This is a genomic window from Rossellomorea sp. NS-SX7 (assembly GCF_052828565.1).
The window spans coordinates 3511207-3568877 of sequence record NZ_CM128249.1; the positions used below are offsets into that span (position 1 = coordinate 3511207).

The window sequence follows — 57671 nt, forward strand, 5'->3', positions numbered from 1 at the left end:
GTCGCTTCCTTTGGGTCCCGCTCATATCGCTGGAAGAATTCCGAATTGATGACGGATGGCCTCGCGATGAAGCAATCCATCACCTCTGCAGAGAAGATTTCCTTTTTATCGAACAGGTCTTCAACGATGCCTTCTTCCACTGCATATTCCGTCAGTGCTTCGAGCAAGTCCGGAATGTCAAAGTCTTCAGGAGCCGGTACGTGCTCCTGCTGATAGTCTTCCAGATTCAAACGTGCCAACACACGGTTGCGTGCATACACTTCATCTTCTGCCGTGATCAATCCAGCTTCCAGCGCTTTTACGATCAATGCGTCAACCTGTTGGAAAATGGTCATCTCCATCACTCTCCCTTTCCGTCTCTGTAGCCGTACGGATGATTCTCGTGCCAATTCCACGCATCCCCGATGATTCTCACGATCGACGTTCTTGAAGGGTTCCAGCCAAGTACGTCCTTGGCCTTTTCAGAAGAGGCAATCAGCTTGCTTGGATCCCCGGCTCTCCGCTCCCCGACCTTGGCCGGAATCGGATGCCCCGTAACGCTGCGTGCGGCATCGATCATTTCTTTTACAGAAAAGCCCTGGCTGCTGCCGAGGTTGAAGATATTGCTCTCTCCTGTTCTCTTCAAATAATCAAGCGCGAGCAAGTGAGCTTCGATCAGGTCATCGACATGGATGTAATCACGGATGCATGTGCCATCAGGCGTATCGTAGTCTTCGCCGAAGATCGTGATGTGCTCACGCTGCTCGAGGGCAACCTGGAGGATGATCGGGATCAGGTGGGTTTCGGGATCATGGTCCTCACCGATCTCGCCGCTCGTTCTCGCACCTGCCACGTTGAAGTAGCGGAGCGAAACGAATTTGATCCCGTACGCCTCGTCGCACCATCTCATCATCTTTTCCATCGCAAGCTTCGTCTCACCGTAAGCGTTGGTCGGATTCGTCACCATGTCCTCCGTGATGGGCACCTGCTCGGGTTCCCCGTATGTGGCTGCCGTGGATGAGAAAACGATGTGCTTCACGCCGAATTCCTTCATCACCTCAAGCGTCACCTGAGTGCCGTAGACGTTGTTATCAAAGTATTTCAGCGGATTTTCCATCGATTCGCCTACGAGTGAATTGGCTGCAAAATGGATGACGCCGTCGATGCTTTCTTTTTCAAAAACAGAGCGGAGGAATTCCTTATCGCGGATGTCGCCTTTATAGAAGACCGCATCCTTATGGATGGACCCTTCATGCCCTGTCTGCAAATTGTCCACTACAATCGTACGGTATCCCTTTTCGACCAGCTGATAGACTGCATGGGAACCGACATATCCTGCACCGCCAAGTACTAAAACGTTCATACGATCACCTCTTTGTCTAATTCTTTCGCACCGTCACCGATGTCTGCTGTATAAAACGTCGCTTCATAACCGATTTCTTCCTTATATTGTTTTCCCACTTCCGCAATGAAGCGGTCCACATCTTCATTTTCCACAATCGCAATCGCACAGCCTCCGAAGCCAGCGCCCGTCATCCTCGCTCCGACGACACCCGGCTGGTTCCACGCTGCTTCCACCAGTGCATCAAGCTCTTTTCCCGTCACCTCGTAATCATCCCTGAGTGACGTATGGGAATCATTCATCAGCTTCCCAAATTCACTGAGCTGTCCGTTCTTCAAGCAGGTCAACGCCTTCAATGTGCGCCGGTTTTCGTATACGGCGTGCTTGGCGCGTTTCTGTTCGGTTTCAGTGGCGATCACCTGTTTATGCTGTTCGAATTCTTCCTCTGTCAGATCACCGAGAGAGCTGATATCAACGACTGTCTGAAGACGTTTGAGTGCCGATTCACATTCGCTTCTCCGCTCATTGTATTTCGAACCCGCCAGTTCACGGCGTTTATTCGTATTCATGATGATGATCTTGTGATGTTCGAGATCAAGGGGAGCATATTGATAGTGAAGAGTATGGGTATCAAGCAGGATGCCTGCTCCCTTTTTCCCCATCCCGATGGCGAACTGATCCATGATTCCGCTGTTGACGCCGATATAATCGTTCTCAACTTTCTTACCGGTCTCCACCAGCTCCAGGCGGTCCGTATCCAGATTGAATAACCCTTCGAGGAGCACCCCGGTCACAAGCTCGATGGAAGCCGATGACGACAATCCGGCCCCGTTCGGGATATTCCCGAAGTAAAGGACGTCCATGCCCCGGTCGATCCTGTGCCCCGCTTCTTGCAGGAAACGAATCATCCCTTTCGGATAGTTTGCCCAATCATGGCTTTTATCATAGTCAAGGCCGTCGATGTCAAACTCGATGATTCCCTTCTCTTCAAAGTTAAGGGAATACATCCTGACGAGGCGGTCCTCCCTTTTCCGTGCAAAGGCATAGGTACCGAACGTGATCGCACTCGGGAAAACGTGACCTCCGTTATAATCCGTGTGTTCCCCGATCAAGTTGATGCGGCCGGGTGCAAAAAAAGCCCTGCTCGCTGCGCCTCCGAATATCTGCTGAAAACTCTCAGAAAGCCTCTGAAAATCCATTGTGATTCCTCCTATAAAAACAAATCTGTCAATCTATCATTCGTTCATCCTGCGGTCGTTCCGTTTCATCAGAAACCGCTTCCAATTTCATGTTAATCCATGTGCCTCAGAACGTCAATAAACTTTTAGTAAAAGTTTTACTAAGTTTTAAAAAGAACAGCCAGGCTATGCTACCTGACTGTTCGATTGTCATCGTTTTATGCGCCGATCCCGACCGGAGAGAAGATCATATAGATGATGATCATCGCAATGGTCACTGCAATCCCAATCGGGTACACAAGTTTCCATGGCTTCATATCGACTTTATGTGATTCTTCAAGTACATAATCGGTATCCCTTGGCTTGAGCTTCCCGATGATCAGCATCAATCCTGAACATAGAACGAACAGAATCCCCAGGATATGAAGGAAGTGCAGGCCAGTATCCCAGAACAGCTGCGTCACTGCGTAAATCGAGATGAACACAAACAGGGAAACCTTGGCCGCAATCGCCGGCACCCGCTTCGTCAGATAACCGATGATGATGATTGTAAAAATAGGAACATTATAGAAACCGTTTACAATCTGAAGGTACTGGAAGAACCCTTGAGGCGCCTTTTCAATCAGCGGTGCCAATACCATCGCAAATACTGCGAGCAGCGTCCCGAAATACTTCCCAGTTTTGACAAGCTGCTTATCAGATGCCCCCGGTTTCATATAAGGCTTGTAAATATTCAAGATAAATAGAGTCACAGATGAGTTCAATGCCGAGTTGAACGAAGACAGGATCGCCCCGAACAATACAGCCGCAAAGAATCCGACAAGCGGAGTCGGCAGGATCTCATTCACAAGTCTCGGATACGCATCCGTCGGCTCAAGATTTTCACCGAACATATTGAACGCGATGATCCCAGGCAAAATCAAGAAGAACGGGCCAAGCAGCTTGAACCCAGCCGCAATCAATACCCCTTTCTGTCCTTCCTTCAGGTTCTTGGCGGCAATCGCACGCTGCATGATATGCTGTGCCGTACCCCAATAAAACAGGTTCACCAGGAGCATCCCCGTGAACATCGTACTGAACGGCACCGGATCCTCCGGTTTACCGATCGCATTCAGCTTCTCAGGCGTGTTCTCCATGATGATGTCAACACCGCTGAACAACGAACCGTTACCAAGAACGAATAATCCAATGACAGGTATCATCAATCCACCGATTAAAAGTCCGATTCCATTGATGGTATCGGATACAGCAACCGCTTTCAATCCACCGAAAATGGCATACAGGGAACCGATGACCCCGATTGTCCAAACCGTGATCCAAAGTGCTGTCGTCCGGTCCACCCCAAGCATTTCAGGAACATTGAAAATCCCGCTAAGCGCCACCGCACCTGAATAAAGGATCGGCGGAAGCAAATTGAATACATAACCAAACAAGAAAAGAATCGTGACGATCTGCTTCGTACCAAAATCAAAGCGCTCTTCCAGAAAGTCCGGAATCGTCGTGATGCCGCCTTTTAAATAACGCGGCAACAAGTAAAAGGCCACAATGACGAGCGCAATCGCAGAGCCGACTTCCCAGCCCATCACCGACATATTATCGGAATAACCTTGGGCGTTCAGCCCGATCAGCTGCTCCGTCGATAAATTCGTGAGCATCAGCGAGCCCCCGATGACCCAGCCGGTCAAGCTGCGCCCCGCAAGGAAATAACCATCTTTCGTATTCAAATCCTCGTCCCTCGTCTTCCAATAGGAAATGAAGGCTACGAGCAACGTAAATAACAAGAAGGATACAACTGTAAAGATCATGATGAAACTCCTCTCTCTCCTATACTGCTTTAGTCCATTTTCATAGTATTTCACTTAATGTCTTTATCAAACTTTAAAGCTAGTATAAATGAAAGCGCTCTTACAGTAAACATTTTAGTAAAAATTTTTTGATGTTTTTACTGGTTGTTTTTAGTAAAAGGGAAGAGGGAGCCGGCTGGCTCCCTCTTCTTTATGGGTTATTACGTTTTGATGACAGGCGTTTTATAGAGTGAAAACTTCTCCAGTTTAGTATTTTTTCTACTCTGTTCGCGTTCTTTACCACAAATCATAATGCAACCTTCCATCTTCCATCCAAAGCTTGGAACCTCCTTCTTTAATGTCTCCCTCACCTGTTACAACAGGTTCACCTGTAGCAATAACCTTTTCTACAAGTGCAGCAGCACCTTCTCTGGAAGTACCCCCCGTATAATACACATACAAATCTATGAACAATTCTTTGTACTCTACACTCGTTGAAAATCCATAGTTCAATCCGGCAAGAGCCTTCCTATTCTTATCAAAAATAACAGATACGTCAGAGCTTGGAACGTAATAGTATCTTCCTCCATACCTTCTGGCAATTTCATCAATATTATCATAACGCTCACCATAAGGATTGCGGCTAAAGATCGTTTCAAAGCCGCTTGAGGATGTCACGGTAAACGTCATTGGGAAGATTTCATCAGTTTCTCCAGCCTTTTTGTCCTCGGCTTTTTTCTTTTCTTCTGCAAGACGTTTTTCCTCAGCACGTTTCTTTTCTTCTTGTGCTAGTTTATTTGTTTCATATACATTTGAAGCCTTTTCGATCTCATTTATAAGCTGCGTGTTCGTATTGCTGTAAGGTAATTGTGCAATTTCCTCTGAAAGCTGTGAAACCATCTGTTCAAATTCACCCTGGGGGAGTGACAACTCTTCTGCAATTGACTTGAGTTCCGCGATTTTATTTGAAACATCTTGATAGGTAGAAACCTGCTCTTCTAAACGAGTGATCTGCGGCTTATATCTGTTTTGAAAAAACTCCCGGATGGTGGGATTTTCGATTTTGGCAGTCAGCTTTGTAAAATCAGCAAGCTCTTCCTTTATTGAAGTCAGCAGTTTTGATGAACCCGGATCGAGCGGATCATCCTTCACTTTTTCACCAGCATCATGAATCCTGCTTTGCAGCTGATTAGCTTTTGGAACGATACTGTTGTATTCTTCAATTCCTTTCATTTTAGGAATTAATTCTTGTTCGACGTTTTCTTTATTTGATCCGTTCAAGTTTGAGAGTTGTTTCTCAGCATCATTCAATGATAATTGGGCCGACGCTACCGCCTTTTCATCCATAAGTGTCAGCAGCCCGTTTTCCTTTGCGTCCTTCATTTGGATTTCCATCGATTCATATAAGGAAGATAAGCTTCCCTGAGCCGAAACAAATACTTTTTCGGCTTTTCCCTTCTCTACTTGAGAAAGAACGTACATCGTCAGGAAAGAAAAAAGCACTAATCCGACGAGTCCCAAAGCCATACCAACGATTTTGCCTTTATTGAACATCCATTTCCCCCACTTTTTTCGTTTTGTATATTAGACGAATCCCGGCAAGCTTTTATTTCATTTTCTAAAAAATAATTTCCATTTTTTACTCATTAACTAAAAATTTTCAGAAAATCTTTAAAATTGAGGATTTAAAATATTTAGCAACCTTGACAATCCCTACTAATACACTATAATTAAATTCATTAAATTCCGATTAGATTAATATGAATTAAGAGAAAAGGTGATTAATTGTTCATTCAAATCGAACATCTTAACAAACAATATAATGATAAAACCGGGGCTCCGGTCGATGTGTTGAAAGACATCAACCTTGAAATCGACAAGGGAGAATTCGTATCAATCCTTGGCCCGTCAGGCTGCGGGAAGTCTACCCTGCTCTCGATTGTGGCCGGGCTGACGAAGGCAACGAGCGGTGATATCACGGTCGGTGGAAATCCGATCAAAAAGCCCGGAAAGGACCGAGGCATGGTGTTTCAGCAGGCTGCCCTCTTTCCATGGCTGAACGTGCGCGACAATGTCACCTTCCCGTTGAAAAAGGAACTGTCCAAGGCCGAAGCGAGGCAGCAAGCTGCAAAGTACCTACATATGGTCCAGCTTGGAGATTATCAGGATCATTATCCTCATGAACTTTCAGGCGGAATGCAGCAGCGGGTTGCCATCGCGCGTGCACTTGCGATGGATCCGGAGGTCCTTCTGATGGATGAACCATTCGGAGCACTCGATGAACAGACCCGTTCCCGCCTGCACGGCCAGCTCGAAACGATCTGGATGGAAACGAAAAAGACCGTCCTCTTCGTCACCCACAGCATCTCGGAATCCATTAAACTATCAGACCGGATCATCGTGATGGGCACGCGCCCAGGGACGATCCTCGCTGACATCAAAGTGGATATCCCGCGTCCACGGGAAGCTCATAAGGAAGAAATGGTAGGAATCGAGGAGCATATCATGAGCTACCTGAAGAAGGAAATCGACAAAGTCATAAGTGAGGAATTGGCCTATGAACACAGCTCTTAAACGAATCATCTTCTTTGCACTCATCATCGCTTTCTGGGAAGGGGGTTCCCGCTTCGGACTATGGACAGAGGTTGTGCTCCCTTCACCTACATCCGTTTTCGACGCTCTATTGACCGGTATCAAAGATCAAACACTCATCATCGACCTGATCGCAAGCTTCAAGCGGCTGCTAATCGGACTCGGCATCGCATTACTGATCGGAACGAGCATCGGCGTACTTTTGGCAAAATCAAAAACAGCTGACGACACGCTTGGATCGGTCCTACTGGCCCTGCAAAGCGTACCAAGCATCGTGTGGTTGCCGCTCGCAATCATGTGGTTCGGGTTAAATGAAAAATCCGTTATCTTCGTTGTCATCCTTGGCGGAACTTTCGTCATGGCATTGAACATCCGAATGGGAATCAAAAATGTATCCCCGCTGTTTATAAAAGCAGCACAAACAATGGGGTCGAGAGGATTGGATCTGTTTATCAGGGTCATCTTCCCTGCATCCATTCCTTACGTTGTGACAGGCGCACGCCTTGCATGGGCATTCGCTTGGAGAGCATTGATGGCAGGTGAATTGTTGAGCACCGGACCTGGACTTGGCTATACGTTACGCTACGCATCTGATTTTGGTGACATGAGTTTAGTCATCGCGGTGATGATCATCATCGGTGTCGTCGGTGCAATAGTGGATCAGCTGATCTTCCAGCGTGTTGAGAAGTCAGTTATTAAGCGTTGGGGGTTGGAGTCATAGTGCGTGATTGAGTTTTTGAAAAAAAATCCGGATTTTTGAAAAATTTTCATATGTTTTTGAAAAAATAATAAGATTTTTGAAAATAAATCATGCATTTTTGAAAGAATAATTCTTTTTAAGCAAAACGACACCACCTTCAGTAAAAAAATACCCATAAAAAAACATTAGGAGGCCACAAAATGAAAAAAACCTTTCTTTTCACAGCGATTTTCTTCCTCATCGCCGGAATTTTAGCCGGTTGCGGAACATCAGACAAAACGTCCGGATCCTCTTCGGACAAAGAAAAGATCGTTATCGGGTACTTCCCGAACATCAACCACGTCCCGGCGATGGTGGCAAAAGAAAAAGGCTACTATGAAGAACAGCTTGGTGACGGCACAAAGATCGAATACAAAACATTCCCGGACGGTTCATCTTTCATGACCGCCCTTAAGACAGGAGAAATCCACGCCGGCCTTGTCGGACCGGGACCTGCCATGAACAACTACATGACAGGTGCGGATGTGAGAATCATCGCAGGTGGTTCAACCGGCGGTACGGTCGTACTCGCCAGTGAACAAAGCGGCGTGAAATCAGTCAAAGATTTTGCCGGCAAGTCATTCATCACACCTGCTGTCGGCTGTACGCATGACGTCCAAGTTGAAACATTCCTGCAGGAACATGGTATCGAATCTTCTCGTATCGGCGGAACGATGAAGCACGTGACAGGAAACCCAGCTCAATATGCGGCGATGCTGAAATCAGGTAAAGTGGATATCGCAGTCGCTCCTGAGCCTTGGGCAGCAGTCATCCAGCAGGAAACTGGCGCGAAAGTCATCATCGACCATGACGAAATCGCATTTGGCGAAACACTTCCGGCATCCGTCCTAGTCGCATCTGGAACATCAGTAAAAGAAAATCCAGAACGTATCCAAAGTATCGTCGATGCCCACAAACAGGCAACGGAATTTATTGCTGAATACCCGGAAGAAGCAAAAGAAATCACGATCAAAGACATTAAAGAAGTAACAAAACAAGAACTGAGCAAAGAAGTCGTCGACCAGGCATGGGAACGAATTGGATTCACCTACAAAGTGGACTCGGACGCCGTGCAAGCATTCGCAGACTCATCTTACGAACTTAAATTCCTGAAAGAAAAACCGGAATTCACAGACCTGATTGACAAACAATTCATCGACTAATCCGAAGGCCCGTCCCTCGCTGCTTTAACGTGGTGAAGGGGCGGACTTTTCTTGTAAAGAGGGGGAGATTAAGATAAAGAGATTTTGGTTTGTTGTGGTGGCTGGAATGTTGGCGGCTGTGCTTGCTGGATGCGGGAAGGAAAATGTGGAGGAATCGTTTCCGATGAGTGTTGAGGTTGAGGAGCTTGAAGCCGTAGATCAAGATGGTGATAAGGTACGGTTATCAGAGCTTAACGAGGACAAAATCGTCATCGCTGATTTCATCTTCACCAATTGCGAGACGGTCTGTCTTCCGATGACGGCGAATATGGCAGAGCTTCAGGAAAAGATCAAAGAAGCCGGACTTCAAGACTCCGTACATCTCGTTTCGATCTCGATCGATCCGGAAGAAGACACTCCCGAGACATTGACCGAGTACAGTAAAAGGCACAACGCCGATTATAGCAACTGGTCCTTCCTCACCGGCTATTCGCGTGAAGAAATCGAATCCTTTGCAAATGTCTCCTTTAAAACGCCAGCAGCTAAAGTCGAAGGCTCCAACCAGTTTGTTCATGCGACTTCATTTTTCCTCGTAGGTGAATCGGGCACACTCCTTAACAAGTATGAAGGGGTATCAGATCCGCCTTATGAAGAAATCATCAAGGACATCCAAAAGTTGAACTAACAAAAAAAGCTTGATTCCCACCCACGAAACGAAAGGGACGGAAACCAAGCTTTTTTATTTATTCTGAAGCCACTCAAAGAAACCAGATTCAGTCAACACTTGGTCTGCCTTGTTCCCTCCTCGTTGAAATGAAACCTCAAGGCCTTCCTGCTTCAATACACAAACCAAATCAACCAGCCCCCTAACACCAAGTTGGTTGATGGTGTCCAACTGACTGATATCGAATACTATGGTTTCATATCTTTTAAAATGATATCTATATTCAAGTAAAAACTCATCTAATTTTTCAATATTGGAGGAACCAAGATACCCGGATAGAGCAACCTGCATCGCTCCAGAATAAGAAGAAACACCTATATTCAAACGTTTTGTATAAAGACGAGTATGTCCCATATTAATGAGAAGATCTTTCCCGGAAGACGGATGATAAAAGAAACACATTTCCTGTTTGACTGAAAGATTCATAGGAAGCACCTCAATCTTTTAGAATAATAATCAATTTTATAGTATTTTTTACCCACTCCACCACCCCTTCAAACCTCAAATTCAGGATTTTATCCCTAAAACCTGACAATTTTTTAGATTAGGGTCCATTATTAAACACTTAACTCATAACGACAATAGCAAAGGACGATTGTATATACTCATGTTCCGGTGATGTCTTGTGTAGAAAGAAACAAAGTTTACGAAAAAAGGTGACTAAAAAAAGGAATCCTCTCAAAGAATCCCTCAATACTTTCTCACAGTCCGTTTTATTTTTTTGTACCATAATGGTACTCAAAGTTATCTTTAAAGTCCTCCCAATAAATCGAAGCCTGTTCTTTCACTGGCTGTTCTCCTGAACAGTTTTTATTAAAATCTTCTTCATCTTCTCCCTTGATAAACAACAGACCAGAAATTCTTTGATGACCAGATACTTCAAGCTTACCTGCGACACATACCTTTGATTGTTCACTTACCGTTAAGTGCTTTCCTACCTTAAGGTCTCCTCCGACATAAATAGACGATGTCCCTTCTATATCCAAATGTCCTTTAAAGTCAGCCGATCCACCTACTTCCAGGGTAAGATTCTTAACATTGTTCATATTCTTTCCCATGGTGAATCGACCATCCACATGAACGTCGGAATCCTCGAGATTATTACCATTCCCCGAAAGCGTTAAGTCACTTAAAGCATAGATGACATCTTTCTGTATTTTTTTATTATTGCCCGAATATGTTTTAGAAATCGTTACTAACACTTCTTTACAACTATTGTCCAAGCTATCGGGATTTTTACACCTGTCTTCCACCACAGGCTGTGAGATCTTTTTTAAAAAATCACCACCTGAAGGGTCACTTTCTGTCCCTTCTGCCTTGATTTGAAGGGGAATGATCGTTTCGGCAAATAACATAAAGTCTTTCTCTGCGCCGTCCTGCCCTTTTATTCCCCTACTGGAAAAGCTGATCACGATTTCGGGGTATGCCGAATTCAAAATAACCGGCTCTATCTCGAAAGATGCAGCCGTATCAACTGCAACTCTCTCTTCTTTCAAAAAATCAGGCAGTTTATCAATCATCATATTAAATATATCTTGTTCAGTGTAATCTTTGCTTTCATCTTTCTCGATTTCATCCAATACCCATTCCCTGCTTTTTTCGAGGGCGTGTTTGATGGATGTTTTATAATAAGGGATTCCCATTTCAGCCAATGCTACTGCCTGATAATTCTTTTCAACCTTGCTATTCTGCTTAGCGCTGTTATAGGATGCACCCAGCAAACTTAACGCTATGACCATGAATACGACGAGGATCAATAGCGACAAAACTAGAGCGTAGCCTTTTTCTTCTTTAATTTTCATTGTTTTGACTGCCTTTCAATTTATATAAAGTCGTTGTCAAATTGAATGTATTTTCAGAGTGTTCTTTGTCGTGGATGGTAAGCTCTAGATCGCGGGAACTGGAATGATCGATATCTTTCGTAGTGCCCTTAAGGCATAGGTCAGGATGAGAATATGTTTTAAATGGCTGCGGGGAGCTGTCTGATTCATAAATTTCTATTTCACAGCCCGTGTTCACTATTTTATATGTAGAATGGGACTGATGGATTCTGGTCAATTCCATTGAAATGAGATTCGCTTCTTGCTGCATGGACGTTTGTGATACGGCTTTTTTTGAATAGTTCAATCCCTGAAAGAGCACATTCCATAGCACCAAACCAATCACTGAAAGGATCGCTAAACTCGCAAGGACTTCTATTAATGTGAGGCCATTCTGATTTTTCATCACTCAATCGCCCCCTCAGCATTCACGTAGCCATATGTTTCCGTTATCTCCTTACCATTTTTAGATAGATTGATGATTACTTGGCGGGGTCTATCTTCTTGCTGATCAATTGGAAGTTTAACCTTTACGTCAAACCCCTCCGCTGTCTTTTTGAAAAAGTAATATACAGCATCTTCAGGGTTATAACTTTCATAACCATACGGAACATCTGCAACAAGAGGATCCTCTAAAAAAACGGCGATTTCATCGTTTTCATCAATCGTCCACTCGGCAAGTATTTTCTTTGCTACATTGATCCCCTTCGTTTTGTCGTCATTCTGTTGATTCATCATCCCCACCTGCGGAAAGAAAGAGAGGATGGATACGACAATGATGGATAAAATGGATGTCGCCGCCAGAATTTCGACTAACGTTAATCCTTTTTCATTTTCTAACATTGGAATTCCCCTTATAGGATAATCATCCTGTATTCTTACAATCTATTATAGCACTTAGGAACCGATAATTTCCTTTATTTAACGCGACTCTTTTTGGTACGGTCAGCTGAAATATCTTGTTTTATACCATAATTCATTGATTGTAATATTACGTTAAAATCTCTCCCTAAAGAAATATCCTTCAACCTTCTCTGATAAAATATAAATATCGTTTACTATTGTTGTATTTGACAGCAGGAATTGTTTTTCATTGGAAGAAGCACAGGAAGCGATGATTGATTATTATTCCATTGGGAGACCCGCTATTGTAAACTCTTCTTCCACAATTTAAAGATACGAAAAAAGGTGAATAAAAAAGGTATGAACAATAAATTGTTCATACCCTATTATTTAGTATACAGATGGAACTGTTGTTAAAGGAAGTTGAATGGTAAATGCAGTCTTTTCAGCGCTCGATTGACACGTAATTTTCCCATCATGTTTCTCTATCAGCTTTTTGCAGATGAACAATCCGATCCCTGTCCCAAGCTCTTTTGTTGTATAGAAAGGTTCAAAAATGGCATTGATCGTTTCTTCGTGAATTTCGGGACCATTGTTGCAAATATTGATGGTTATTTCATCATTGATGATGGAGGAAGTAATCCAAATTCTGCGTTCTCCTTCCGTCTGTTGAAGCGCATCGATGGAATTCATGACCAGGTTCAAGAGAACTTGTCTCAGCTCATCCTGATTTCCAGTGATTTTGAATTTCTCATCTATATTCACTTCTGTGGTCACTTCTCCCGCGAGAAGACTTGGATACAGGAATTCAATCAGCTCAGCAAACAGTTTTGATAAGACTACTTCTTCCCGTTTGCTCTCAATGATTTCCTTTCTAGACACATGAAGAAATTGAGAAATCCGGTAATTCAACTGATCCAGCTCATGCTGCATGATATCAAGATATGGAAGATTCGGATGATCATGCTGGAGTAATTTTGTAAAACCGATAATAGAGGTTAATGGATTTCTGAACTCATGTACAAAACTTGAGCTCATTTGCCCCAGTATCGTCAGCCTCTCTTTATGGGTCTGATCGATATAAAGCTCCTTCTCCTGCAGCTGTTTGTCCCGGATATCCGTGTAATGTTTTACAGCAAGATAAGAGAAGCGGTCAAATAACGAATTAATTTCATCAAGATACCGTTGGAGAGCATCCCATTCAATTCCGGAACGGCTTACCCATTTGATGATTTCACTTTTCCCGACATTTACGTTGTAAACAAATTCGCTGATATTCACATTGGCCTTCACCCGTTCGTGAGCAGTCTTAAACGCAAGTGCCTGGATTTCCTCTTCTGTCAAAGGGTGTTTAATGGCACGCTTCACCAAGTGAAACATCCTGAGTCCATTCTGCAGGACCTCTTCCTTATATAAATCATCCTCAGAAATGACAATTTTCGCTCTCCAATTATGTAAAAACTCAGCTGAATGTTCATCTAAAAAAGCTATGAGTCTATCAGAAGTACTAGTCATTTACCGGCAATCCCTTCGTTCCCTTATTTTCAACATTCTGTCTTTACTACTATCATAACAGAAATACACTTCCCCTGAATCATTTTCTAAAAATTGCATGCCGATTCCCACACTCTACTAAAGCACCGGGGCGGCCCAAGGCTAAAGGCCGTCCCTCACTCTACTAAAGTACTACGGGACTGACGCCCCCAAGGTTCGTCTGGGTTCGACAAATAGTAGGGCCTTCGTTTTATTTCGGTTATCGAAGTTTATCGAACGATGATTTTTGTTATCCTAAATTCCCCATCAATCCCGCCTGTGCCAGTCTATTATCTCTAGTCATTTCAGTAGTATAAATTCCTTCCATATGTTCATGTATTCTACTAGATTGCTCTATATACTTAATATCAAATGGCAAAAGGAGGAAATATATTGAAGAAAAGACTAATTACACCAATCGTACTATCTACCGCTCTGATCGCGGCGACTCTGCCTCAAGGACAGGCACTGGCTGTCCAGCCTCAGGATCTGACCGCAGCCCAAACAAAATCTATCAAGCAGTGGAATGAAAAAGCCAATGTCCCTCTATTCGTAAAAGAAAAGCATGCCGTGAAACGCCTTGCTGCCACCCCCAATGATGCACTCAATTATCTTCAAGAGAAAAAATCCACTCTCAACATGAAAAACCCGAAAGCAAATTTAAAAGTGAAAAAAGTGGAGAAAGATGATCTCGGCATGACCCATGTCCGTTTTAACCAAACCAACAACGGCATCTTGGTGGAAGGGTCTGAAATCATCGTTCACTATAATAAAAACAATGAAATAACCTCAGTGAATGGGTCGTACCACCAGGCAGCTGAGGAAACGGACATCAACCTGTCACCCCAGTTATCAAGCAGTAATGCTGTCGAGAAAGCCAAGTCAGCTGTCAAAGCACCTGAGAAGTTAACCTATGCTCCGACCTCGGAACTCGTCATCTATCCTTTCGAGGGGAAAAATCACCTCACTTATAAAGTGAACGTCAATTTCCTTGGAGAAGCACCCGGCAACTGGTTTGTTTTCATAGACGCGAAAACAGGTGAAGTAGTCGACCAGTACAACGCCATCATGCACGCAGAAGATATTAAAACGCAGACTGGATCCGGTATTGGTGTTCTGGGAGAGCACCGACTGCTGCATATCTCTCAAACAAAAGAGCCGAACGAAGGCACGATGTTCCAGATGGCTGACTACAGTCATGAAGGGCTGGAGGGCATCTTGACATACGATTATTCTAATAACCGCTTAGAAATATTCAAGGACAAGGATGCTGCCTTCCATTCTGACTTTGACAGGCCGGCGGTTGACGCTCACTATAATTCCGAAAAGGTTTATGAATATTATCTAAACGAGCACGGACGAAACTCCCTCGATGACGAAGGCATGCCGATTCAGTCGGTCGTTCATTACGGGAACAATTATAATAACGCATTCTGGAACGGCACGTATATGGTCTATGGAGACGGAGACGGTGAATTCATGATCCCCCTTTCAGCCGGGCTTGATGTTGCCGCCCATGAAATGGCCCATGGAGTGACGTCAAACTCTGCCAACCTCCTTTATCGCTTCCAGTCCGGGGCATTGAACGAGGCCTTCTCTGATATATTCGGCGCACTGATCGATGATGAAAACTGGGAACTTGGTGAGGACATCATGGCCCCTGCTGCAAAGGAAAGCGGACGTGAATCCCTCAGAAGCCTAAGCGATCCAAGCAAATACCCTGTAAAGGCGGATTACGTACCTTACGGAAATGGAGACGGGATGTACCCTTCCCATATGGACGAGTTTTACGATCTGCCCGGCAACCTGGATAACGGCGGCGTTCATATCAACTCCTCCATTATCAACCATGCCGCTTACTTGACTGCTCAGGAGATCGGTCGGGAGAAGCTGGGTAAAATCTATTACCGCGCGCTGACAACTTATCTAACCAGCCTGTCCGATTTCAGCGATGCGCGCCAGGCGATTATTCAATCTGCTGAGGATCTATACGGCGCAGGCAGTGAGGAAGCTGCAGCAGCTGCCGGCGGGTTTGATTCTGTCGGAATTACCGAATAACTTATGCGATAAGCATGGAGGGTCTCCCTTCATGCTTATTTTTTTGACCATAAAAAAGAAGCCTTATCTAGAAGCCTTCTTCTCACAATCTATTACATTTGGAAGGGAGGCTGATCTCCCGGCTCCAAAGGAAGCATACTTGAGTAAACAGATGGAGCCTCCATAGATTCTTCCAGGTTACCGGCGGCAGGGGGCTGATCCAAACCTGATGCAAAATAAGTCAATGTCGCAGATGCCCTTTCCAGCTGTGTTTGAAGGACCTTTACAGAACAAGAGACCTCCAGCAAAGAACCGTTCTTAAAGTTGACGTATGTTTTTCCATTAATGAGGGAGAATTTCTCGATGTGGTAACAAAAAAGCCAGGTGCATTCATAATGTTGAGGAGACATAGTGGGAAAAGCAAGGATGTATGGATCTTCACTGATAATAACGGGCGTTTTCCTGAAATATGGAAGAACATGTTTCACTGCTTTTACCCTACCATCATAAGAAGCTCCATTTCTCATGCACACATCGTCCAGAAGATCCATGACTGGCCTTTTACTGAAGATATGGTTTCCCGACTGATTCAGTATGACGGATTGATACCTTTCATGATAAGCCGGATAAATGGCCATCGTATCCATTGTAATTGGGTTTTCTCTTTCTCTCACTCACTACACCATCCTTTAAATGTAAGTAGAAACTTATTTTTCAGAAATTTCTTCAAAATAAGTGACTTTATACCTATTATACCTCAAAAGGATATTATTTCCAGTTATTTCTACATATTTTTACATTTTTCAGTAATTTTATCGTGATTCAATCCAAACGATTGGTTTCCAGTGGCAAATCGTTGGTTTCCTTCATTTAAAAATGCTGAATCTCCAATAATACAGACAATTCTCCGTTTTGTTGAATCCTGCCCTTCACTGTAAGGTAAAGCTACCCGGGAATAACCGAAAGGCGCGCCATTCAGAAGGACAACGGACATGGAGTCTTTCCATGATATTCAACAACAATTTGAACCGATGATCCACAAGATCATTCACTCCATTCACATTTTCAAGGATCAAGAAGAATTCTATCAAACAGGGCTGATTGCGCTTTGGGAAGCAGCACAGAAATTCAATCCTGAAAAAGGGGCATTTGCCGCATTTGCATACTCTTACATCAAAGGGAGGATACTGACGGAATTAAGTCAGAAAACAAAGCTTCTTGACCAGCAGACCTATCCAAAAGAAGAATTCTGGGAACTGGTGGAGGATGAATGGTCAGAGACTCCACTTTCGCGGGAGATCCTGCAAGTATATTGTGAAGGGCTGACAGACGGACAGATTATATGGGTCATGTATACGTTCATCGATATGTTGACGGTAAAGGAAATAGCGGAAAAGGAAAAGGTATCGATCAGTGCTGTGAAGAAGTGGAGGCACGGTGCCAAGGAACGGATAAAAGAAGAATATGTAAAAAAAAACAAAATAAAAAAACCATAAAGGTTTGCTGGTAGAGATGCTATAAAAAAGAAAAGACTCGGCAGCTGGCTGGCATTGTCATGAAAACAGAAGCCCCTATAGCTTTGCGTCACCATCTTTCAATGGCTTTGCCCTTTTCACATCTATTCAAGATGAATTCTTATCCGAAGATCCGTTTACGGTGAGACTGTAGAATCTTTATGTATATTCGATTCTCCTCACACCTGAAGAACTTAATCCCAAATAGCTTCAAAGGAGTCCATATTTCTTTCATATAATAAACCGGCATTCCTCAACCCCCTTTTTAAATACATTTAATCCCTTTTCTTGTACTATTATACATTAAAAAAGTCTGAATTATCTATACAATTAGGTAAATATTAATAGACAAAAAGAGACAGATTGGGACATGGGTGGGACAAGGGAACAGGTTAATTGTCCCGTTTTCTTTCTGTAAAACATGGCAAAAAAACTCCTTACCGCGTCAGTAAGGAGTCTAATTTATTAATATATCGAGTTATCTATAGATTAATACTTTACCGACTGTTCCATCAGCACTTTCACCTGTTACACGGAATTTTAGACCGTAGTTTGGAACATTGCGGCCAGCATGCACTTGGCCGGAGTTGCTGTAGTCGGCGCTGTCGTCGAATAATGGATTGCGTTTTGTGAAGTTGTCTTTCATGGTGAATAATCCTGGATAATTAAGGAACATTTTTTCTGATTTATTTAGGCTGAATGCTGCATCGTGGATTTGATAGCGAGTAGAACCTACAGTACCGTCACTCCAGCTTAGAGCATGTTGATCTGCATCGACTACACCTAAGAAACCATCCCCAGGGTGAATCCCTGTCCAGTTATTGTCGTAACTTTCATCCACGTACCATACCAGTAGCCCAGGATCGAAACTCATTAGGCTATCGCCGCGTCTAATATGTTTTAAACCTTCGTCGACACCGTTGTGAGATCTCCATTCTAATAAGTAATAATGATCAGAGTAAAATTTACCTTGATCCTTCTTAAATCCATCTAAAGTAAAGGCGGATTCACCTTCTGCATCATCTGAAATGATTGCATACCCATCCACTTTTACGGAAATATCATCTACATAAAAGCCAAGTTGGGCTAAATATGGATCTGTCCAATAGTTTAATTCCAATTCAACTTGTTGCCCTGCATAATCAGATAAATCAAATGTAGCATCTACCCAACCTTCAGAAGTTCCTGTTATTCCGTGACCTGGATTTTGCTCGTTTGGATCTTCTGACGTTGTTATATCACCTTCTATTGACTCACCATTCACTTTTACAGATGCATAATCCCAATCCGTTTCAATATCATACCATGCTTTAAACGTTAAAGTAGCGTTTGTTGCATTTGTTAAATCTAAAGAGGTAGTCATTGAGTTATCTAATTCATTACCACTTCCACTGAAGTATTCATTTGAACCACTAGTAGGCTCATTTACAATATTTTCTTTAGCCGGGAGATTCACACGGACAGCATCATTATTCGTCCCTTTAGTGACAGCTTCATCAAGAAGTACTTCAGTTCCGTTAGCAGTCACATCTTCAACGTCTATTGTAGTACCGCTTAGCCAATTTCCTCCATGAATTGCTTGTAGCATTTCTTTAGCATAAGCACTCATTCCAGGAGGTTCTGTACCAGGGATATCACCTGCCCAGCTACCGCTTGACATAAGGGACCAATACGAAACAGCCTCACCAGCTCCAGTATATTGTGTATCATACTCATCAGGCAGACCTAAATCATGACCATACTCATGAGAAAATACCCCGGCAGCCCCATCTTCTGGTTCAATTGTGTAATCCCAAGCAGCTAAAGTACCACCCCATCTATCGCTATCAGATGTGCCACCCGGTACTGCTACAGGACCTGTACTAAGTTTTGAACGATGTGACCAAATCGCATCTCCGCCAAGGGAGCCACCACCAGCCTCTTCACCTACACCGGCATGGATGACCATCAAATGATCGATGATACCATCTGGCTCGTCATAAACTCCGTCTCCGTCATAATCGTCACGATCCCAGGCATCGTACTCAGATAGATCTACATTCGGGTCTTGAGCTGCTTGTTTCAATGCTTCAAAAACCAGGAAACGTGGTTTTGCATCGTTGCCATCCGGAGCAGGGAAATTTCCTCCATAATAAGCTGCAGGATGTTCTGCAGTATACCAGCCTGCGACTGTTCCTTCTACAGTATAGCTCCCACCAGACTGTTCCTCATAGTACTGTCTCATAGACACAAACGTTTCCCCATTCGGACCCTTATAACCATCTTCACCAAAGATCATATCGTTAAAATGATCATTGGTATAATCTTCATACCAGAAATCTGTTTCTTCTTTTGTTATAGAGCTCTTTTCATAATCAGGAAAATCGATAGCAAGGACAAGAACCTTATCAGTGCGAATTTCTCCATCATATCCTTCTTTCTGAACACCATCTACTTTATTCTTTTTAGCTTGCCCCAGTTTGTTGCCTTTACCATTTGTAAGACTGCTGTTTTTCTCATTCTTTCCATCTTTCATTTTGCCATTGTCTAAAGTAGGAAGATTATCTTTCGTTTCACCTGCATTTTCAGCTTTTGCCTTCAGATATTTCGTTAATACCTTCTCCGCTTCGGCAGGACTTGCACCTTCGGCAATCTTCCCTTCCTTCTTCAACATCTCAATCAATCTCTCATCATTCGCAATACCAAGATCAATAGTAGACCCCTGATAAGCATGACTCACATGCTTATTTGTTACTTCATTAAGTATATTCTTTACATCAACCGTCTGCGCAGTTGACATAGCTGGACCCACTGCAAATGTACTAAGACCCAGCAGTGTAGCTAGTGCTGCAGATGCAGCTTTTCTTTTCTTCCTCAAACTAATTCCCCCTAAAAAAATTAGAACATAGACATAAGTTCCTATATTCTGAATTCTTTTTAGAGAACAACTATTCCTTCTGTCCGTTGGTATTGTAATGCAAATGTAATATTTTAGAATTAAAGGCATCTTAAGGATTTTTTATTACACAAGAAAAGGATACCCCTTCAACAAGTATCCTTTTCAACCAAATTTATTTGTATCTATAATCATAAACTGTTAAAGCGTTAATACGCAAAAATATCGTATACAACCAGTATAAAGCAGCATAAACAACCACCCCTGCCAAATCATATCCGACATCTAATAAACAACCTGTCCTGTAAAAAAATATCTGAGCTATTTCTGTAAATAATGCATATGAAGCAGAAATAAGTATGGTCATCCCCATTCGGTTTACTACCATGAATACAATCGCTGCCAGTAAACAAAATGCGATTGAATGTCCTGTCTTCTGAAAAATGTATTGGGGGCTTGAAAATGGATATGAGGCAACGTCAAAAAAAGCGGAATAATCAGGTTCCATATTCCATCTGAACGTAGGAATTCCCTCATTGTATAACCTAGTCAGGTTTTCTGTACAAGTCATAATAAAAATAAGAGTGAAGTAGCAGATGAATACCATTACACGCAAGTAAATCACTTCCTTGTCACCATCATTGCCATGACAAGGCTCTCCCATACAGCGAGACACCGGGACAGGTTCATTACCTATACTCCAGAAAAATGAACCTGTTCCTGCTCCCCTTTCTAATCTTTTATATCTCTTACAAAATAATCGGCGAGGTATTTAGCCCACACTTCATTTCCTTTCTTATTTGGAAGGTTTTCGGTTGTCAGATAATCTTTCATTTCCTTTTTACCGGAATCCGGCCATGCCTGCCAATGATCTAAATAGATGTATTTATTTTCTTTTGCATAGTCCTCTAACTCCTTCTCATCTTGAAGGTAATAATGAGCCCCATAAATGGGGTTAGACGGCTGCAAGATGATTGTCATATCTGGGCTTTCCTTTTTAAAGTCCTTGAGAAGCACTGAAAGATTCTTTAAGCGATCCGTCATTCCAAGTTCACCATTGTCATAAAGTAAAAAGGGTTCAAGCAGCAATATATCCGGTTTCTGTTCCGTTAGCTTTTTATGAATATCCTCTTCCAATACTTTATCGGATGTCTTGTTAGCAATTTCTTTGATTGTGACGTTTAATAGAGAATCACCATATACCTCCACCAGCTTCTCTTCCAATAATTCAGGCCATGCATCCTTTTGTTCAGAAGTAGAAGATGAACCAATAATCATTAAATGAAGTTGTTGATCTTGATTGATTTTTTCTCTAAACTTTTGCTGAAGCTCCGGCGGCAAATAATTCATTCGATCGAGTTTCAACATTCTTTCTTTTTTTGCTTCTTCCTCTTTATCAGTTGAATCAGCTTTCACTACCTGTTTGGGCATGTCCACATGAATCGTATCTGCCTGAACAGCACTGATTTTCTGCTCCCAATGCAGCTTTCCGCCCGCCAAAGCAGAAACTGTTATGATAAATAGAAAGACTATCATAAAATTTTTCATCCACATCCCCCATTGCATATAATCTATGAGATTAATGATATAGAAGATAGATTACAGAATTTGTATATCCATGTAGACTGCCGTTCTAAAAGTTCCGACAAAAAACATGGTGCATTGCCGCATATTAAAAGGATACAAAACTAGGGGAAGTCTAATCGTCATAAAGGTCGGAACCAGTGGGATGAGGAACTTTTCAAACAAAAAATACAGCTATAAAAGCTACATGTGTTTTTTGTCATGATATTTAGGTATTTCACAATATTTATCCGATTGAGGAGAATCCTTTGGCTGCACCAACACATAGTTAAAAATGAAAGGACAAACATATACCTTACTCTCTTAAAATTGCGTATAATAGAACCCTCCATATCATCAATTTTAATCCAACTAAAAATTCGGGACAGGGGGACAGGTCCGCTGTCCCCCTCTTAGTCTTGAGGATTTTCAGGACATGGTACCTGTCCCTCTGTCCCTTCCAGGTAGTAGTCCCTCAACATAATAAAATCCTCTATCTGTTGTTCTTTAGTCCGCTTTCTTCTATTCATTACAACCGTGCTTGTGTGGTAAAGTGGAAAGACTTTGTAACTATTCCATTCTTGAGGTTGTGCGACATGCTCCTTTAACACAATGGAATGCTTTTTAATCGTATTCAAAGCTTTCAATGCATTACTTCCCATCGTGACTATCACTTTTGGCTGTACCAACTCTATTTGTTCCATAAGAAAATGACTGCAGTTGGTGATTTCCTTGGCGGAAGGAACCCTCACTTTCTCATATTTATCAGTAGGGCAGCAGAGAACAGCATGTGTAAGGTACACTTCATCTCTCGTTAATCCAATATGACCAAGCAACTCTTCAAAATTCTTTCCCGATGAGTCACCTGACATCGGGATACGCGATAATTCAGCACCGTTAGGACCCGGCGCTTCAGTAATAAACATGAGATCTGACTGAATATTTCCGTTGAACTTACTAATGACAGCTTTCTTCTCTTTCATTCTTGGACAAACCGAGCAAGAAACCGCTCTATTCATTAAATCTTCGAATATGATGTCAGGTTTCCGTTCATCTTGTTGATAAGACCCATAAATTGAAATTGAAAAGACGCCTTTTTTCATATGAAATAGGGCCTCTATGTGCTTATGGTTCGGTTCAGCAGGATAAGAATTCTCTTTTAATGTGATGATACCCCCAGAAGAAGAAATGTTAATTTCCATTTCTTCACCGTCTGCCAGATTGATAGAAAAATTACGATCATGTGCGTAATTAGTGATCTGGATACTCAAGTCGGGTCCCACCAGCATCATTACATCCTTTAGATTACCATGTTCTTTCGTCTCTATAGTTATACGTGAAGGCTTGAATTTTCTGCATATCCTAAGAAATTGATCCATTTTTCTACTCATCTTTCAACTTCCTATTCTAAAAACTTTTTAAAGTAGATTTTACCATATAAAAGAAATTCGTTTACATAATAAAGCAATACAGTGTATAGTCTAATATTCCCATTTAATGAAAAAAGCCCATCAAATGATGGGCCAAAAATGATAGTTTACTTAAAAAAGGTCTATTATAACGTAATATATAACTCTGTTCATACTTCTCAACGAACGGGGCACATTCACTTCCCCAACCGAATGCGCAATCCGGAACAAGTGGACAGGGTCACTATCCCAAATCAAATAACGGATAGCTTTTAAACTTGATAAACATTTGTTCAACTCCCTTGATCCACCTATGGGGGGGCTTTGATCAAACGTTTGTTTAAATCGGGAGAAGGGAATGTGCAGCTAATTCATTGTCCCAAGGTATCTTATTATGAAGATGCACCCGTATAAAATGATTAGTCAATAATGATTCATATCCCCATAAATATAGGTACCCCCTGCGTTAACACAGGAAGTACCTAAGTCATCCTACTTTTTATATGATTGAGGTGGGACACGGGACCTGTCCCCTAGTCCCGTTTGCCTTTTGCCTTGCCTTTTTGGTCCACTTTTATTACTACTGTTGTCAGAGGATCAATCGTTAAGGTATCTTTCTTCAACTTGAATCCTGATCTCTCTTCGACAGGTTTTACTCCCGCTTCGTCGCTGTCCACTACTACTTTTGCACCTCTGAAGTCATAGTCGCTGACGGACAGCGTACGTTTCTGGTTGTCTGCGTTGACGAATACATAGTAAGTACCTGTATCATCGGTGGACACGTTTTTGTACGCAAGCATCAAATCTGTGTCCTTGATTTCAGGAATATCAAGCATAGTCACGTTTTGATCGACCAGCTCTTTCTCTCCCAACCGGAACGCATTGGTTGATTTCCTTAACTTAATCAAGCCTTCTGTATACTCTCTTGTCGTTGAGTTAACCGCAAATTCTTTAGCGTTCGTCGCTTTTTCCCAATCAAATTTATTGATGGCATCCGAAGAATCATAGGAGTCATGGATGAAATATCCGAATGGATTGCCGCCCTCATCCTTCAACTCATGATATTTCTGTTCAGGCACTCCTTCGCCCAGCCACTGCTTCGTGCGGCCGTATTCCTGGCCGGCGTGGATGAATGCCGTTCCCTGTGACGTTAAAATCATCGAGTTACCCAGTCGGATACGTTTATGAATCTCAAGGTTATTCTCTGGAATACCAGGATCTTTCTTGATCGATTGAGCAATGACATCATATAACGGCAGGTTGTCATGAGCTGCGATGTATTGAACCATATCGCCCGGATCATCATCTGCCGTGTTGCCCGGCTGGCCTTTGATATTGTTGAAAATCGTGTTGATATCGCGCGCGCCTCCGGTGATGAAGCGAGGCTCGCCTTCTGATCCGAATCCGGATTTCAACTCATTTCGGATTTCATCAGAGAATACACCGACATTATCGGTTTTATCCATCCAATCCTGATCGGCCCCCATCCCTTTCAGTTCAGGGTCTGCAAGGTGACCGGCAAAAGTTCTCCAGCCTTCCCCGATGAATAGAGCATCAGGATTGACGGAAGCTGCCGCGTCATAAGCGTTCTGCACGGCTGGGTACGTCGCGTCACCCATCATGTCGAAGCGCATACCGTCTATCTTGTATTCTTCGAACCAGTATTTCACTGAATCCACCATCAGCTTTTCAGCCATCTTGTGGTTTGTCGCCAGGTTGTTACCGAAACCTCCGAGGAAGTTTCCTTTATCATCTTGGAACGCATAGTAATTCGGAACAATGTCGTTCAGAGTGCTTGTTTGTGCCATATGCGTGTAAACGACATCCAGCACTACGCCCATTCCGGCATCGTGAATAGCATCAATTAACTGTTTAAGTTCTTTTACACGAAGTTCAGGGTTGGTCGCATCTTCCGAATACGCACCGTCTGGTGAAAAATAACTGTGTGGGTCATAACCCCAGTTATATTCGTTCCCTCCAGCTGAATAGTCAAGCTCTCTCTCACCCATATTGGTTTCATCACCATAGTACCAGGCCATGACCGGCAGCAGTTGTACATGTGTAACACCAAGGGATTTGATGTAATCCAGCTTATCGATGAAAGCTTTATAAGAGCCCCATCTTGCATCCAGGTCGCCTTCAATCGAAGGATCGGATGTAAAGTCGCGGACGTGAACTTCATAAATCACCGCGTCTTCACGTTTCTCATAGCCGTCAATGTCTGCATGGCTGAAGCCTTTTGGATTGGTGCCGCTCAGATCAACGATGGCGGCTTTTCCGACAGTATCCCCGTCAGGACCTGCTTCACCTTCTGTGTTCACAGTGAAGGCTGCCATTGATTTTGCGTAAGGATCCAGCACCTTTTTCGTGACTCCGTCATTTGTTACTTCGTATTGATAGTAGTATCCTTTGAGGTCTTTGACTCCCAAGTCGCTTGCCTTGATATCGTCTGACCAGACGCCTTTTTCGCCTTTCGTCAGGTCGACGCTGCCAACTTTGGTTGCGGCATCATTTTTATCATAAAAATTAGCGACTACCTTGCTTGCTTTCGGTGCCCATAATTTTAAGGTTGCATTTCCTTCTTTGTAAGTTGCTCCAAGGTCATCCCCGTCGTATCCATACATGTCATCAAGCATCCGCCAGCCTGTTGATGCTGAAACGGTTCTGCTTGCATAAGTGATGGATAAAGGAAGCTTGTCGAGGCTGAAGGCCGCTTTTACTTCCACGGTTGTATCACCAGTGATTTCAACGTTTTCTACAGCAACGTCTGCACCCTCGCTGTCTTTTATCGCCAATCCTTCTGTCAGCACTTCAGGTGTCAATCCTTCTGTCATGGTAAAACCAAGGCGAATCGTGTCTTCCGAGAATACTTCGGCTGAGGTGATGCCGGATGCCACTTCCCATTGAGGGGAAACATAGACCGTATCGTCGCCTTGCTTAACCCAAAGACGGTTGTACTTGTCCAGCAGGCTGAAAGTCTTGTTCCCGCCATCTTTCCCTGCGTCGCCTTTTGTTTCGTCAAGCATGATGAAGCCGATTTCTTTGGCGTTTTCTTTCAACGGAATGTCGACATACGCCCCATATTGGTCCGTGCCGGTGATGTCAGCCGCTCCTGTCGGCCATCCATCAGAAGGAGAAGCAACATCTCCCCAGTTCCACACACCGAAGTGTTCGTAGTTTGCATCATCACGCACATAATGGATACGCACGGTATTTTCAGGCAAGTCAACAGGTTCATACGTTGAAACCTTGTCTGAACCCTGCTCGATCCAGATTTCGTTGGCTTCCGGCAAATTAATGGTAAACCCTTTGTCCCCGCCGTCTTTTTCACCATTGGTCCGGTTGACCACAAGGAAACCTATGTTCTTCGCACCTTCCGCGAGAGGTACATCAATGTACGCTCCATAACTGTCTGTTTTCTCAAATGGAGTCGCTCCAACTGGCCAATTTGCGGAAGGCGATTTTACATCATTCCACAGCCACGCACCATAGTTTTCATAGTTTCCATCGTCACGTTTATAGTGAATGCGGACATTGTTCTCCGGCACCAGTTCACCGCTATCACCGGAACCTGCTGAAGCACCTGTTATTGTGCCTCCTTCAATTGTCAACAAGACCGTACCGCCTTCTTTTATTGAAGGAATCCGTATAGCGACTTCTTCAGATCCTGAAGCAGTATATTCTTTACCGGAGTAGTGGTCTGTGATGACTGCACCAGGAGAGTCAACAGAAACCGTGATCTCTTTAGCTTTTTCACCAACATTCAAGCCGACAAATGCAGATTCTCCTTCATACGTGCGTGAGAACATCAAGAACTTGTCGCTGTTCGTCCCGCCTACAACACTTCTATCACCTTTAGCAAAAACCTTCGCATGGTCTCCTCTAAAGTTCAGGATCTTTTTGTAGTGTTCCAGAATATCGTTATTCTCTAACTGGTCCCATGCGAAATCATATCGGTTGTCATACTGTGGATAGTTATTCGCTCCGCTTTGACCAAGCTCTTCCCCGTAATAAATGACCGGCTGTCCTTTAGCAGTCGCTTGAAGCGAAGCAGCCACTTTCAGCTTCCCTTCATCGCCGCCCAGCGTATGCAGGAACCCGTCTTCATCATGGCTCCCAAGGAATTGGCCAAGTGTTGCCGTATTATCAATCTTTTCGTTTCGTGCAGTCAGTTTGTCATTCGCCGCTTTCAAGCTTCCGTTAACAAATTCATGAGCAATCCCCTTGAATCCAAAGTCCAGCAGCGAATCCATCATACCTGATTCGAGGTAGCCATAATCAATATCAGCACTTGCTCCCCACGCTTCACCAATCATCTTGTGCTCTGGCATTTTTTCAGTAATTGAATTTTTAAAAGCCATCCACGTCGGCTTATCCACGTGTTTAACAGTATCCACACGGAAATAATCGATTGTGTTTCCATTAGCCGTCGTCGCTTTTTCAATCCAGTCTGTCTGCCAGTCAATGATCTGCTGGCGCACCGCTGGATCTTCAGTGATGATATCCGGCAGGCCGGCGAGTTCTCCCACCACTTCATCAGAACCTATATTTGAGCCTTGACGCACAATATCACTGAAGCGTACACGGTCCTCATCGGTCGGATAACCGGCCGGTCGTTCTGATTCAGCGATGTCACCATCAATCTCTTTGAGGCCATATCCTGTATGGTTCAATACAACATCGACCATGATCTTGATTCCGCGTTCATGTGCTTCATCAATCAATGTGTGGAACTCTTCCATTGAACCGAAATGAGGATTGAGTTCTCCAAAATTGCTTGCCCAATATCCGTGATAGCCAAAATAAGGCTCGCCTTCTTCACCTTTTCGGACATCATACTTCACATTTTCTACAACCGGACTGATCCAGATCGTGTTCACACCAAGCTCATCGAGATAAACCAGTTTCTCCGTGATCCCCTCAAAGTCCCCGCCTTGATAGGTGCCTCGCTTAGACTCATCATAGTTCAAACCATAAGGGTCATCATTCGACGCATCCCCGTTAAAGAAACGGTCCGTTAGCATGAAATATATGATGGACTCATCCCAGTCAAAGTCATTGTCGCCGACAGCCTGCCTTGTTTTCACTTCCACTTCAACCGTTCCTTCATAAGGGTTTCCATAGTTGTCCACCACAGTTAAAGGAATGGTCTTCGTGCCGGCCGTCACATCATCATCGACTGCTACCGACACTTCTTTCAAAGCAGGATCGATTGCAAGCTTTTCCGATCCGCCGAGTGCTGAAAGATCCGCAGTGATTTTAGACACTTCAAGCCCTTCCGTCAATCCTGCAACATCAACTGACAAGACAGCGTTCTCATTATAGTCGATGGCTTGTGGTTCGACCGATCCCGTTACAGTCAAGTCACCTTTTTGAAAATCAATGGTCGACTTTCCATCAACCGTGTTGTAAGGGTCGCTTACCTCAGTTGTTTCCCCGTCTTTTGTTACTAAAAAGGAATATGGCGTCTCACCATTCGGAATTTCCTCATACGAAACCACGAATCTCTCATTCTCAGGCTCATACGTCATTTCCTTCGTTTCACCATTGAACTTCAATTCCACTTTTTCGACTGAATCCATCGCATCATTCGCGAACAGCTCTCTGTCACGATAGTAAAAAACAGCATCTCCCTGATTGATGACCGGAGCCGATCCATCAGGAACGATCCGGAATTCTTCGACACCGCTTGTTATGTAGGCTTTGGTAAGCGAGTCGTTTTTATTAACCTTGATAAATCGATCGTCGAATTCTTTCTCGGCAGTGCCCCAGTCCTCTGTACTGCGAAGAACGAAGCCAAATTGTTCGGTTTCAGGTGCAACCGCGATATTTGCCGTCGCAACCCCATTTTCGTACGAATCAAAATTGATTTGATTGTCTTTTACCCCAGTATTCCAAGCCCATATATTCCAGCCGTCATACTGCTGGTCTTCTCGGATGTACGTAAATCGTACAGTGCGGTCCCCTGACCCGGTTGAGTCAAGTTCTTCTTCACCAGAACCGGCTGCTGACACGGTCTGAACCGGCACGTAAGGTACCCATAGGCTCAATACCATCAGCAGCGTCATAAATACTGAGAAATGCCGCTTTGTTTTTCTCACCATAGTTCATTTTCCTCCCCTTTGTTTTTAAATTCGCTCGTTGTGGAAACGTTTGCACAAATGTGCAGAAAAGAAGGGGTCTTTCCTCCCTAATCCAATGGACATTTCTTCTTTTCAATATAAATGCAAACGCTTGCAATTGTCTGTATTTTTAAATTTTACATTATATTGACAGGGGTGACAATATGACTAAAGACTCAAGAGAGAGGATGAAAAATTTCAAAAAAAGTAAACATTTCCAATTATTTTCCGTTATAATAATGGTAGGTTGTGTCAGTTTTTAAACTATTTTGTCAATTGTTATTATTACTTTTTACAGCTAAATCGGAGGATATTTTATGGTCTTTGACGGTATATTGATTGCTATCATCATCGGTTTCATTCGCGGGGGAAGTTTGAAGAGGTTTGCCGATCTTACGTTTAAACAGGGATGGGTCTTCCCTTTATTACTAGTATTTCAAATCACCGTTTTTTATTTTCAAAATAAAATAGAGTGGGTCGGACAAATTAGTAATCTATCATTCATGGCGGTTTATGTTGTAGGACTCTACTTTTTATGGGCGAATCGCCAGCACCCTCAGTTCATCACGATTTTCATAGGAGTACTGCTGAATTTTATCGTCATGGCTGTAAACGGTGGCAGGATGCCGGTTTCCCTGGAGGCAGCCTCCGTCATAGACCCTTATTATCTGGAAGCGACAAAGAATGCCCTATATGCTAAGCACACATTGGTAACTGAATCTACCAACCTTGCATTCCTTGGGGATATCATTCCTTTATCTGCCCCTTATCCGAGAGAACAGGCCATCAGTATTGGTGATGTCGTAATGAATATAGGGGTCTATCTATTTATCCAATCTGTCATGGTTCGAAAGAAAGATAAACTTTTAACAACCACTACTTAATTTAAAGGAGGTGAGTTATAATGAAAAATAAAGCAAAAGCAGCTGTTATTAACTTGATTATCGTTGGTTCTGCAATTGTTGCCCTGACTTCAGGCTGGAAGTTCTGGGAATTCTAAAAAAAGCTCCAGGGCCGATCCAAAGATACATATCTTTCATAATGGGTCGGCCCTGATTCTTTTCGAGAGAGTGATAAACATGACTATGAAAACACAAAACCTATACATTATTTTTATTTGTCTCTTAGGGGTGGGGCTGTTTGCCTACCATCTCCCTCCAAGCCTGGGAACAGAGGACTTGTCTAATTGGGTCCTCATCTACACCTTGGTCGGAGCTATCTTACTATTAAACCACTTTAATATTATAATCCCTCTTTCCGGCAATACCCTATCCATGGATTCCTCTATCTACTTGGCAGGTCTTTTTTTGTTTGGATTAAAAATCCCGTTGATCACACTTGCTCTCAGTGGCTTGATTTTTCTTTTTATTCAATTCAAACTTGCCTGGTGGAAGCATCTCTTTAACTTTGCTAATTATTCTTTAATGCTCATTTCTACTTATTACGTATTTGTATTAACCGGGGGGACTGTAGGAGCTACGGATTTCTCTAATATTGTGCCTTATACTGCATCACTGACTGTATATTTCATTCTAAATGTCGTCATCATGTGGTTTTATTTTTATCTGGCTAGAAGACCTTCCTTGAAGACGATTCTGAGGGAAGCCATGCAAAAACAAATACTGGCAGAAGTATTCACCAGTTATGTAAGCACCCTGGTCCTTTCACTGGTACTGACAATCCTGATCAGCCAGGAGCCAATTTTTGGGATATTCCTATTCATCATTCTGTCTGTCATGCTTTCGTTTGCATTCAGGAATTTCTTCAATTTATATAAAGAGGAAGAAGCGAAGGCAAAGATGGATTTCCTGACAGGGCTATACAATCATGGATACTTTAAACTGCGATTGGATGAACTTCTTTCTGAGAATCAAGGCAGGTCATTTTGTGTGGCATTGCTGGATCTGGACGACTTTAAAAAGTACAATGATGCAAACGGTCACATTAAAGGGGATGAACTCCTGAAGTTCTTTGGAAAATTCATGAATGATAAAACGCGGGGGCTTCCTTATATCGCTGCCCGATATGGGGGAGAAGAATTCGGCATCATCCTGCCGGATACTTCCAAAAGAGAAGCACTTTCTTTTTTGAATAAAGTGAGGAAAGAACTGAATGATACCTATTTTCCGGGGACTGAAGTTTCTCCCCTCGGCTGCATATCCTTTTCGGCGGGCATCGTCGAATTTCAGAAAGGGACATACAGTTCTTCTGAGCTATTGTCCAAGGCAGACAAAGCTCTATATTTTGCAAAAGCTCAAGGTAAAAACACTGTACAGATTTATATGGAAGATCACCAATATCAGCAGGAATTCCAGTATGCCAAAGAAATTGATGCGCTGGAGCAGCAGCTGCAGATCTTCTTGTCAAAAGATATCTACACATATCAGCACAGTAAACGGGTCTATTCGTATGCGACTGAAATGAGTGAACGGTTGAAGCTCAGCAGCGAAGAGAAGCGTACACTTATTCTCGGTGCATTGATTCATGATATCGGCAAACTTGAAATACCGCGTGATGTCATCAATAAAAAAGGAAAGCTCAATGCACATGAGTGGGAAATGATGAAGAAGCACGTGATTTATGGAAAAGAAATCATCGCTTCCATTAAAAAATATGATGAATTGCTTCCATTGATCGAACTTCATCACGAACGCTTTGACGGGAAAGGATATCCTTATGGATTGAAAGAAAATAATATCCCTAAACTTGCGAGGATCCTGTGCATCATCGATTCCTTCGACGCGATGACAACTGAAAGACCTTACCAGAAGACCAAAACCTTTACAGAAGCCATTCAGGAGCTCCGTGCATGTTCCGGCAAACAATTCGACGACTTTTACGTGGAGCCTTTTATCCAAATGATCGAGGAAAATTACCAGGATAAACTCGCTGTTGAAAAAGACCCTGTTTCCGTGTAGAAGGGACATCCGTGTCCCTTCTATTTTTTTTCGGTTATGGACCTATCCCTGGTATCACCAAAATGGGACAAGGAACCTGTCCCCCTGTCCCTACATCAGGCCTTCGGTGAGGATTTTGATGACGAGGGGCCCGAGGGAGACGATGAAGATGGCCGGGAAGATGAAGAACACCATCGGGAATAGCATTTTGACCGGGGCTTTCATGGCTTGTTCCCTGGCGGATTCTCTTCTTTGTTCCCTGAGCCTGATGGTGAGGTTTCGTATGACTTTTGACATTCCAACGCCGAGATGATCTGCCTGGATCATGGTCGTGAGTGCCCTTTGCAGTCCATCCGAGGGAACCCGCATCCTCAGTTCATAGAACGATTCCCTTCTTGATTTTCCTCTTTTCATTTCTTCAAGGACAATCTTGAATTCGTCTGAAAGAGGGCTTTTTTTCTTATGGCATACTGACATAAGCGCAGCATCCAGACCCAAACCCGCCTCTATGAGCAGATTGACTGTATCAAAGAAATCCGGCATATCACGATTTATTTCTGCAATTCGCCGTGTTCTTCTTTTACTCAAGTAAAATGTACAATATTGAAATAAAAGAAACGAAACAGCTGAGGAGAGAAGCCAAGTCACCGCTGCATCTTTTTCAGCTCCTACTACGAGAAGGAAAACCAACGCTCCACTTCCCCCACTGATCAGCAGCTGAAGCAAGCGAAATTCCAGTGCAGTCATTTTCCCTGAAAACCCTGCATCACGCAGCAGAAGATCAAGCTTTTTCTGCTTGCTTTTCGGGGTCCTGTTCCCAATCAACTTTATGCCTTTTGACCAAAGATGCGAGAATGGTTTATTGGATTTCTTTTGAACTTCCTTACCTTGTATGGAAGCAGAGGCCTCTGAAAGATGGAAGTTTCGTGAGATTCTTTGATCAAGGAGCAGGCTTTTGCGATTTAGAGAGAATAAAAGAGCGGCAGACAAGAATGTAAAGAAACCTATAGAAAGAGACAGAAATAGAATATTCACTTGTTACACCTCGATTCGAAGGATCTTTTGTATGGAAAACCAGCCGATGATGATACATATCCCAGCCGTTACAAGCATGAATATGCCTAATGGTTCTGACACAAGCGGACTGAAGTAGTCTGGGTCAACCACAAATAAATAGATCCCCAGACCAATCGGGAGAAATGTAATGATTAACGACGACATCTTGCCTTGGGAGGTCAACGTATTCAGCTCCCCCATGATGCTTAACCTTCCGCGAATGGTGTCTTCCATCGTCTCCATTAAAACTGTCAGGTTCCCCCCGCTTTTTCTCTGGGCAATGATGGCATCAAGTACCACCTCCAGTTCTTTACTTGGCAACCTCTCTACCATTCCTTCAAAAATCGTTTCCAATGGGACACCCAAACCAGATTCACGCACTGCTTTTTCAAATTCAGGGCCAATTGGAGCAGGCATTTCTTTTCCTACCAATTGCATTACCTGCATGAAGCTGAAGCCAGCACGCATTGAATTTGCCATCATTCCCAATGTGTCGATTAATTGGGAAGGTAAAAGCTGTAGTCTGGTCCTTCTTTTCTTAATCATATATACTTTTGGAATCAGATAGCCCAATGGCATGGTCATGGCAGCAAGAATCCAGGGGAATTGCAAAACCAGGAACAACGTACCGGCAGCTCCTGCACTGATTAAACGCACTGCCAAAAACTCTGCAGGTGACATCGAACTGCCTGCCTGTACGAGCAGCCTCTTCGTCTTATTGCTGAATTGAATACCTGTGAGCACTGATGCGAGCGTTGTAATGAAGGGTTTTCCGGGATCTTTTTTCCTTTCCCCGAGCTCATCTTCCATACGGGAAGAAGGGCTTAAAAATCTCTCGACCCTTTGATGATGACGCTTTTTCTTCATAACGTTCGAGATTGTGAAATAACAAAGAATCGTAGTAAGCATGAAAATCCCTATGATCAACGTGACTGGTCCCATCTCACCACTCTCCCCTGAACCAGGAAGACGATCGTGATAGTCCTTCTAATTTATCAATGAACTTGGGCCTTATCCCAGTAGAGATGAATCTCCCTTGCTGGGTTCCCCCTGTCTCTTTATACAAAAATAGATCCTGAAGGACGATGGTGTCCCCTTCCATTCCCTGCACCTCTGTAATGTGAGTTATTTTTCTGGAACCATCCTTCAACCGCACCTGTTGAACGATTAAATCCAGTGCGTTCGCTATTTGTTCCCTAATCGCCCGAACCGGTAAATCGTATCCCGCCATCATCACCATCGTTTCGAGACGGGAAAGCATATCACGTGGTGAATTTGCATGTCCTGTGCTTAAGCTGCCATCGTGTCCGGTATTCATCGCCTGAAGCATATCCAGCGCTTCGGCACCCCTGACCTCTCCAACTACGATTCGGTCAGGCCTCATCCGCAAAGCGTTCCTGACTAGATCGCGAATCGTAATTTCACCTTTCCCCTCGATGTTCTTCGGTCTTGATTCAAGAGAAACAATATGTTCTTGAGACAACTTTAACTCTGCTGCATCTTCAATCGTTATAATTCGTTCATCTTGAGGGATAAAAGAAGAAAGTACATTCAGGGATGAAGTCTTTCCTGACCCTGTCCCCCCACTGATAAAAATATTTAATCGCCCCATTACGCAGGCGTTCAAGAATTCAGCCATATCCTTGTTCAAACTTCCGAATCCGATTAAATCTTCCACTGTAAATGGAGTATCCGCAAATTTTCTTATCGTGACAGTCGGGCCAAGCAATGAAAGAGGGGGAATGATCGCATTTACACGTGATCCATTTGGCAGCCGGGCATCAACCATCGGAGAGCTTTCATCCACTCTTCTTCCAATGGGAGAAACGATTTTTTCAATCACTCTCTGCACATGCTGATCATCCCTGAACACAACGGAGCTTTGGATCAGTTTCCCGTCACGTTCATAATAAATTTGCCCGGGGCCATTCACCATGATTTCCGAAATGGATGCATCTTCAAGCAGAGGGGTGATGGGACCATATCCCAGTAGTTCATCCTCTACTGATTCAATCAGCATCTGCTTTTCCTCAAAGGTCATTCGGCCGCCTTCTTCTTTAATAAACTCTTCACTTAATTCCTTAATTGCTTTCTTTTCCTGTTCCTCACTAATTCCAGGGTACTTTTTCAATTCTTCTATTATAAAGTGATGAAGCATAGAGCCAAGTTTCCAGAATTCACTGGTTGCCTGTTCTCTGACTCTCTCTTTTTCAACCCTCTTCTGATCCGGGAGTTCATTTTGAACAACTTTGTTAAATACAGCCATCTACACTCTTCCCTTCATCGGTACTAAACGTTTTACTCTTTTAGACTTTCTTGAAGGCTCTTTCAGTTTAATTCCCTGGGTCTCCACCTGCGGCTCTCCCAAACGATCAGCAAGCCTTAAATATCCTTTTCCTATCGGGGTTCTTGGCTGAGAAAGCACCACAGGGATGCCTAGATCGATTGATTGAGAAATCATTTGTCCCTGCTCAGGCAGTGAAGCAAAGATTGAAGCTTCCAGGATTCTTTCCATTTTACTCTGATCAATTTGCTTCTTCTTGGCTGTCCGGGTGCGGATGATTTTTAATTTCTCATTCAGTTGAAAGGATTCCAAAGCTTCGATGAACAGCTTACTTTTCTTCAGTACCGGGAGTTCACCGCTAACGAGCAATAAGCATTCCTCTGAACGTTCCAAGCATTTCAGGTGGATTTCTGACAAGTATGAAGGGGTATCGATGAGTAGAATATCAAACCTCATTTTCATTTCTTCTATCACTTTTTCTATATGAACTTCTGAAATCATCTCAAAAAATTCCGGCCTTGAAGGTGCAGGCATGACAGACACCCCAGATTCATGAACCACCAGATATTTATCAATGGAATAACTGTGCCTCTCATATTCTTCTTTCACCCACTCATAAATGGTGCCGCCAGGCTTCTGATCAAAATGCATGGCTACGTCACCGAATTGCAGATTTGCATCAAGTACCCCTACTTTTTTGCCCATCTTAGCAAACGCAGAAGCGAGATTCACAACCATACTCGTTCTCCCAATTCCACCTTTTGGACTGCAGACAGAAATGACTCTGCAATTCTTAGCCAAATGATAGCTTATTCCTTCTTCCCGCAGCTTTAAGTATTTAACCGCTTGGTCAATTGCTTCTTTTTTCTCATCATGATCTGATGAATATCGGAGAATATCCGACGCTCCGACATTCATGGCTTTTCGAGTATGTTCCATATTGTCAGGGACGATCAGAATAATATAAAGATAAGGAAACAGGATGGACATCTCCTGACATAAATCGTAGGCATTGTGCAGTGTATTCGCTTTAATAAAAAGTATGGAATGATCCGTGTCTTTGATACGATGAATCAGATCCTCCCAATGAGGGAATTGGAGCAGTTCATAGGAACGTTTTTGCAGGAGCAGCTCAAGATCTCCTGGGGCGGAATTTGTATCTGAATAATAAAACCAATTGATCATTGTTCCTCACTCTTCCCTTCCTTTATGATTTCCCTTGTAAATGAAATTGCTTTATCCTGCACAACCTGGTCGCCTTCACCACGCATCATGAAATAAAAACCGTCTTTATCCCTGGAAGCCAGGCCCAGTTCGACTCCTTGTTCCGGTGTCACTTCCACGGTGATGGTCTCATAGCGCAGCGCTTCATCTTCACCGTCTGCCGATTTCCCTGAACCCAGCACCTTGACGTTTTGCAAGACGAGTTTAGCAGTCCGAAATTCTTTCTTTGTCTTTTCATCCTTTTTTGTTTCATAGGCTATGATATCGATGTAAGAATTCGGTTCGATATATCCTGATACTCCCTGCTCCAGAGCCGTCACTTTTAACGACATGGCGCGTTTCCCTTCTTCCACCGCCAGCATTTTATTGTTCATTTGGCGGCTTTCAAGTTCAGGCTTTTCTTCCATTTCTTTCTTCTTTTCATCACGATCATTGCTCACCGCTACAGTGGTAGACGCAGGAACCGGTGCAGCCGGTGGAAACACGACTATATAGGCAACAAGGGCCGCAATGATTCCAAATACAAAAGATAAGATCCATAACCGTTTTGTTTTCATAACATCCTCCCGCAGCAATTTAGGTTTTATTCAACCAATTTCACTCCATATAGTCCGTAATCAGGGCCGCCCTCATCAATGTCTCCGGAACCAATGGTCTTGATGAACTTTCCGATGACCCGTTTCGGTTCCTGGACACTCTCAAGCCAATAAGCAGCGAGCCCCATGGCATTCAATGTGTCTCTTCCATTAACACCAGACCATGTGTCAATCACGACCACATAGATCACTCGTGAGCATTTACCGTCTGCCGTAGCCGGACTTTGACAGTGAGGCTTCCCTGCATCATTATTGATCAGCGTCTGGAAAGCACCTTTTACAGGTCCCCATTTCTGCCCCGGTTCCGTGACCACTGTTTCAAGTCCGCCAACAGAAACTTCCACTCCGTTTATGATATTGTCGGCAAGGTTGCTTGCCCCTCTTCCATCAAATGCCAAGTAGCCGCAGTTGCCATGGTGTGCCCCAGTGTTATCACATTTTAATTCCGTGTTATGAGGCAGCGAATCTTTTTCGACTGCAATCGGTGTAATATGGAGCCCTTTCTTCAAAGGTGCAGCGATGGCCTTTGCCGATGCCTCCACCACCGCTTCATCAAATCCGAAAAACCTGGCAAACGTCAGCGGGACGACCACCTGCTGCGTTGCTTTGATCGACCGGCTTGTAGTCGTGATCGCTCCCCCATCCAATGGTTGACCATTTTTACCCGCGAGACTTTTTGCCACTGAAACTGCTTCAGCTTCCCCCTTACTGGCAATCACCTGAACACCTCCCAATACGGAAGCATCCAAAGCTTTCTGGAGGGAACTCTTTGTTGCGTAAATCTTTCCTCCATCCAATGCCAGGCCGGCGAAACCGAGCAGAACGACCATGAAGAGTGCTGCCGTTACTGCCATATTCCCTTTTTGATTTTCCAATAAAAATTTCACTCTCTTCATCATCACTCAATCCTCATTATGGTGGTATTATCAACCTGAAGCGGTCCAACAAGAGACCCTATGACCGGTGTCACAAATGTTATGGGGTAGACGATCCTCACCACAGCTTCACCTCCGGATTCTGATACCTGAACATGACCGGATGATAGACCGATGCCTGCCCCGTTACGCACCGCGGCATCGACAGCGTTATTTCCGAGACTGGCGGCACGGGCGGCTTCCCGCCCCGCATGATCCACAGTAAGATACGCATGAAAATACCTTCCAAAGTCGATGATCCCAAAGATAAGAAGTAATAACAGCGGCAATACCAAAGCATATTCAGCAAGGGACTGACCTTTTTCGCTTTTCACATAGCAACACTCCATACCAAATTAAATAAGGTACCCAGTACAATCGGGACTCCATACGGAAAAGTGATGGATGACTCCATTTGGGGCTTTATGAGGATCTTTCCTTTCGTTTCCATTAGAAGAGCCGGTAATAGGTAGAAGGATTTTATAGAATGAAATAGACCCTTATGATGGATGATTAAACTGACGGAGATGAGTCCACCCAAAAGCGCGACAGAAACAAAGCTTTGCAGCGTGAATGACGTTCCCATCAATGCCCCTACTGCCCCCATGAGTTTGACATCACCCGCTCCCATCCCTCCGAGCAGGAATGGAATCAGCAATGCAGCCATACCGGCCAATAATCCCAGGCTGCTAAAAAAAAATCCATCCCACCCCTGAGTAATGGAATAGAAGATCAGACCGGATAATATGGCTGGAAACGTAACGACATTCAGTATTTTCCTAGATTTGATGTCTGTGATCAGGGAGATCAGCAAAGCTAAACAAAGAATGCAATAAATTAGAATCATTTCAACTCACCTCATAGATTGGGATAAGCCCTGCTTTTACACAGGGCTTACATTTTTTAAGGCAGAAGATTTGTGAATAAATCAGTAATTTCAGTTCTTAATAGAGCAACAGCTAAAGTCACCACAGTCACAACCCCTGCAAGTACCAAACCATATTCCGATAACCCTTGTCCTTCCTCTTCCATTACTAACTGCTTCATTTTGTTCATCATTTGTATTTCCTCCTTTTGATTGTTCTTTTTCAAGAACTAACTTGTACCTCAATAATAGTTCATTATAATGAACAAGTAAATACCTTAAATTAATAAAAAAGTCGATTATTCTCGACATTATTCGCTATTGAGAACTACATATTTCTATAATATAGTAGGTCTATACGACTAAAACAAGAAGGAGGATAGCCATGTCTCCACGGAACGAAAACACATTATATCGAACACTTCCATATGCAATAATAAAAGCAGATACGTTTGCCGCTCGTTTAAAAGGGCTGATGTTTAAAAAAACACCACTAGCAAACGAATGCCTCTGGATCATTCCTTGCAATTCCATTCATATGTTCTTTATGAAGTTTTCAATCGATGTTGTCTTTCTTGATGACCAAAAAAGAATTATTAAATTGGTAACTAATCTAAAGCCATGGAACATGTTGATGCCTGTAAAAAATGCCCATTCTGTTTTGGAGCTTCCGTCTGGAAGCATTAACAGGCTGAAACTGAAGCCGCAGCAAATTATAGATTTATAGGAACAAGAAAAGGAGTATGCCAAAGAAAAAACTGACACGCCCCTTTTTTCTTTGTATTGGTTAAAAGATGTTCTCAATCATGAACACATTCATACATTGAATATGATCTCTGATAGATTTAGATCCAACCCTTATTCATATAACAGAAAGAACAGGATTATTAAAACTACTTACCCTTAATGCTATTCTTCTTTACCTTAAGATTCAATTCTGTTAAGATTGTACTCAATAAAGAACATATTGCTCGTTATTTTTTTAGTCTGCAGTTCTTTATAGTGAATTTTTGTAATTACTACTTCCATCAAAAAGGAGGGCATATGATCCGCTTTTGCTTAGTTGCAGGTATGTTATTGGTGATGTTTTCAGGGTGTTCGAAGGGGGAGGAAATGATCTCATCTTTCAAACAGAAGATCGACCCTCCTGCAGTTGGAAAGGAGAAAGAAGAAGTAAAAATAGAACTGCCTCCTAAAGCACTGTCTCTGGACACAAAAGCAGAGGGAAAATGGAAGCTTGTGTGGAATGATGAATTCTCTGACAGTGACCTTACTGAGCGCTGGACCCTGATGGATTGGGCTTCAGATAAAAATGAAGAGCTGCAATATTATACACCTCATAACCTCATCGTCCGGGACGGTCACCTTGTCATCCGAACAAAGAAGGAGCGATTTAAGGGAAGGCAATATACATCAGGGGCACTGACAACGGAGAATTCTTTTAAGTTTACGTACGGGAAGGTGGAAATCCGGGCAAAGATTCCCACTGGACAGGGTATTTTCCCTGCTATATGGATGGTGAATGAAAACAATGGGACTTGGCTGCCTGAAATCGATATTATGGAGAACATCGGCCAAGAACCAAATCGGATATGGTCTGTTGTTCATTGGGAGGATCAATCCGGGAACCGTCTCAGAGACTATTATACCCATACCGGCGATACCGCCTTTCACAAAGATTTTCACACATACGGTGTCATGTGGGAGAAGAATAAAATTTCGTGGACCCTTGATGAACAAATCATCTTTGAATCGGAACGTTTTTCGCCCGACACTCCACTGTATATTTATATGAACACTGCAGTCGGCGGGGTCTGGCCGGGGAATCCTAATTTTGATGACAACTCAACCAAAGAATTTATCATTGATTATGTCCGTGTATTCAAAGAAAAAAATCAAGGGGGCTAGAGTATGTTTTCTTTGTATCTTGCATTTGCCATCTTCATAGCATTTGTCCTCTTTCAGATGGTGTACATTATCGTACCTATTTTCAAGAATGAGAAGAAGAAAAAAGGTTCTTCTATATCCAAGAACTATGGGTTTTCTGTTATCGTCCCCGCTTATAACGAAGAAAAAGTAATTGAAAACTGTATACTGGGATATTTACAGCAAGATCATTCACTCAGTGAACTGATCATCGTAAATGACGGGTCTAACGACCGAACATTGAACATTTTAAGGGAATTACTTGATTTAAAAGCATATTACCGCCCAATGGACGGCAGATTGACTCATAAAGAAGTCCTGAACTGCTTCCGCTCAGCCAAATATCCGAGTATTTTCGTACTTGATAAATTCAACGGCGGGAAGGCCGATGCCCTCAATGCCGGCATCAATTTCAGCAAAAATGAAATCATCATTACCCTTGATGCCGACAGCATCATGGAGCAGCGTGCTCTTACTGAAATGAATGATGTCTTTCAGGAGCGCTCGGTCATCGCTTCGGGGGGCAATGTGATGATAGCACAGGCTTTCGAAGGTGAAATCGGGGATCTGAGACCGACGTTCCGGATAAGCGGCATTATACGCTATCAATTCCTGCAATATCTAACAGCTTTTTTTCTTCATAAACGTGCTCAGGCTTCCGTTGGCGCGATAACCGTGATTGCAGGTGCTTTCGGTGCATTCAGGCGCACGGCACTTTTTCATATCAATGGATTCCGGAGTACAATCGGCGAGGACATGGACATCACTCTGAAGCTTCATAAGTGGATCCAGGAAAGCGGGCGAAAGCAAAAAATCACGTTTGCCCCATCAGCCATTTGCTATACTGAATGTCCCGATACGTTCCATTCGATGTTCAAACAGCGCGTGCGCTGGCAGAAAGCTTTCATCGATTGCCTGATCCATTATCGGACATGTTATTTCACTAAGTTTTCAAAACGGTTTACGGTATTCTTCCTGATCGACCAGTTCTTGATTGGCACCATGAATGCATTTCCCGTCATCATCACACCGATTGTCTTGTTTTCGAATAAAGGGAATTTCGTTTTACTTTTGCTGCTTGGCCTTACTGCAGTGTTCTTATTTATGTATCAGAGCATCACCACCATTTTCATATGTCACTTGCATAATATAAGATTCTCAAGAAACGATATCGTCCACATGCTCCTCTTCCTCCCAATCGAAATATTCGTGTACCGCATGATCAATCTTTCATTCGTCGTATACGGAACGATTTCTTACCTGTATAAACCACAGGCTTGGAACAAAATCGAACGTACCGGGATGGATGGCTGGAAAGGGGTAAAACGGGCATGAAACTGTTTATGACAAAGCTGTCATTTGCAATGGGATTCATTCTTCTTGTCAGTTTCGTCTTTATGGGACTCGGCTTCTTCATCGATAAGTACGATTTGCTTGCCAAGGAGTATTCAGGTCCTTATCCGGCCAACAAATCGATCGATATCAACACTTGTACGAAAGCGTCGGAGAAGGAAGTCAGGCTATTCGACATAACTGGTGAACCGGCAACAGGAGTCCCCATTTTAACCTACCACCGCATCATTCAAGAGAAAGATCTCTCTTCGAAGCACCGCATCAACGGCAGCATAAACCCGATGATCGTGACCACGGAAAACTTTAAAAGGCAAATGAACTACTTGAAGGAAAATGGATATGTGACCCTTACACTAAACGAACTCTATGCGTTTATGAATCATCAATTGGACATTCCAGAAAAGAGTGTGGTCATCACTTTTGACGACGGCTATAAAGACAACTATATAGAAGCCTATCCGCTCCTGAAGAAATACGGATTCAACGCTGCCAATTTCATTATCACCGGTTCGATTTCCAACCGATATCAACCATACAGGCCAAGACATGTTCAATATTTCAGTACCGAAGAACTCTCGGAAGCATGTGACGTTTTTGAATACGCCAGCCATACGTATAATCTTCATCATAGAGAAGGAAAAGAAAAAGACAGCGGACTCGCTTATTTACTATCTAAATCGGAAAAAGAAGTCCGAAAAGACTTAAAAACCAGTATCGACCATCTTGAAGGGGACACACTGGGATTCGCTTATCCCTACGGAGAATACTCCCCCGCCACCATAAAAACGCTGCACGACCTTGGCTTTAAAATGGCATTCACCACCGAGGAAGCCCTTGCCACCCCAGAGGCCCACATCTACGAAATACCTAGATTCCAAATATTCCATGACGTATCCTTCAAAACATTCAAAAGCTATGTCAATCAGTAAGTGGACGGGGGAACCCCGCCCACTTACTTTATCGTGAAGCCCCTCTTTCCCGTGTCGAAAAATATTGTTTGCACCCGGTTTCCAAAACTATTCCAATTTACATTTGAGATCATTATAATTATCTCAGGAATTAGTTTCCTATACTTATATTTTCTTGAAGGAGAATGAACATGATCACGAAGAAAACGTTAACAGCCTCTGTATTGGCAACCTCTTTACTATTTTCAAGCAGTGTACTCATTCAACCGGGCTATTCGGTGGAAGCAGCTCAATCGATCAATCATCAGCTGGAATTGGACAAATTTGCTTCTCATTACGCAACCATCATCCGCAAACTTGAAAGCTACACAAAGAAGATTGATGCTGCAAAATCTGAAAAAGAAATGATGGATCTATACGATGCGTACATAAATTATTTTGATGGGGCATTGGAGAAAGAATTTCCAGTTAATGAAAATAATGCTGCCATCTTAGAACTGGATGAATATATTTATAATAGTTTAATAGAGATATATAATTCAGAGATTGATACAATTGACTATTACAATGGTGATTTATCAGAGGAAGATTATAAGAGAGCAATCAAAACTATGGAAACGAATGTATCCCAACAAGAGGAATTATTCAAACAGACTGCAAAAAGCTACAAATCTAAGTACCGTGTTACTTTTAGTAATGACATGTATTACCTTCTAGGCGAAAATCCTCCTGCAAAAAATGAACAACCAAGCAAAACAGGCACATATAAAGTAAAGAGCGGAGATACCCTTTTTGCCATTGCCAAGAAATACGGGACAACGGTAAGCAGCCTGAAGAAACTCAACAACTTAAAGAGCGACCGGATTAACGTGGGACAGGTATTGAAGGTATCCGGAACTGCCTCTAATCCAGTTAAGAGTGACGACAAAACTTCTGCGAAAACGACGACTTATAAAGTAAAGAAGGGTGATACCCTATCTGCCATCGCCAAGAGATATAAGACTTCTGTAAGCAGCCTGAAGAAGCTTAACAACTTAAAAAATGACAAAATTTATGTCGGGCAGACGTTGAAGGTTTCCGGTTCTTCTTCGAAAGCTCCATCTAACAGCAAAAGTACTGCTCCTTCCAAGACAACTACTTATAAAGTAAAGAAAGGCGATACCCTTACTTCCATCGCTAAAAAATACAAAATAACTGTTAGTCAGTTGAAAAAGACCAATAAATTGATTAGAGATCGCATTTATGTTGGAGAAGTATTAAAGATTAGCTCTAAATGAGAAAGGGACAAGGGGACAGGTCCGTTGTCCCGCTTTTAAAGCGGGACACGGTTCCTGTCCCCCCGTCCCTTTTTCCAAAAGAAAAACAGGACAACCCAATGCCCTGTTCACTCAATCTGTATTAAACGGCTCATCCGACAACTTAACCGATTCCGTCGGACAGTCTTCATAGGCTTCCTCTACATCTTCCAAGTACTCTTCCGGGATGGGAGTGCTTCCCTGGTTGTTATCCAGCAGCACGAATGCCACTCCTTCTTCGTCATAATCGTATACATCAGGGGATGATACACCGCAGGATCCGCAGGCGATGCAGGTTTCCTGGTCGATGATGGTGTATTTGGCCATAGTCAATTAATCTCCTTTCCTCGTGGAATGTATCTGACGTTTCATTTGGGTGCTTCCCTGATTCTTATCCAGAAATAAGATTTTCTGACCTTCCTCTTCATGGTCGTATACTTTAGGGGATGATAGACCGCGGCACTTGCATCCAGTGCAGGTTCCCTGGCCGGTGATCTTGTTTTTGCACATATTCACTCAATCTCCCTTCTATTTTATACGGTTCAGGCTTTGATGGCTTCTTTCGTTTCCGTCTTCCCCATCACACTTGTACTATGTAATGGCTGGACGCGGGCCGTCGGATCCACATACTGTTTGGCATGGCTGACGGCGACTGGTGCTTCGCCGAAGCCTGTGGCGATGAGTTTAATTTTTCCTTGGTAGGTGGCGATATCTCCGACAGCGAAGATACCTTTGATATTCGTCTCCATTTTGTAATCAACAACGATAGAATTCTTCTCGATCTGAAGCTCCCAATCTTTGATGGGCCCAAGTGAGGATATGAACCCGTAATTCACAAGTACATCATCCACATCGATGATTTCCGCACACTCTTTCTTGGCGTGCTGCAGGACGGCATGGGTGATTCTGGACCCTTCCATTCCCAATTCCGTTACGTTGTAAGGCGTCATGATTTTGACATTTGAGTTCATCAGCTGCTCTACACTATGCTCGTGAGCCCTGAATTTATCACGTCGATGCACAAGGGTGACCTGTTCCGCAATCGGCTCCAGCATGTTCGCCCAATCCACAGCGGAATCACCGCCTCCGCAGACAAGCACCTTCCTCCCTTTGAAACGGCTTAGATCATTGACGAAGTAATGAAGGTTTTCATACTCTTCATTCTCTTTTTCGATTCCGAGGGGACGAGGCTTGAATGCTCCGGCGCCTGCCGTCACGATGATCGTTTTGGTTTTGTGGACTTCCCCCTTACTTGTCGTTAAAAGAAATGACTGATCCTGAAGCCTTTCCACCTTTTCCACCGTCTGCCCAAGGCTGACAGATGGGTTGAATTGATTGGCCTGTTCAAGTAAGCCGTGCACTAGATCCTTGGCAAGCACTTTCGGGAATCCGGCCACATCATAAATATATTTTTCTGGATATAAAGCAGAAAGCTGACCACCGAGCTGCGGCATACTTTCAATGATCCTTACACTCATCTGGCGCATGCCTGCGTAGAATGCTGTAAACAATCCCGCCGGACCCCCGCCGATGATGGTGACATCAACACTCTGATTTTCACTCATATACGTAACCCCTTTCCTTAAACTCTTTCTACTTCTTTAGTAAAAGAAGCAGGTCTGTCTCTACGGCTGCATTGCCTGGCAGGGAGCTGACACCCACCGCGCACCTGGCATGTTTACCGTTCTCACCTAATAACTCGACCAGCAGGTCCGATGAGCCGTTAATCACTTTTGGTACATCGGGAAAACCCGGCTCACAGCTGACATACCCTGTCACTTTCACAATCCGGTTGATCAAACTCAGACTCCCGATCACATCTTTCACAATCGCAAGCTGATTGAGGGTCGTCAGCCTCGCAGCCTCATATCCTTCCTCAAGCGACAGATCCTCTCCGACCTTCCCCTTATAAGGAAGACTGCCATTCCACTTACAGGTCACTCCGCTTACAAATAAAAATGGGTCTGCCTGAACCGCCCCTAAGTAATGCCCCGAGGGCTTCGGCTTATCCGGAAGAGATAATCCGATTGATTCAAGCCTCTCTTCAACTGACATCAATTGTTTTTCCACATTTATCTTCCTTCCTGTAGTCATAAGCAGACCGTTAAGAGGTTTTTAAGAGACCGTTATCTTTATTCTTGAATTTACAAGGTTTATGAGAGTAGTACACATTGAGGTTTGCCTGGTTATCGCAGAAAGAGCAATGAACTCCTTCCGGTGCTTTGCGGATATGAGGGACGTCCAATAATTCAATTGCCTTTGTCACATGCTTTTTACATGTCCACATTTGCTTCACCTCTCCCGTTTAGTATGCAAGCTATTTATTCACTGCTTCTTTTTTGATTTTATCCGGCTTCCTTTTCTTCACGACTTTGGTTGTTTCTTCATCCCATGATATGGTGACATCTCCATCCGTCACAAATGTCTGGCATCCCAGGCGATACCCTTTTTCAAGCCACTCTTCCCCAAGCTTTCTCCGCTCCTGCACTTTCACGTTATCCAGATACTCCGCTCCATCCTCAATTTTGCATAGGCACGTCCCGCAAATGCCTCCGCCGCATTTGTTCGGTAGGTCGCCATCATATCTTAAAGACATTCGTAATATATTTGAGTTTTCAGGTACGTCCAGCACTTTACCACTTGTAGAATAATTGATTTTAGGCATCGAGTATTCCTCCCTTGATCCTTCTTGGTATACAATATACCACAATCACAATATTCTGACAACGATATTTTTAGTCATTTCTAATTTTTCTGAATAATTATTGATAAATATCTGGGCGGTTGATATACTTTTTGGTATACCAAATCCAGTCATTCTAAATGAAAGCGAGGACTCTATCATGCAAAAAATAGGATTAATAGGGTATGGAGCGATCGGGAAAGATGTTGTCTCCTATATAAAAGAAGACAAAGTAACAGGGGCGGAAGTAGATGCGATCCTAGTCCGCAACAAGGAACAATATGAAGAGTTAGAGAATGAAAGATTCACAGTGACTAACGATGAGGAATGGTTCTTCTCTTCCGGGTTGGATGTAATCATTGAATGTGCCGGCCATGAAGCTGTTTATCAATATGCTGTGAAGTCTCTCTCATCCGGGAGTCATTTCATTACGGTGTCGGTTGGGGCCTTTTCTGACCAGGAGCTTTACGATGAAGTGGTGGAAGCAGCAAACAAACATGAACGGAAACTGATCCTTCCTTCCGCAGCCATCGGCGGCCTCGACCGGATTGCCGCTTCTTCGATCAACGAGCTGGAGGAAGTGAAACTCATCACCCGGAAGCCTCCTGCCGCCTGGAGGGGGACCATCGCGGAAGAGAGCGTGGATCTGGACACGATCAGTGAAGAGCATACGATTTATGAAGGGACGGCACGCCAATCCGCCAAACTTTTCCCGCAAAGCACGAATGTTTCGGCCGCCCTTAGCATTGCCGGGGTGGGATTTGACCGCACAAAGGTACAGGTGCTGGTAGATCCCTCAGTGAAACACAACACTCATCAAATCGTGGCGAAAGGATACTTCGGCGAAGTGGAGCTGACGATCCAGAACACTCCTTCAGCCGACAATCCCAAGTCCGGTTATATCGTTGCGATGAGCATTTGCAAAGCATTGAATAATCTGACCTCACCCGTTGTAATCGGGATCTGATTTCTATTACAATCCATAAAAAAGACTGTGTCTCTTATCCAGACACAGTCTTTCTTCATTTCTTCTTCACTTTTTCCTTCTGATTTTCAAGAAATTGAATATATGCTTTCTTCGAATTTTCAATATGGATCTTGGTCAAGTATTCAGCCATATCCGCTTCTTGATCCCTTACTGCTTTCATGATCTGGATATGTTCCCTGATGGATTCCTTTCTCCGACCAGGTGTTTCATATCCCATGTTGGCAGACATCTGTATATAGTCGGTCAGCCCGGACAGGATGTCGAACAGCTTAGGGCTTTTCGCCGCTTTATAAAGAAGCAGGTTCATTTCGATATGCTCGGTATCCCCGCCTTCGACTTCGCCCTTCTCCAATGCTTCAAGCTTTTCGATCTTTTCATTGAATTCCCCAATGAGGGCGTCATCCATCTTCTGGGCAGCGAGCCTAGCCGCCAGCACTTCGAGTGAAGAAAGAATCGTGAATACTTCAATGACTTCCTCTTCAGAAATATTGGATACGATGACTCCCTTTCGAGGGACGGTTTTGACAAAGCCTTGCGACTCCAGCCGGAATAACGCTTCACGGATCGGTGTACGGCTGATATTTAATTGACTGGCGACTTCTCTTTCGATGAGGCGGTCACCGGGTTTATATTCACCGCTCAGGATCAAGTCTTTTAAGTATAGGTAGGCGCGTTCACGGATTGAAAGTAGTTCCTCTTCTTCCCACTTCATTGCATTATCTCCTTCTCCGATTTAAAATCGCTTTCTGTTTATTTTATCAAAAACTGTGGCATTTTCACATTATTAAGAATTATTTTGGTGTAAGGTATACCAATTTTTCAAATTACGCCCCTATATTAAAAAACAACCCTGAACACCGCTTTTGATTTCCGTGCAAGACTTCGCTTTCCGCGGGCGGTTGGTGAGCCTCCTCGTCGCTGCGCTCCTGCGGGGTCTCACCTAACACGTTTTTCCCGCAGGAGTCTTCGTCTTGCACTACAATCAAAAGCTAGATTCGTTCAAACATCTTTTCTTATTGGATCCTTATTAAAGCAAAAACGACCAAGCCGGAACTTGATCGCTTTACGCCTCAATTCGATAGAAAAATCCCACCGTATACCAATGCACAGAGGATGACGACGGCTGGGTGGATCTTTAATTTTTTCATGACTAGGAATCCTGCTGTGGTCAGAATGATTAGTTGTAGTAGGCCGCTTTTTTCGAATGCGGTGAGGAAGAATTGGTATGCCAATACTCCGAGCAGGATGGCGATGACGGGCTGTACGGAGAGTGTCATCAGTTTGACCTGCGGTGAATCTTTGAAGAGATTCACGAATTTAAAGAGGATGATGACGGCGATTGCTGATGGCAGGATGGTGGCTGCAAGAGCGATGACAACCCCGAGTGGTCCCCCTACTTCGTATCCGATGAAGCCGGCCATCTTTGTTGCGACCGGGCCGGGGAGGACGTTGGCGATAGCAAAGAGATCCCCGAACTCATTGAGTGTCATCCATTCATAGCGGTTGACCACTTCATTCTGGATCAGGGGAATGGTCGACGGCCCTCCGCCGTACCCGAGAAGATTCGATATGAAAAATGCCCAGAAAATATCCCAGTAAATCATACGCTTTTTTCCTTTCTTGGCTCGACATGCAATTCGTGTGATCGATCCTCGGCCCTCTTCTTATAGGTAGCAACAATGAAGGCACCCAGCAGACATGCCCCGATCATGATCCCAGGATGCAGATGCAGGAATTGGATCAGCACCAGGGATGCGCCCCCAAGCCCAAGAGCGATCGGCATCCCGAGACCTTTTCGGGCTTTATCCGCAAATTTGTATGCCATTTCTAGGAGCATCACGCCGATGATCGGGGTCACTCCCTGCACCATGCCGCTGACAATCGGTGAAGTCCGGAATTTGTAAAGCAGTCCGAGCATGAAGAGCATCCCGAACAAGGACGGCAGGATATGGGCAAGGATCGCCACGGCTGCACCGATCCCGCCGCTGACCTTATAGCCGATATACGCTGCCATCTTCGTTGCGATCGGGCCCGGAAGCGTGTTAGCGAGCGCGAGCGTCTGCCCGAACTCTTCTTCCGTCATCCATTCATACTTCTTCACAGCTTCATATTCAATGAGCGGGATGGTGGATGGCCCACCACCATAGCCGGTCACACCTGTTCTTGCAAATCCAATCGTAAGGTCCACATAAGATTTCATCTTGACTCCTTCTTTCTATACATTATGATCAGGACCTTGTGAGCTATCGATTATTTCTTAATGTCTGCTTCTGTTACGACTTCATGATCCTGTAAATGGGACTGCAATGCCTGAAGGGCAGCTGTACCGACGGCCGTATCCTGTTCACCGTTACCTCCGCTGACACCGATTCCGCCAATGACTTCCCCGTCCACCACAATCGGGAAGCCGCCGACGAAGACCGCGAATTTACCAGGAAGCATCTGCTGAATCCCGAATGCCTCGTTGCCCGGCAGGACCGGTCCGTTCGGTTCCTTGTTGAATAGATGGGTGGAGCGTTTGTGGCCGGCTGCCGTGAAGGCTTTCGCTATCGCGATTTCAGGACCGGTGATCCTCGCACCGTTCATCCGTTCAAGAGCAATCACGTGCCCCCCTTCATCGACAACGGCAATGGTTTCTAACACATTGATTTCTTCAGATTTCTTTCTCGCTGCTTCGATGATCACTTTTGCTTCTTCCAGTTCAAGTCTCAGTATTTGTTTCATAACGGCATTTACCCCCAGAAAGATTTTAGTATCCTATATATATAGTTTTGATTTGAGTGAAAAAGTCCAGACCGGCTCTGCCCGATTCACGGAACGTTGAGGTACTTGACTTCTTGATGCCTCCGAATGGGGCATTCATTAGGTTCCCGGTCGTCGTCCTGTTCACTTTGACCGTACCTGCTTTAATGTCCTTCGTAAAACGATGCGCAGTCTTCAGGTCATTGGTGACGATCGATGCCGACAATCCAAACTCGACGCCATTGGCAATATCCAGCGCTTCTTTGTAGCTTTCCACTTCGATGACCGCGATGACTGGCCCGAAAATTTCTTCCTGGGCGATCCTCATCGATGGTGTCACATCAGAGAAGATGGCAGGGCTGACATAATATCCTTTTGAAAAATCGCCCTCGACCGCATGTTCGCCGCCGTACAACAGGGTTGCCCCTTCCTGTTTTCCGATCTCGATGTAGTTCAACACATTTTTCAACTGCTTTTCACTCGCTAACGGGCAAATCGTGACCCCTTCTTCAAAACCGCTGCCCATCTTGAGTGTCTTTGTTTTTTCAACGAGTGCATTCAGGAATTTCTCTTTGACTTCTTTCATGACGATGACCCGGCTGGTCCCCGTGCATGCCTGACCGGTCAGATTGTAGCCGCCGTTGACCGTCAGCTTTGCCGCCAGCTCGATATCCGCATCCTCCATGACGATGAGAGGATTCTTGCCTCCAAGTTCCATCTGCGTCCTTGTATCGAAGGATACATTCCGGTGGATGCGTTCACCTGCACCGGTGGACCCCGTGAACGTCACGGCTTTCACCGCCGGATGGTCGACCAGGCTGTCACCGATTTCACTGGAGTGTCCCGTTACAAAATTCAGCACCCCATGGGGCAGTCCTGCGTGTACAAGAGCCTCTACCAATCGATAGGCAACCAGCGGCGTTTCAGAGGAAGGCTTGAAGACCACCGTATTACCCGTGATCAGTGCAGGCGCAATTTTTCTGGCAGGGATGGATAATGGAAAATTCCACGGCGTGATGACCGTGATGACCCCAAGCGGCTCCAGACGAGATGACACATCCATTTCCTGATCATCCTGAGGAAAGGTCTCTCCGCTGTGGCTCTGCCCTTCCACCGCATAGTACTTCAACGTTTGTGCAGATCTCAGCACTTCCCCGCGTGAAGCCCCGATCGGTTTTCCTTCTTCCCTCGTCAACTCTTCTGCAAATTGGTCGGCATGATCGATCAAATATTGGGCTGCCTTATTCAGGATCGCCGCTCTCTTTGAAGGTGCAGTAGATGCCCAGGAATCGAAGGCCGCATCAGCCGATTCAATCGCCCGTTTTACATCCTCCTTCGTCGATGCCTGGAAAACACCGACCACTTCTTCTTTATTGGCCGGGTTGAAGCTGACGAATGTTTTCTCACTTGAAGAATCCTCCCACTGGCCATTGATGAGATTTTTATAAAGCTCAGCTTTAGCTACTAGCACATGAAACATCCTTTCCTGTTTATTTCGGGTGATATGATGAACAAATGGCAGTTCCCCTCAAGGAAACTGCCACTTATTAATTTTTCATAGAGTTCTAAGTATTAAGCCTGGACGAGACTTCCGAGATCCTGTTCAAGGTACTCTCTCCACAAGCCGTCCATATACATACGGCGCATCTTCGCACCGACGCGTACGATTTCCAGGCACTCCTGTTGAAGTTCAGGTGTATCAGCATGTTCCAGGACAATCTTGAATCCGCGCTCACCATGGATTTCATCAGATACTATGTGCAGGTCGAAGAACTCGATCTCTTCATCTGTGAAGCCATATTTTTCACGGAGGACAGGCGTTTGTTTACGATAGATATCAGGCACTTGTGACTCCAAACCGACAACAAGTGCTGCCGTTGCAACCACGAAGTTTTCACGCGCAGCCACTGAGTAGCACCAGCTTTGCAGGCCTAGCGTCGTCGCCGCCATATTCTTTGGATCTCTTACTCTATCAGCTGTCGTACCGCACGCTTCAGCGAATCGGATCAGCAAGTCCGTATGGCGGTCAGCTGCAATTTCTTCCTCGTACATATTTTGCAATGTGAAGTCTTTCGCATCTTCGAACTTCGGGTGATCCGGCGTGTTGTGATAGATATAAGAAAGATAGTTTGCGAATGGCCCTACATAGTGGTAATGGTTTTCAGCCCATCTTGCAAAGTGTTTTCTCTCTAGCTTTCCGTCTGCCCAAGCGACTGTAAAAGGAGCCTTTTGACTATGATTTCCTTTGATTGCTTCTTCCAGCTCTTTACGGAATTCATCTTTCGATAATAGATTTGTCATGATCAATCTCCTCCTAAAAAGTGTGCTTCACATATCCTACACATTGTATTGTGTATTTTGTATACCAAATAGTGTCGAAAAAACAACCATATCTTCCCTTCTCACTGACAGAGCAACATCCAAGAGATATAGTCTTTGAAAACGTTTATTTCGGATTCACTATTTGGTATACCATTGTCTTTATACTACCCTATGAAAGTTTGTTTGTAAATATACTTTTCTGATTTTTTAAAAATTTCTAACTACACTACTTTTTACATGAACAGGATCGCGGCCAGCGTGGCAACCACCAGTCCCGTCATGACGGGTATGAAATTCTTTCTGGCAAGCTCCAGGACCGAAACCCCGCAAAAGCCTGCAACGGCCACAAGTGATGACCAGGCAATCAATGTTCCTCCACCCGTCCATACAGATCCCATCTGTCCGATGGCTGCAAGTGTCCCCGGATCAATCCCAGCCGAGTTCGACATCGCCCCCGATAAGGCACCTACAAGAGGAAGACCTGAGAATCCGGATCCATCCAGTCCCGTGATAATCCCGACGATCAGGATACCGAATGCACTAAAGAAAGCGTTTTCAGGAATGGACGCTTGTGCAGACTGAACTAGATCGAATAGGAACCCCGGCTTGGCGGCTTCTTCTCCCAATGATAGGATCGAACCGGTAAAATCCGAGCTTCCCAAGAAGAAGAATCCTGCAATAGGGATAACCGGCCCCATGGCACGAAACGCAAACACAAATCCGTCAGTGATGTGGTCCCCGATTTTATCAAGTGCATGAATCCTTCCAAATGCAACCGAAGCCAGGATAAGCAATACAGCGGCCACTCCGCCGATAAACGCAGCACCGTCTCCCCCTGCAAATGTGCCCGCCTCACTGTTTCCAACCTTCGTGGAAAACATGAAGATCATGACTGCAAGCATGGACAAAGGTACGAGGACGGCAAAGACTTTTCCCCAGATTTCTTTTCTATGACCAATGGTCACTTCGGATGCTGCAGACACTTCAGCTTCCACACTATCCTTATCAGCCGTCATCGAATTGAGTAAGTCGACGGCATTCTGAGCTTCTTCACTATTCGGCTTGGCAATCGACTTATACATCATCGCATACGCGACTGCAACCGCCGTCACACCTGTAATGAGGGACAAAATCATTGCCTTGTCCGCAACCTGCACCGTTTCCATGCCTCCAGATGTAGCCGTCAGCATCGGTGCAATCTGCATGATGTAGTCGGAAGATAAAGCCATCCCCTGTCCTGCAATGGCGACAATCATCGCAGCCCCCATCGCCGGAAGCCCTGCCCTCATCGCAGCCGGTACAAGCAGCGCACAAATGAGCGGAACAGCAGGTGTCGGCCAGAAAAACAATGAAATCACGTACGTTACAACCATTAAGACAAAATAAGCAATATGCCCGTTTACCATGACTTTTTGAATCGGAATGATCATTTTTTGGTCCGCCCCGAGATCTTTCAATGAGTTTAGAAGCGCAACCATAAGGGTAATGATTAAAAAGATACTGAATAATTCTCTTGCTGCAACCAGATTGGCATTAAAGACCGCCATGAATCCCCCGACAAAGGAACCCTTATATACACATGCAACCAGGAATGTCCCTACAATCGTCGGAAGTACAACCCCCCTGCGAAACAACATCGTGACAATGACAACCAGCGTAACGAGAGCATAAAGCCAGTGAGCAGCAGTTAACTCCAAAAGCATTCACCCTTCCCTTTTTTATCGCATTCTAATTAAGCAGTTCAACTCTAATCCCCAATAATTCCTTAAGCGATTCTGCTATATTCTCAGTTGCCTCTAAAACAATCTTTTCCCCGATTTCTCTCGTTGCTTTTGTCGCGTCTCCGATGCATCCATTCTTCGTCATTTCCTCGTACCGGTAAAATCCTTGAATGGCCTTGCCTGGTCTTAATTGAGTATATCTCCCCCCTTCACAGAAATCCCCTGACTCGAGCTTGTCCGGCCTGACAAGATAAGGCGCCAAGTAAAGTGCTTCAGATACTTCGCGCTCACAGCTGTGGCCGAATATAGGGGATTGGATGTATTGATTGATGGACTCCTTAGCAGATGAGGTCGTCTTCGCATAATAGATGTCGACCCCTTCTTCCTGTGACAGCACCGTGCTTGCCACACCCAGCGCAGCCTGATTCCCCCCATGAGCGTTCAGGAATAAGAACTTTTTGATCCCTTGATGTTTCAAGGACTGGACGATATCCCTTAAAATCGCAATCAGAGTATCGGGCTTCAATGAAATGGTGCCCGGGAAGTTCAGATGATGCGGGGAAACACCCATATTGATGGTCGGAGTAACGAGTACATGCGGATGCATGCGCTCCGCCAATTTCTTTGCCATTTCCGTCGCAAGGACGGCATCGCAGCTTTCGGCCATATGGGGACCGTGCTGTTCATGGGCACCGACAGGTATGATCGCCATCTTCACTGTTTTGAGTGCTTCTTCTACTTCCTCCCACGTCATATTCGGTAACAGATATGAATTCAACGCTCTCTCCCCTTTACGCAAGTACGGTATTTTGTATACCGTAGAAATGTAAAAAAATTATCCTTTCGCCTCAGCTGCTTCCCTCTTCCTTTTCTTCACGTCGACCCCTTCCTGAGTGAGTTCGATATCTGCCTTAATGCTGAGCTGACAAGTAAGACGATAGTTTTCCCCGACCAAATCGCCGAGCATTTTATCCTCTTTCCAATTCGGTGGGTCCAGATCTTCCATCCCCTTCAGAACTTTGCATGTACACTTAGTGCACTTCCCCATCCCGCAGCCGTATTTCAGCTTGGGAAATTGTTTGATACCAGCGAGGACAACGAGGTTGGCCCCATCTTTTACATCCTGTTCGATGATCTCCCCATCCACAAACAACTTTACATTCGGCATGCAAACACCCCTTACTGTGACATTTATCACAATTTTTAGAATTTTCTTTAGTATACCGTTGAATCTTTCAAGATGTAAACCCTTCCGTCAGCTTTTCTTACAAAAAAACCTCCCCCACCCTCCTTTGAAATACTGATAGAATAAGGGATTCTTGAAATAAATTATGTAAAAAATAAAAAATTCAGAACATTCTATTGATTATTCCAGGGACTTGTTTTAGACTGTGAGTAATACGTTTTGGTATACCAAATACAAATTAAGTGGATAGAGGAGTGGTTTTGAAGATGGAAAAGTATATCGTGCTGACCAATAAGGAAACCTTTCAGACCGTACTGGAGAATGACGGCTTTCAGCCTGTAGAAACCTATCATTTCTATTTCTTTGACAAATTAAAATCAACGTACACAATCGCGAGAGTACTCGATGATGATGCCAAAATCGAACTTTACGAAAAGTATGAAGGAAAAGAGTACGTCAATCATATCCGGATGAAGTTCTTCGAATCGTTTGAAACGATCGAAGGCGCGCGCGAGGAACTGTACGAAATCGTGAAAGCAAATGGAAACAGTGAAGACTCGAAGCATTCAAAGCTGGTTAAGTCTGATGAGCTGGCTGTTTAGGATTTACTTTTGAGTGAGTCATAGGGATGGGCGCTTGCAGAATTTTTCTGTGCATTTATTCGTCTGATCCTCAAATCTATAGTACTGTTATTAAGGCAGACCACACCGTTAACGGAATGGTCTGCTTTTGTGTTGTTTTGATAACATTGAAGGTGTTTTGTTTTTAACTGGTTCCAGCTGTTGATTGGAGTGCAAGACGAAGACTCCTGCGGGAGAAGCGCGTTAGGTGAGACCCCGCAGGAGCGCAGCGACGAGGAGGCTCACCAACCGCCCGCGGAAAGCGAAGTCTTGCACGGAAATCAACAGCGGCGTTCAAAAGAGTTAAACTTAATAAAACACCTCCCTTTTTTGTACTGAAAGGGAGGTGTTTTCATTCTTCATCATATCAACAACTGCAAGAATATAAGATACAGCATTGCCAAGCACAGAAAAGAAATTGTAAACAGTGAATTCCAGTTCGAGACTTTGTAGGAGCTTGTCTTCACGATGGTGGACATGAGCCCGATCGTCGCATTGTACGGCCCCATTAGAAAGGCGGATACCGCTCCTGCAAGCATTGAAACCGTAAGGATATACGGCGAGATATCCAGGCTGTGAGGATCAAGCGTTCCAGCGAGCAGCGCAAGAGCAACCGCAGGATGAAGCCCGATGAACGCCAATGCCAATGGAATTAACGGGATGAACAAGACAAAGATTTCTATTCCTATCACATCCTTAAATGACGTGATCCAGCCATTCACCACTTTGTCTGCACCCGAGAAACCGATGGCAGAGATAAAAAATCCTGCTGAAAGAAAAATAAAGAACTGGTCTTTCATTTTCAGCAAATGATTCTGATAATGCTCAAAGAGTCCCGATCCGAAGGCTCTTGTTTGTCCTAAAAAGAGACACCATACGAACGCAAATGGGATGA

54 protein-coding genes, 1 pseudogene and 1 riboswitch (2 of these 56 only partly in view) are annotated in these 57671 nt (G+C 44.0%); of the genes and pseudogenes, 16 read left to right on the forward strand and 39 right to left on the reverse strand.

All coding sequences use genetic code 11. The features are described from left to right. The 5 genes from galT to ACUXV2_RS17465 all read right to left on the reverse strand — a co-directional run. Nucleotides 1–335: the start of a UDP-glucose--hexose-1-phosphate uridylyltransferase gene (gene galT, locus ACUXV2_RS17445; protein ID WP_446244421.1), read on the reverse strand. 1168 nt of this gene lie to the left of the window's left edge; the window shows 335 of its 1503 coding nt (coding positions 1–335); it begins with the start codon at nucleotides 333–335; its stop codon lies beyond the left edge, outside the window. A 5-nt stretch (nucleotides 336–340) separates the two neighbouring features. After that, nucleotides 341–1342, reverse strand: coding sequence for a UDP-glucose 4-epimerase GalE (gene galE, locus ACUXV2_RS17450; RefSeq protein WP_446244422.1), 1002 nt, complete (start codon nucleotides 1340–1342; stop codon nucleotides 341–343). Further along, complete coding sequence (locus ACUXV2_RS17455; protein WP_446244423.1) at nucleotides 1339–2520, reverse strand: galactokinase; 1182 nt, start codon at nucleotides 2518–2520, stop codon at nucleotides 1339–1341. Before ACUXV2_RS17455 ends, galE begins: the two co-directional genes overlap by 4 nt. A 197-nt stretch (nucleotides 2521–2717) precedes the next feature. Next, entirely contained in the window at nucleotides 2718–4304 is a 1587-nt protein-coding gene (locus tag ACUXV2_RS17460; protein ID WP_446244424.1) for a solute:sodium symporter family transporter, read from the reverse strand. Between the two features lie 276 nt (nucleotides 4305–4580). Beyond that, the gene (locus ACUXV2_RS17465) at nucleotides 4581–5837 is read right to left on the reverse strand and encodes a hypothetical protein (protein WP_446244425.1); all 1257 of its coding nucleotides are present in this window, start codon (nucleotides 5835–5837) and stop codon (nucleotides 4581–4583) included. A 231-nt stretch (nucleotides 5838–6068) separates the two neighbouring features. Between ACUXV2_RS17465 and ACUXV2_RS17470 the strand changes: the two genes are divergently transcribed. The 4 genes from ACUXV2_RS17470 (at nucleotide 6069) to ACUXV2_RS17485 (ending at nucleotide 9441) form a co-directional block, all read left to right on the forward strand. Beyond that, entirely contained in the window at nucleotides 6069–6857 is a 789-nt protein-coding gene (locus tag ACUXV2_RS17470) for an ABC transporter ATP-binding protein (protein WP_446244426.1), read from the forward strand. Further along, complete coding sequence (locus ACUXV2_RS17475; RefSeq protein WP_446244427.1) at nucleotides 6841–7596, forward strand: ABC transporter permease; 756 nt, start codon at nucleotides 6841–6843, stop codon at nucleotides 7594–7596. The genes ACUXV2_RS17470 and ACUXV2_RS17475 overlap by 17 nt, the downstream gene beginning before the upstream one ends. A gap of 179 nt (nucleotides 7597–7775) precedes the next feature. After that, nucleotides 7776–8777, forward strand: coding sequence for an aliphatic sulfonate ABC transporter substrate-binding protein (locus ACUXV2_RS17480; RefSeq protein ID WP_446244428.1), 1002 nt, complete (start codon nucleotides 7776–7778; stop codon nucleotides 8775–8777). A gap of 106 nt (nucleotides 8778–8883) precedes the next feature. Continuing rightward, complete coding sequence (locus tag ACUXV2_RS17485) at nucleotides 8884–9441, forward strand: SCO family protein (RefSeq protein ID WP_446244429.1); 558 nt, start codon at nucleotides 8884–8886, stop codon at nucleotides 9439–9441. Nucleotides 9442–9495: 54 nt separating this feature from the next. Here the strand turns inward: ACUXV2_RS17485 and ACUXV2_RS17490 are convergent, their stop codons facing one another. The 5 genes from ACUXV2_RS17490 to ACUXV2_RS17510 form a co-directional block, all read right to left on the reverse strand. Continuing rightward, on the reverse strand, nucleotides 9496–9906 hold the full coding sequence (locus ACUXV2_RS17490; protein ID WP_446244430.1) for an STAS domain-containing protein: 411 nt from the start codon (nucleotides 9904–9906) through the stop codon (nucleotides 9496–9498). Between the two features lie 287 nt (nucleotides 9907–10193). Beyond that, nucleotides 10194–11282, reverse strand: coding sequence for a hypothetical protein (locus ACUXV2_RS17495; protein WP_446244431.1), 1089 nt, complete (start codon nucleotides 11280–11282; stop codon nucleotides 10194–10196). Further along, nucleotides 11272–11706 (reverse strand): type II secretion system protein, encoded by a 435-nt coding sequence (locus tag ACUXV2_RS17500; RefSeq protein ID WP_446247101.1) that lies wholly within the window; start codon nucleotides 11704–11706, stop codon nucleotides 11272–11274. Before ACUXV2_RS17500 ends, ACUXV2_RS17495 begins: the two co-directional genes overlap by 11 nt. Then, nucleotides 11706–12143, reverse strand: a complete 438-nt coding sequence (locus ACUXV2_RS17505; protein ID WP_446244432.1) for a PulJ/GspJ family protein — start codon at nucleotides 12141–12143, stop codon at nucleotides 11706–11708. The genes ACUXV2_RS17500 and ACUXV2_RS17505 overlap by 1 nt, the downstream gene beginning before the upstream one ends. A 390-nt stretch (nucleotides 12144–12533) precedes the next feature. Then, entirely contained in the window at nucleotides 12534–13658 is a 1125-nt protein-coding gene (locus ACUXV2_RS17510) for a histidine kinase N-terminal domain-containing protein (RefSeq protein ID WP_446244433.1), read from the reverse strand. A gap of 411 nt (nucleotides 13659–14069) precedes the next feature. On the opposite strand from ACUXV2_RS17510, the gene ACUXV2_RS17515 reads away from it, so the two are divergent. Continuing rightward, the gene (locus tag ACUXV2_RS17515) at nucleotides 14070–15734 is read left to right on the forward strand and encodes a M4 family metallopeptidase (protein ID WP_446244434.1); all 1665 of its coding nucleotides are present in this window, start codon (nucleotides 14070–14072) and stop codon (nucleotides 15732–15734) included. A 92-nt stretch (nucleotides 15735–15826) separates the two neighbouring features. Here the strand turns inward: ACUXV2_RS17515 and ACUXV2_RS17520 are convergent, their stop codons facing one another. Next, on the reverse strand, nucleotides 15827–16387 hold the full coding sequence (locus ACUXV2_RS17520; protein WP_446244435.1) for a competence protein ComK: 561 nt from the start codon (nucleotides 16385–16387) through the stop codon (nucleotides 15827–15829). Nucleotides 16388–16705: 318 nt separating this feature from the next. Here ACUXV2_RS17520 and ACUXV2_RS17525 point away from each other — a divergent pair, with 318 nt between their 5' ends. Further along, the gene (locus ACUXV2_RS17525; protein ID WP_446244436.1) at nucleotides 16706–17209 is read left to right on the forward strand and encodes a sigma-70 family RNA polymerase sigma factor; all 504 of its coding nucleotides are present in this window, start codon (nucleotides 16706–16708) and stop codon (nucleotides 17207–17209) included. A gap of 36 nt (nucleotides 17210–17245) precedes the next feature. Next, a riboswitch (cyclic di-GMP riboswitch) is annotated at nucleotides 17246–17331 on the reverse strand. Between the two features lie 374 nt (nucleotides 17332–17705). Here the strand turns inward: ACUXV2_RS17525 and ACUXV2_RS17530 are convergent. The 5 genes from ACUXV2_RS17530 to ACUXV2_RS17550 all read right to left on the reverse strand — a co-directional run bounded on the left by ACUXV2_RS17530 (nucleotide 17706) and on the right by ACUXV2_RS17550 (nucleotide 29178). Then, on the reverse strand, nucleotides 17706–20084 hold the full coding sequence (locus tag ACUXV2_RS17530; protein ID WP_446244437.1) for an immune inhibitor A domain-containing protein: 2379 nt from the start codon (nucleotides 20082–20084) through the stop codon (nucleotides 17706–17708). A gap of 193 nt (nucleotides 20085–20277) precedes the next feature. After that, complete coding sequence (locus ACUXV2_RS17535; RefSeq protein ID WP_446247102.1) at nucleotides 20278–20709, reverse strand: VanZ family protein; 432 nt, start codon at nucleotides 20707–20709, stop codon at nucleotides 20278–20280. A gap of 125 nt (nucleotides 20710–20834) precedes the next feature. Beyond that, entirely contained in the window at nucleotides 20835–21650 is an 816-nt protein-coding gene (locus tag ACUXV2_RS17540) for an SGNH/GDSL hydrolase family protein (protein ID WP_446244438.1), read from the reverse strand. Between the two features lie 428 nt (nucleotides 21651–22078). After that, nucleotides 22079–23056 carry a uracil-DNA glycosylase gene (locus ACUXV2_RS17545; protein ID WP_446244439.1) on the reverse strand — a complete coding sequence of 326 codons (978 nt, stop codon included), beginning with the start codon at nucleotides 23054–23056 and terminating at the stop codon, nucleotides 22079–22081. A gap of 551 nt (nucleotides 23057–23607) precedes the next feature. Continuing rightward, nucleotides 23608–29178 (reverse strand): pullulanase, encoded by a 5571-nt coding sequence (locus ACUXV2_RS17550; protein ID WP_446244440.1) that lies wholly within the window; start codon nucleotides 29176–29178, stop codon nucleotides 23608–23610. A 335-nt stretch (nucleotides 29179–29513) separates the two neighbouring features. Here ACUXV2_RS17550 and ACUXV2_RS17555 point away from each other — a divergent pair, with 335 nt between their 5' ends. Both ACUXV2_RS17555 and ACUXV2_RS17560 read left to right on the forward strand, forming a co-directional pair. Next, on the forward strand, nucleotides 29514–30080 hold the full coding sequence (locus ACUXV2_RS17555; RefSeq protein ID WP_446244441.1) for a DUF5317 domain-containing protein: 567 nt from the start codon (nucleotides 29514–29516) through the stop codon (nucleotides 30078–30080). Between the two features lie 423 nt (nucleotides 30081–30503). After that, nucleotides 30504–32114: a bifunctional diguanylate cyclase/phosphohydrolase gene (locus ACUXV2_RS17560; protein ID WP_446244442.1), complete on the forward strand. Its 1611-nt coding sequence runs from the start codon at nucleotides 30504–30506 to the stop codon at nucleotides 32112–32114. A gap of 90 nt (nucleotides 32115–32204) precedes the next feature. On the opposite strand, the gene ACUXV2_RS17565 is transcribed toward ACUXV2_RS17560, so the two are convergent. Genes ACUXV2_RS17565 through ACUXV2_RS17605 form a run of 9 tightly spaced genes read right to left on the reverse strand, consistent with a single transcriptional unit; the run spans nucleotide 32205 to nucleotide 39226 of the window. Next, complete coding sequence (locus ACUXV2_RS17565; RefSeq protein ID WP_446244443.1) at nucleotides 32205–33128, reverse strand: type II secretion system F family protein; 924 nt, start codon at nucleotides 33126–33128, stop codon at nucleotides 32205–32207. A 3-nt stretch (nucleotides 33129–33131) separates the two neighbouring features. Beyond that, complete coding sequence (locus ACUXV2_RS17570) at nucleotides 33132–34091, reverse strand: type II secretion system F family protein (RefSeq protein ID WP_446244444.1); 960 nt, start codon at nucleotides 34089–34091, stop codon at nucleotides 33132–33134. A gap of 1 nt (nucleotide 34092) precedes the next feature. After that, complete coding sequence (locus ACUXV2_RS17575) at nucleotides 34093–35415, reverse strand: CpaF family protein (protein ID WP_446244445.1); 1323 nt, start codon at nucleotides 35413–35415, stop codon at nucleotides 34093–34095. Next, nucleotides 35416–36618 carry an AAA family ATPase gene (locus ACUXV2_RS17580; RefSeq protein ID WP_446244446.1) on the reverse strand — a complete coding sequence of 401 codons (1203 nt, stop codon included), beginning with the start codon at nucleotides 36616–36618 and terminating at the stop codon, nucleotides 35416–35418. Further along, on the reverse strand, nucleotides 36615–37214 hold the full coding sequence (locus ACUXV2_RS17585; RefSeq protein ID WP_446244447.1) for an RcpC/CpaB family pilus assembly protein: 600 nt from the start codon (nucleotides 37212–37214) through the stop codon (nucleotides 36615–36617). The genes ACUXV2_RS17580 and ACUXV2_RS17585 overlap by 4 nt, the downstream gene beginning before the upstream one ends. A gap of 26 nt (nucleotides 37215–37240) precedes the next feature. Beyond that, nucleotides 37241–38152 carry a TadE/TadG family type IV pilus assembly protein gene (locus ACUXV2_RS17590; RefSeq protein WP_446244448.1) on the reverse strand — a complete coding sequence of 304 codons (912 nt, stop codon included), beginning with the start codon at nucleotides 38150–38152 and terminating at the stop codon, nucleotides 37241–37243. Beyond that, nucleotides 38152–38502 carry a TadE/TadG family type IV pilus assembly protein gene (locus ACUXV2_RS17595; RefSeq protein WP_446244449.1) on the reverse strand — a complete coding sequence of 117 codons (351 nt, stop codon included), beginning with the start codon at nucleotides 38500–38502 and terminating at the stop codon, nucleotides 38152–38154. Before ACUXV2_RS17595 ends, ACUXV2_RS17590 begins: the two co-directional genes overlap by 1 nt. Continuing rightward, nucleotides 38499–39014, reverse strand: a complete 516-nt coding sequence (locus ACUXV2_RS17600; RefSeq protein ID WP_446244450.1) for an A24 family peptidase — start codon at nucleotides 39012–39014, stop codon at nucleotides 38499–38501. The genes ACUXV2_RS17595 and ACUXV2_RS17600 overlap by 4 nt, the downstream gene beginning before the upstream one ends. A 56-nt stretch (nucleotides 39015–39070) precedes the next feature. Further along, nucleotides 39071–39226, reverse strand: a complete 156-nt coding sequence (locus tag ACUXV2_RS17605) for a Flp family type IVb pilin (protein WP_446244451.1) — start codon at nucleotides 39224–39226, stop codon at nucleotides 39071–39073. Between the two features lie 191 nt (nucleotides 39227–39417). Between ACUXV2_RS17605 and ACUXV2_RS17610 the strand changes: the two genes are divergently transcribed. The 5 genes from ACUXV2_RS17610 (at nucleotide 39418) to ACUXV2_RS17630 (ending at nucleotide 44496) form a co-directional block, all read left to right on the forward strand. After that, nucleotides 39418–39759, forward strand: a complete 342-nt coding sequence (locus tag ACUXV2_RS17610; RefSeq protein ID WP_446244452.1) for a DUF192 domain-containing protein — start codon at nucleotides 39418–39420, stop codon at nucleotides 39757–39759. 317 nt (nucleotides 39760–40076) lie between these two features. After that, nucleotides 40077–40940: a glycoside hydrolase family 16 protein gene (locus tag ACUXV2_RS17615; protein WP_446244453.1), complete on the forward strand. Its 864-nt coding sequence runs from the start codon at nucleotides 40077–40079 to the stop codon at nucleotides 40938–40940. Nucleotides 40941–40943: 3 nt separating this feature from the next. Then, entirely contained in the window at nucleotides 40944–42293 is a 1350-nt protein-coding gene (locus tag ACUXV2_RS17620) for a glycosyltransferase family 2 protein (RefSeq protein WP_446244454.1), read from the forward strand. Next, nucleotides 42290–43240, forward strand: coding sequence for a polysaccharide deacetylase family protein (locus tag ACUXV2_RS17625; protein WP_446244455.1), 951 nt, complete (start codon nucleotides 42290–42292; stop codon nucleotides 43238–43240). The genes ACUXV2_RS17620 and ACUXV2_RS17625 overlap by 4 nt, the downstream gene beginning before the upstream one ends. A gap of 170 nt (nucleotides 43241–43410) precedes the next feature. Next, complete coding sequence (locus ACUXV2_RS17630) at nucleotides 43411–44496, forward strand: LysM peptidoglycan-binding domain-containing protein (RefSeq protein ID WP_446244456.1); 1086 nt, start codon at nucleotides 43411–43413, stop codon at nucleotides 44494–44496. 111 nt (nucleotides 44497–44607) lie between these two features. Here the strand turns inward: ACUXV2_RS17630 and ACUXV2_RS17635 are convergent, their stop codons facing one another. From ACUXV2_RS17635 to ACUXV2_RS17650, 4 genes are all read right to left on the reverse strand, one after another. After that, nucleotides 44608–44841, reverse strand: coding sequence for a ferredoxin (locus tag ACUXV2_RS17635; protein ID WP_446244457.1), 234 nt, complete (start codon nucleotides 44839–44841; stop codon nucleotides 44608–44610). A 215-nt stretch (nucleotides 44842–45056) separates the two neighbouring features. Then, entirely contained in the window at nucleotides 45057–46079 is a 1023-nt protein-coding gene (locus ACUXV2_RS17640; protein WP_446244458.1) for an NAD(P)/FAD-dependent oxidoreductase, read from the reverse strand. Nucleotides 46080–46107: 28 nt separating this feature from the next. Then, nucleotides 46108–46584, reverse strand: coding sequence for a RidA family protein (locus ACUXV2_RS17645; RefSeq protein WP_446244459.1), 477 nt, complete (start codon nucleotides 46582–46584; stop codon nucleotides 46108–46110). Nucleotides 46585–46831: 247 nt separating this feature from the next. Beyond that, nucleotides 46832–47179 (reverse strand): 2Fe-2S iron-sulfur cluster-binding protein, encoded by a 348-nt coding sequence (locus ACUXV2_RS17650; RefSeq protein WP_446244460.1) that lies wholly within the window; start codon nucleotides 47177–47179, stop codon nucleotides 46832–46834. Between the two features lie 178 nt (nucleotides 47180–47357). Here ACUXV2_RS17650 and ACUXV2_RS17655 point away from each other — a divergent pair, with 178 nt between their 5' ends. Continuing rightward, on the forward strand, nucleotides 47358–48164 hold the full coding sequence (locus ACUXV2_RS17655) for an aspartate dehydrogenase (protein WP_446244461.1): 807 nt from the start codon (nucleotides 47358–47360) through the stop codon (nucleotides 48162–48164). Between the two features lie 55 nt (nucleotides 48165–48219). Here the strand turns inward: ACUXV2_RS17655 and ACUXV2_RS17660 are convergent, their stop codons facing one another. The 9 genes from ACUXV2_RS17660 to ACUXV2_RS17700 all read right to left on the reverse strand — a co-directional run bounded on the left by ACUXV2_RS17660 (nucleotide 48220) and on the right by ACUXV2_RS17700 (nucleotide 56138). After that, a complete protein-coding gene (locus ACUXV2_RS17660; protein WP_446244462.1) occupies nucleotides 48220–48897 on the reverse strand; it encodes a GntR family transcriptional regulator in 678 nt (225 codons plus the stop codon). A 358-nt stretch (nucleotides 48898–49255) separates the two neighbouring features. After that, nucleotides 49256–49789: a chromate transporter gene (locus ACUXV2_RS17665; protein ID WP_446244463.1), complete on the reverse strand. Its 534-nt coding sequence runs from the start codon at nucleotides 49787–49789 to the stop codon at nucleotides 49256–49258. Then, nucleotides 49786–50385, reverse strand: coding sequence for a chromate transporter (locus ACUXV2_RS17670; protein WP_446244464.1), 600 nt, complete (start codon nucleotides 50383–50385; stop codon nucleotides 49786–49788). The genes ACUXV2_RS17665 and ACUXV2_RS17670 overlap by 4 nt, the downstream gene beginning before the upstream one ends. Before the next feature lie 50 nt (nucleotides 50386–50435). After that, the gene (locus tag ACUXV2_RS17675; RefSeq protein ID WP_446244465.1) at nucleotides 50436–50909 is read right to left on the reverse strand and encodes a GlcG/HbpS family heme-binding protein; all 474 of its coding nucleotides are present in this window, start codon (nucleotides 50907–50909) and stop codon (nucleotides 50436–50438) included. Nucleotides 50910–50934: 25 nt separating this feature from the next. Further along, nucleotides 50935–52398 carry an aldehyde dehydrogenase family protein gene (locus ACUXV2_RS17680; RefSeq protein WP_446244466.1) on the reverse strand — a complete coding sequence of 488 codons (1464 nt, stop codon included), beginning with the start codon at nucleotides 52396–52398 and terminating at the stop codon, nucleotides 50935–50937. Between the two features lie 101 nt (nucleotides 52399–52499). Further along, nucleotides 52500–53228, reverse strand: a complete 729-nt coding sequence (locus ACUXV2_RS17685) for a TenA family transcriptional regulator (RefSeq protein ID WP_446244467.1) — start codon at nucleotides 53226–53228, stop codon at nucleotides 52500–52502. Nucleotides 53229–53482: 254 nt separating this feature from the next. After that, nucleotides 53483–54946 (reverse strand): hypothetical protein, encoded by a 1464-nt coding sequence (locus tag ACUXV2_RS17690; RefSeq protein WP_446247103.1) that lies wholly within the window; start codon nucleotides 54944–54946, stop codon nucleotides 53483–53485. A 31-nt stretch (nucleotides 54947–54977) separates the two neighbouring features. After that, entirely contained in the window at nucleotides 54978–55748 is a 771-nt protein-coding gene (locus ACUXV2_RS17695; protein WP_446244468.1) for a creatininase family protein, read from the reverse strand. A gap of 57 nt (nucleotides 55749–55805) precedes the next feature. Beyond that, the gene (locus ACUXV2_RS17700; RefSeq protein ID WP_446244469.1) at nucleotides 55806–56138 is read right to left on the reverse strand and encodes a 2Fe-2S iron-sulfur cluster-binding protein; all 333 of its coding nucleotides are present in this window, start codon (nucleotides 56136–56138) and stop codon (nucleotides 55806–55808) included. A gap of 284 nt (nucleotides 56139–56422) precedes the next feature. Here ACUXV2_RS17700 and ACUXV2_RS17705 point away from each other — a divergent pair, with 284 nt between their 5' ends. Both ACUXV2_RS17705 and ACUXV2_RS17710 read left to right on the forward strand, forming a co-directional pair. Further along, nucleotides 56423–56758, forward strand: coding sequence for a hypothetical protein (locus ACUXV2_RS17705; protein ID WP_446244470.1), 336 nt, complete (start codon nucleotides 56423–56425; stop codon nucleotides 56756–56758). Between the two features lie 180 nt (nucleotides 56759–56938). Next, nucleotides 56939–57207, forward strand: a pseudogene (locus tag ACUXV2_RS17710) (hypothetical protein). Here ACUXV2_RS17710 and ACUXV2_RS17715 read toward each other — a convergent pair. Then, on the reverse strand, nucleotides 57139–57671 hold the end of the coding sequence (locus tag ACUXV2_RS17715; RefSeq protein ID WP_446244471.1) for a hypothetical protein. It continues 853 nt past the right edge of the window; 533 of the gene's 1386 nt are visible here — the last part of the coding sequence; its start codon lies beyond the right edge, outside the window — the gene reads right to left on this strand; the stop codon is at nucleotides 57139–57141. The pseudogene ACUXV2_RS17710 and the gene ACUXV2_RS17715 overlap by 69 nt on opposite strands.

Coding starts and splice junctions, on each gene's coding strand:
- galE (WP_446244422.1), bottom strand. CDS start 1,342: ATGAACGTTTTAGTACTTGGCGGTGCAGGATATGTCGGTTCCCATGCA.
- ACUXV2_RS17455 (WP_446244423.1), bottom strand. CDS start 2,520: ATGGATTTTCAGAGGCTTTCTGAGAGTTTTCAGCAGATATTCGGAGGC.
- ACUXV2_RS17460 (WP_446244424.1), bottom strand. CDS start 4,304: ATGATCTTTACAGTTGTATCCTTCTTGTTATTTACGTTGCTCGTAGCC.
- ACUXV2_RS17465 (WP_446244425.1), bottom strand. CDS start 5,837: ATGTTCAATAAAGGCAAAATCGTTGGTATGGCTTTGGGACTCGTCGGA.
- ACUXV2_RS17475 (WP_446244427.1), top strand. CDS start 6,841: ATGAACACAGCTCTTAAACGAATCATCTTCTTTGCACTCATCATCGCT.
- ACUXV2_RS17480 (WP_446244428.1), top strand. CDS start 7,776: ATGAAAAAAACCTTTCTTTTCACAGCGATTTTCTTCCTCATCGCCGGA.
- ACUXV2_RS17485 (WP_446244429.1), top strand. CDS start 8,884: ATGTTGGCGGCTGTGCTTGCTGGATGCGGGAAGGAAAATGTGGAGGAA.
- ACUXV2_RS17490 (WP_446244430.1), bottom strand. CDS start 9,906: ATGAATCTTTCAGTCAAACAGGAAATGTGTTTCTTTTATCATCCGTCT.
- ACUXV2_RS17495 (WP_446244431.1), bottom strand. CDS start 11,282: ATGAAAATTAAAGAAGAAAAAGGCTACGCTCTAGTTTTGTCGCTATTG.
- ACUXV2_RS17500 (WP_446247101.1), bottom strand. CDS start 11,706: ATGAAAAATCAGAATGGCCTCACATTAATAGAAGTCCTTGCGAGTTTA.
- ACUXV2_RS17505 (WP_446244432.1), bottom strand. CDS start 12,143: ATGTTAGAAAATGAAAAAGGATTAACGTTAGTCGAAATTCTGGCGGCG.
- ACUXV2_RS17510 (WP_446244433.1), bottom strand. CDS start 13,658: ATGACTAGTACTTCTGATAGACTCATAGCTTTTTTAGATGAACATTCA.
- ACUXV2_RS17525 (WP_446244436.1), top strand. CDS start 16,706: ATGGAGTCTTTCCATGATATTCAACAACAATTTGAACCGATGATCCAC.
- ACUXV2_RS17535 (WP_446247102.1), bottom strand. CDS start 20,709: ATGGTATTCATCTGCTACTTCACTCTTATTTTTATTATGACTTGTACA.
- ACUXV2_RS17540 (WP_446244438.1), bottom strand. CDS start 21,650: ATGAAAAATTTTATGATAGTCTTTCTATTTATCATAACAGTTTCTGCT.
- ACUXV2_RS17545 (WP_446244439.1), bottom strand. CDS start 23,056: ATGAGTAGAAAAATGGATCAATTTCTTAGGATATGCAGAAAATTCAAG.
- ACUXV2_RS17550 (WP_446244440.1), bottom strand. CDS start 29,178: ATGGTGAGAAAAACAAAGCGGCATTTCTCAGTATTTATGACGCTGCTG.
- ACUXV2_RS17555 (WP_446244441.1), top strand. CDS start 29,514: ATGGTCTTTGACGGTATATTGATTGCTATCATCATCGGTTTCATTCGC.
- ACUXV2_RS17570 (WP_446244444.1), bottom strand. CDS start 34,091: ATGGGACCAGTCACGTTGATCATAGGGATTTTCATGCTTACTACGATT.
- ACUXV2_RS17575 (WP_446244445.1), bottom strand. CDS start 35,415: ATGGCTGTATTTAACAAAGTTGTTCAAAATGAACTCCCGGATCAGAAG.
- ACUXV2_RS17580 (WP_446244446.1), bottom strand. CDS start 36,618: ATGATCAATTGGTTTTATTATTCAGATACAAATTCCGCCCCAGGAGAT.
- ACUXV2_RS17585 (WP_446244447.1), bottom strand. CDS start 37,214: ATGAAAACAAAACGGTTATGGATCTTATCTTTTGTATTTGGAATCATT.
- ACUXV2_RS17590 (WP_446244448.1), bottom strand. CDS start 38,152: ATGATGAAGAGAGTGAAATTTTTATTGGAAAATCAAAAAGGGAATATG.
- ACUXV2_RS17600 (WP_446244450.1), bottom strand. CDS start 39,014: ATGATTCTAATTTATTGCATTCTTTGTTTAGCTTTGCTGATCTCCCTG.
- ACUXV2_RS17605 (WP_446244451.1), bottom strand. CDS start 39,226: ATGATGAACAAAATGAAGCAGTTAGTAATGGAAGAGGAAGGACAAGGG.
- ACUXV2_RS17610 (WP_446244452.1), top strand. CDS start 39,418: ATGTCTCCACGGAACGAAAACACATTATATCGAACACTTCCATATGCA.
- ACUXV2_RS17615 (WP_446244453.1), top strand. CDS start 40,077: ATGATCCGCTTTTGCTTAGTTGCAGGTATGTTATTGGTGATGTTTTCA.
- ACUXV2_RS17620 (WP_446244454.1), top strand. CDS start 40,944: ATGTTTTCTTTGTATCTTGCATTTGCCATCTTCATAGCATTTGTCCTC.
- ACUXV2_RS17625 (WP_446244455.1), top strand. CDS start 42,290: ATGAAACTGTTTATGACAAAGCTGTCATTTGCAATGGGATTCATTCTT.
- ACUXV2_RS17630 (WP_446244456.1), top strand. CDS start 43,411: ATGATCACGAAGAAAACGTTAACAGCCTCTGTATTGGCAACCTCTTTA.
- ACUXV2_RS17635 (WP_446244457.1), bottom strand. CDS start 44,841: ATGGCCAAATACACCATCATCGACCAGGAAACCTGCATCGCCTGCGGA.
- ACUXV2_RS17640 (WP_446244458.1), bottom strand. CDS start 46,079: ATGAGTGAAAATCAGAGTGTTGATGTCACCATCATCGGCGGGGGTCCG.
- ACUXV2_RS17650 (WP_446244460.1), bottom strand. CDS start 47,179: ATGCCTAAAATCAATTATTCTACAAGTGGTAAAGTGCTGGACGTACCT.
- ACUXV2_RS17655 (WP_446244461.1), top strand. CDS start 47,358: ATGCAAAAAATAGGATTAATAGGGTATGGAGCGATCGGGAAAGATGTT.
- ACUXV2_RS17660 (WP_446244462.1), bottom strand. CDS start 48,897: ATGAAGTGGGAAGAAGAGGAACTACTTTCAATCCGTGAACGCGCCTAC.
- ACUXV2_RS17665 (WP_446244463.1), bottom strand. CDS start 49,789: ATGATTTACTGGGATATTTTCTGGGCATTTTTCATATCGAATCTTCTC.
- ACUXV2_RS17670 (WP_446244464.1), bottom strand. CDS start 50,385: ATGAAATCTTATGTGGACCTTACGATTGGATTTGCAAGAACAGGTGTG.
- ACUXV2_RS17675 (WP_446244465.1), bottom strand. CDS start 50,909: ATGAAACAAATACTGAGACTTGAACTGGAAGAAGCAAAAGTGATCATC.
- ACUXV2_RS17685 (WP_446244467.1), bottom strand. CDS start 53,228: ATGACAAATCTATTATCGAAAGATGAATTCCGTAAAGAGCTGGAAGAA.
- ACUXV2_RS17700 (WP_446244469.1), bottom strand. CDS start 56,138: ATGCCGAATGTAAAGTTGTTTGTGGATGGGGAGATCATCGAACAGGAT.
- ACUXV2_RS17705 (WP_446244470.1), top strand. CDS start 56,423: ATGGAAAAGTATATCGTGCTGACCAATAAGGAAACCTTTCAGACCGTA.